The 54,321-nt window shown below is 62.1% G+C and carries 64 protein-coding genes, 3 tRNA genes and 2 pseudogenes (1 of these 69 only partly in view); 61 read left to right on the top strand and 8 right to left on the bottom strand.

The window, feature by feature from the left end:
* A protein-coding gene (locus NKI19_RS25815) for a hypothetical protein (protein WP_352492503.1) crosses the window boundary here: on the top strand, positions 1–122 show its 3' portion. It extends 235 nt beyond the left edge of the window; 122 of the gene's 357 nt are visible here — the last part of the coding sequence; the start codon falls outside the window, past its left edge; its stop codon occupies positions 120–122.
* A gap of 40 nt (positions 123–162) precedes the next feature.
* Here NKI19_RS25815 and bhcR read toward each other — a convergent pair whose 3' ends face one another.
* A complete protein-coding gene (gene bhcR / locus NKI19_RS25810) occupies positions 163–1,020 on the bottom strand; it encodes an HTH-type transcriptional regulator BhcR (protein WP_352492502.1) in 858 nt (285 codons plus the stop codon).
* A 203-nt stretch (positions 1,021–1,223) separates the two neighbouring features.
* Between bhcR and gcl the strand changes: the two genes are divergently transcribed.
* The 3 genes from gcl to NKI19_RS25795 are packed head-to-tail and all read left to right on the top strand — an operon-like array spanning position 1,224 to position 4,746.
* Positions 1,224–3,005 (top strand): glyoxylate carboligase, encoded by a 1,782-nt coding sequence (gene gcl, locus NKI19_RS25805; protein ID WP_352566624.1) that lies wholly within the window; start codon positions 1,224–1,226, stop codon positions 3,003–3,005.
* A gap of 24 nt (positions 3,006–3,029) precedes the next feature.
* Positions 3,030–3,821 (top strand): hydroxypyruvate isomerase, encoded by a 792-nt coding sequence (hyi, locus tag NKI19_RS25800; RefSeq protein WP_352492500.1) that lies wholly within the window; start codon positions 3,030–3,032, stop codon positions 3,819–3,821.
* A 40-nt stretch (positions 3,822–3,861) separates the two neighbouring features.
* Positions 3,862–4,746, top strand: coding sequence for a 2-hydroxy-3-oxopropionate reductase (locus NKI19_RS25795; protein WP_352492499.1), 885 nt, complete (start codon positions 3,862–3,864; stop codon positions 4,744–4,746).
* Between the two features lie 12 nt (positions 4,747–4,758).
* On the opposite strand, the gene NKI19_RS25790 is transcribed toward NKI19_RS25795, so the two are convergent.
* A complete protein-coding gene (locus NKI19_RS25790; RefSeq protein WP_352492498.1) occupies positions 4,759–5,070 on the bottom strand; it encodes a hypothetical protein in 312 nt (103 codons plus the stop codon).
* A gap of 10 nt (positions 5,071–5,080) precedes the next feature.
* A complete protein-coding gene (locus tag NKI19_RS25785; RefSeq protein WP_352492497.1) occupies positions 5,081–5,938 on the bottom strand; it encodes a TrmH family RNA methyltransferase in 858 nt (285 codons plus the stop codon).
* 202 nt (positions 5,939–6,140) lie between these two features.
* On the opposite strand from NKI19_RS25785, the gene NKI19_RS25780 reads away from it, so the two are divergent.
* Together NKI19_RS25780 and NKI19_RS25775 are read left to right on the top strand one after the other, a co-directional pair.
* Positions 6,141–6,225, top strand: a tRNA-Tyr gene (locus tag NKI19_RS25780).
* A gap of 67 nt (positions 6,226–6,292) precedes the next feature.
* Positions 6,293–6,366: transfer RNA gene (locus NKI19_RS25775), tRNA-Gly, on the top strand.
* A gap of 123 nt (positions 6,367–6,489) precedes the next feature.
* Here NKI19_RS25775 and NKI19_RS25770 read toward each other — a convergent pair.
* Complete coding sequence (locus NKI19_RS25770; RefSeq protein WP_352492496.1) at positions 6,490–6,957, bottom strand: YidB family protein; 468 nt, start codon at positions 6,955–6,957, stop codon at positions 6,490–6,492.
* 159 nt (positions 6,958–7,116) lie between these two features.
* Between NKI19_RS25770 and NKI19_RS25765 the strand changes: the two genes are divergently transcribed.
* Positions 7,117–7,374 (top strand): GlsB/YeaQ/YmgE family stress response membrane protein, encoded by a 258-nt coding sequence (locus tag NKI19_RS25765; RefSeq protein ID WP_023717513.1) that lies wholly within the window; start codon positions 7,117–7,119, stop codon positions 7,372–7,374.
* A gap of 44 nt (positions 7,375–7,418) precedes the next feature.
* On the opposite strand, the gene NKI19_RS25760 is transcribed toward NKI19_RS25765, so the two are convergent.
* Positions 7,419–7,868 (bottom strand): GFA family protein, encoded by a 450-nt coding sequence (locus NKI19_RS25760; protein WP_352492495.1) that lies wholly within the window; start codon positions 7,866–7,868, stop codon positions 7,419–7,421.
* A gap of 33 nt (positions 7,869–7,901) precedes the next feature.
* The gene (locus NKI19_RS25755; protein WP_352492494.1) at positions 7,902–8,789 is read right to left on the bottom strand and encodes a DMT family transporter; all 888 of its coding nucleotides are present in this window, start codon (positions 8,787–8,789) and stop codon (positions 7,902–7,904) included.
* Between the two features lie 271 nt (positions 8,790–9,060).
* Between NKI19_RS25755 and tuf (NKI19_RS25750) the strand changes: the two genes are divergently transcribed.
* From tuf (NKI19_RS25750) to NKI19_RS25680, 15 genes and pseudogenes are all read left to right on the top strand, one after another.
* Positions 9,061–10,236, top strand: coding sequence for an elongation factor Tu (gene tuf, locus NKI19_RS25750; protein WP_352951247.1), 1,176 nt, complete (start codon positions 9,061–9,063; stop codon positions 10,234–10,236).
* A 158-nt stretch (positions 10,237–10,394) separates the two neighbouring features.
* Positions 10,395–12,086, top strand: a complete 1,692-nt coding sequence (locus NKI19_RS25745) for a COG3904 family protein (protein ID WP_352567668.1) — start codon at positions 10,395–10,397, stop codon at positions 12,084–12,086.
* Between the two features lie 118 nt (positions 12,087–12,204).
* Positions 12,205–12,687 (top strand): group II truncated hemoglobin, encoded by a 483-nt coding sequence (locus NKI19_RS25740; protein ID WP_352493437.1) that lies wholly within the window; start codon positions 12,205–12,207, stop codon positions 12,685–12,687.
* Positions 12,688–12,814: 127 nt separating this feature from the next.
* Positions 12,815–13,330: a hypothetical protein gene (locus NKI19_RS25735; RefSeq protein ID WP_352493438.1), complete on the top strand. Its 516-nt coding sequence runs from the start codon at positions 12,815–12,817 to the stop codon at positions 13,328–13,330.
* A 77-nt stretch (positions 13,331–13,407) separates the two neighbouring features.
* Positions 13,408–13,483: transfer RNA gene (locus NKI19_RS25730), tRNA-Trp, on the top strand.
* 364 nt (positions 13,484–13,847) lie between these two features.
* Positions 13,848–14,051, top strand: a complete 204-nt coding sequence (gene secE, locus NKI19_RS25725; RefSeq protein ID WP_023680439.1) for a preprotein translocase subunit SecE — start codon at positions 13,848–13,850, stop codon at positions 14,049–14,051.
* 27 nt (positions 14,052–14,078) lie between these two features.
* Positions 14,079–14,606: a transcription termination/antitermination protein NusG gene (nusG, locus tag NKI19_RS25720; protein WP_006333333.1), complete on the top strand. Its 528-nt coding sequence runs from the start codon at positions 14,079–14,081 to the stop codon at positions 14,604–14,606.
* Positions 14,607–14,766: 160 nt separating this feature from the next.
* The gene (gene rplK, locus NKI19_RS25715; RefSeq protein ID WP_023680440.1) at positions 14,767–15,195 is read left to right on the top strand and encodes a 50S ribosomal protein L11; all 429 of its coding nucleotides are present in this window, start codon (positions 14,767–14,769) and stop codon (positions 15,193–15,195) included.
* Positions 15,196–15,199: 4 nt separating this feature from the next.
* A complete protein-coding gene (gene rplA, locus NKI19_RS25710; RefSeq protein ID WP_023680441.1) occupies positions 15,200–15,898 on the top strand; it encodes a 50S ribosomal protein L1 in 699 nt (232 codons plus the stop codon).
* A gap of 392 nt (positions 15,899–16,290) precedes the next feature.
* Positions 16,291–16,809, top strand: a complete 519-nt coding sequence (gene rplJ / locus NKI19_RS25705) for a 50S ribosomal protein L10 (RefSeq protein WP_008875657.1) — start codon at positions 16,291–16,293, stop codon at positions 16,807–16,809.
* A 54-nt stretch (positions 16,810–16,863) separates the two neighbouring features.
* A pseudogene (rplL, locus tag NKI19_RS25700) lies at positions 16,864–17,235 on the top strand (50S ribosomal protein L7/L12); the annotation flags it as partial.
* Positions 17,236–17,524: 289 nt separating this feature from the next.
* Positions 17,525–21,661, top strand: coding sequence for a DNA-directed RNA polymerase subunit beta (gene rpoB, locus NKI19_RS25695; protein WP_292662592.1), 4,137 nt, complete (start codon positions 17,525–17,527; stop codon positions 21,659–21,661).
* Positions 21,662–21,800: 139 nt separating this feature from the next.
* Entirely contained in the window at positions 21,801–25,997 is a 4,197-nt protein-coding gene (rpoC, locus tag NKI19_RS25690; RefSeq protein WP_352951248.1) for a DNA-directed RNA polymerase subunit beta', read from the top strand.
* A gap of 86 nt (positions 25,998–26,083) precedes the next feature.
* The gene (locus NKI19_RS25685) at positions 26,084–26,749 is read left to right on the top strand and encodes an O-methyltransferase (protein WP_352567605.1); all 666 of its coding nucleotides are present in this window, start codon (positions 26,084–26,086) and stop codon (positions 26,747–26,749) included.
* A 38-nt stretch (positions 26,750–26,787) separates the two neighbouring features.
* Entirely contained in the window at positions 26,788–27,159 is a 372-nt protein-coding gene (locus NKI19_RS25680; protein ID WP_352493442.1) for a hypothetical protein, read from the top strand.
* Positions 27,160–27,195: 36 nt separating this feature from the next.
* Here the strand turns inward: NKI19_RS25680 and NKI19_RS25675 are convergent, their stop codons facing one another.
* Together NKI19_RS25675 and NKI19_RS25670 are read right to left on the bottom strand one after the other, a co-directional pair.
* Complete coding sequence (locus tag NKI19_RS25675) at positions 27,196–28,125, bottom strand: Gfo/Idh/MocA family protein (protein ID WP_352493443.1); 930 nt, start codon at positions 28,123–28,125, stop codon at positions 27,196–27,198.
* A gap of 124 nt (positions 28,126–28,249) precedes the next feature.
* Positions 28,250–28,531, bottom strand: a complete 282-nt coding sequence (locus NKI19_RS25670; protein ID WP_254817147.1) for a transcriptional regulator — start codon at positions 28,529–28,531, stop codon at positions 28,250–28,252.
* Between the two features lie 462 nt (positions 28,532–28,993).
* Here NKI19_RS25670 and rpsL point away from each other — a divergent pair, with 462 nt between their 5' ends.
* From rpsL to NKI19_RS25475, 39 genes and pseudogenes are all read left to right on the top strand, one after another.
* The gene (gene rpsL, locus NKI19_RS25665) at positions 28,994–29,365 is read left to right on the top strand and encodes a 30S ribosomal protein S12 (RefSeq protein WP_006333356.1); all 372 of its coding nucleotides are present in this window, start codon (positions 28,994–28,996) and stop codon (positions 29,363–29,365) included.
* Between the two features lie 85 nt (positions 29,366–29,450).
* Positions 29,451–29,921: a 30S ribosomal protein S7 gene (gene rpsG, locus NKI19_RS25660; RefSeq protein ID WP_008875664.1), complete on the top strand. Its 471-nt coding sequence runs from the start codon at positions 29,451–29,453 to the stop codon at positions 29,919–29,921.
* 30 nt (positions 29,922–29,951) lie between these two features.
* The gene (gene fusA, locus NKI19_RS25655) at positions 29,952–32,042 is read left to right on the top strand and encodes an elongation factor G (RefSeq protein WP_352493444.1); all 2,091 of its coding nucleotides are present in this window, start codon (positions 29,952–29,954) and stop codon (positions 32,040–32,042) included.
* Positions 32,043–32,109: 67 nt separating this feature from the next.
* On the top strand, positions 32,110–33,285 hold the full coding sequence (tuf, locus tag NKI19_RS25650; RefSeq protein WP_352951247.1) for an elongation factor Tu: 1,176 nt from the start codon (positions 32,110–32,112) through the stop codon (positions 33,283–33,285).
* Positions 33,286–33,348: 63 nt separating this feature from the next.
* On the top strand, positions 33,349–33,657 hold the full coding sequence (gene rpsJ / locus NKI19_RS25645; protein ID WP_006205468.1) for a 30S ribosomal protein S10: 309 nt from the start codon (positions 33,349–33,351) through the stop codon (positions 33,655–33,657).
* 96 nt (positions 33,658–33,753) lie between these two features.
* Positions 33,754–34,482 carry a 50S ribosomal protein L3 gene (gene rplC / locus NKI19_RS25640; RefSeq protein ID WP_352469149.1) on the top strand — a complete coding sequence of 243 codons (729 nt, stop codon included), beginning with the start codon at positions 33,754–33,756 and terminating at the stop codon, positions 34,480–34,482.
* Positions 34,482–35,102, top strand: a complete 621-nt coding sequence (gene rplD / locus NKI19_RS25635; protein ID WP_023675140.1) for a 50S ribosomal protein L4 — start codon at positions 34,482–34,484, stop codon at positions 35,100–35,102. The genes rplC and rplD overlap by 1 nt, the downstream gene beginning before the upstream one ends.
* Positions 35,099–35,392, top strand: coding sequence for a 50S ribosomal protein L23 (locus NKI19_RS25630; RefSeq protein ID WP_006205465.1), 294 nt, complete (start codon positions 35,099–35,101; stop codon positions 35,390–35,392). Before rplD ends, NKI19_RS25630 begins: the two co-directional genes overlap by 4 nt.
* A 22-nt stretch (positions 35,393–35,414) precedes the next feature.
* Complete coding sequence (gene rplB / locus NKI19_RS25625; protein ID WP_023675138.1) at positions 35,415–36,248, top strand: 50S ribosomal protein L2; 834 nt, start codon at positions 35,415–35,417, stop codon at positions 36,246–36,248.
* A 16-nt stretch (positions 36,249–36,264) separates the two neighbouring features.
* On the top strand, positions 36,265–36,543 hold the full coding sequence (gene rpsS / locus NKI19_RS25620) for a 30S ribosomal protein S19 (protein ID WP_006205463.1): 279 nt from the start codon (positions 36,265–36,267) through the stop codon (positions 36,541–36,543).
* 2 nt (positions 36,544–36,545) lie between these two features.
* On the top strand, positions 36,546–36,935 hold the full coding sequence (gene rplV / locus NKI19_RS25615; protein ID WP_006205462.1) for a 50S ribosomal protein L22: 390 nt from the start codon (positions 36,546–36,548) through the stop codon (positions 36,933–36,935).
* Positions 36,935–37,660: a 30S ribosomal protein S3 gene (gene rpsC, locus NKI19_RS25610; RefSeq protein WP_023675137.1), complete on the top strand. Its 726-nt coding sequence runs from the start codon at positions 36,935–36,937 to the stop codon at positions 37,658–37,660. Before rplV ends, rpsC begins: the two co-directional genes overlap by 1 nt.
* Positions 37,661–37,687: 27 nt before the next feature.
* Complete coding sequence (rplP, locus tag NKI19_RS25605; protein WP_006205460.1) at positions 37,688–38,101, top strand: 50S ribosomal protein L16; 414 nt, start codon at positions 37,688–37,690, stop codon at positions 38,099–38,101.
* A gap of 13 nt (positions 38,102–38,114) precedes the next feature.
* Positions 38,115–38,315, top strand: coding sequence for a 50S ribosomal protein L29 (rpmC, locus tag NKI19_RS25600; protein ID WP_006205459.1), 201 nt, complete (start codon positions 38,115–38,117; stop codon positions 38,313–38,315).
* A gap of 11 nt (positions 38,316–38,326) precedes the next feature.
* Positions 38,327–38,566: a 30S ribosomal protein S17 gene (gene rpsQ / locus NKI19_RS25595; RefSeq protein ID WP_023675136.1), complete on the top strand. Its 240-nt coding sequence runs from the start codon at positions 38,327–38,329 to the stop codon at positions 38,564–38,566.
* Positions 38,567–38,648: 82 nt separating this feature from the next.
* Positions 38,649–39,017, top strand: coding sequence for a 50S ribosomal protein L14 (gene rplN / locus NKI19_RS25590; protein WP_006205457.1), 369 nt, complete (start codon positions 38,649–38,651; stop codon positions 39,015–39,017).
* Between the two features lie 12 nt (positions 39,018–39,029).
* Entirely contained in the window at positions 39,030–39,344 is a 315-nt protein-coding gene (gene rplX / locus NKI19_RS25585) for a 50S ribosomal protein L24 (protein ID WP_352491400.1), read from the top strand.
* Positions 39,337–39,915, top strand: a complete 579-nt coding sequence (gene rplE, locus NKI19_RS25580; RefSeq protein WP_008875670.1) for a 50S ribosomal protein L5 — start codon at positions 39,337–39,339, stop codon at positions 39,913–39,915. The genes rplX and rplE overlap by 8 nt, the downstream gene beginning before the upstream one ends.
* 27 nt (positions 39,916–39,942) lie before the next feature.
* Positions 39,943–40,248 carry a 30S ribosomal protein S14 gene (rpsN, locus tag NKI19_RS25575; protein WP_023675134.1) on the top strand — a complete coding sequence of 102 codons (306 nt, stop codon included), beginning with the start codon at positions 39,943–39,945 and terminating at the stop codon, positions 40,246–40,248.
* Between the two features lie 12 nt (positions 40,249–40,260).
* Complete coding sequence (rpsH, locus tag NKI19_RS25570; protein WP_006205453.1) at positions 40,261–40,659, top strand: 30S ribosomal protein S8; 399 nt, start codon at positions 40,261–40,263, stop codon at positions 40,657–40,659.
* Positions 40,660–40,748: 89 nt separating this feature from the next.
* Complete coding sequence (gene rplF / locus NKI19_RS25565; RefSeq protein ID WP_023675133.1) at positions 40,749–41,282, top strand: 50S ribosomal protein L6; 534 nt, start codon at positions 40,749–40,751, stop codon at positions 41,280–41,282.
* An 85-nt stretch (positions 41,283–41,367) separates the two neighbouring features.
* Positions 41,368–41,727 carry a 50S ribosomal protein L18 gene (gene rplR / locus NKI19_RS25560; protein ID WP_023675132.1) on the top strand — a complete coding sequence of 120 codons (360 nt, stop codon included), beginning with the start codon at positions 41,368–41,370 and terminating at the stop codon, positions 41,725–41,727.
* 84 nt (positions 41,728–41,811) lie between these two features.
* On the top strand, positions 41,812–42,375 hold the full coding sequence (rpsE, locus tag NKI19_RS25555) for a 30S ribosomal protein S5 (protein WP_006333394.1): 564 nt from the start codon (positions 41,812–41,814) through the stop codon (positions 42,373–42,375).
* Between the two features lie 24 nt (positions 42,376–42,399).
* The gene (rpmD, locus tag NKI19_RS25550; RefSeq protein WP_006205449.1) at positions 42,400–42,597 is read left to right on the top strand and encodes a 50S ribosomal protein L30; all 198 of its coding nucleotides are present in this window, start codon (positions 42,400–42,402) and stop codon (positions 42,595–42,597) included.
* A 22-nt stretch (positions 42,598–42,619) separates the two neighbouring features.
* Positions 42,620–43,093: a 50S ribosomal protein L15 gene (gene rplO, locus NKI19_RS25545; protein WP_352491399.1), complete on the top strand. Its 474-nt coding sequence runs from the start codon at positions 42,620–42,622 to the stop codon at positions 43,091–43,093.
* Between the two features lie 191 nt (positions 43,094–43,284).
* Positions 43,285–44,625: a preprotein translocase subunit SecY gene (gene secY, locus NKI19_RS25540; RefSeq protein ID WP_352491398.1), complete on the top strand. Its 1,341-nt coding sequence runs from the start codon at positions 43,285–43,287 to the stop codon at positions 44,623–44,625.
* A complete protein-coding gene (locus NKI19_RS25535; RefSeq protein ID WP_352491397.1) occupies positions 44,622–45,233 on the top strand; it encodes an adenylate kinase in 612 nt (203 codons plus the stop codon). Before secY ends, NKI19_RS25535 begins: the two co-directional genes overlap by 4 nt.
* A gap of 198 nt (positions 45,234–45,431) precedes the next feature.
* A complete protein-coding gene (gene rpsM, locus NKI19_RS25530; protein ID WP_006205445.1) occupies positions 45,432–45,800 on the top strand; it encodes a 30S ribosomal protein S13 in 369 nt (122 codons plus the stop codon).
* Positions 45,801–45,939: 139 nt separating this feature from the next.
* Positions 45,940–46,329, top strand: coding sequence for a 30S ribosomal protein S11 (rpsK, locus tag NKI19_RS25525; protein ID WP_006205444.1), 390 nt, complete (start codon positions 45,940–45,942; stop codon positions 46,327–46,329).
* A gap of 104 nt (positions 46,330–46,433) precedes the next feature.
* Positions 46,434–47,444 (top strand): DNA-directed RNA polymerase subunit alpha, encoded by a 1,011-nt coding sequence (locus NKI19_RS25520; protein ID WP_023675128.1) that lies wholly within the window; start codon positions 46,434–46,436, stop codon positions 47,442–47,444.
* A 39-nt stretch (positions 47,445–47,483) separates the two neighbouring features.
* Positions 47,484–47,915 carry a 50S ribosomal protein L17 gene (gene rplQ, locus NKI19_RS25515; protein WP_023675127.1) on the top strand — a complete coding sequence of 144 codons (432 nt, stop codon included), beginning with the start codon at positions 47,484–47,486 and terminating at the stop codon, positions 47,913–47,915.
* A gap of 191 nt (positions 47,916–48,106) precedes the next feature.
* Entirely contained in the window at positions 48,107–49,594 is a 1,488-nt protein-coding gene (locus NKI19_RS25510; RefSeq protein ID WP_352567580.1) for a DegQ family serine endoprotease, read from the top strand.
* A gap of 43 nt (positions 49,595–49,637) precedes the next feature.
* Complete coding sequence (locus NKI19_RS25505) at positions 49,638–50,948, top strand: replication-associated recombination protein A (RefSeq protein ID WP_352491394.1); 1,311 nt, start codon at positions 49,638–49,640, stop codon at positions 50,946–50,948.
* Between the two features lie 135 nt (positions 50,949–51,083).
* Positions 51,084–51,914, top strand: coding sequence for an aspartyl/asparaginyl beta-hydroxylase domain-containing protein (locus tag NKI19_RS25500; RefSeq protein ID WP_352491393.1), 831 nt, complete (start codon positions 51,084–51,086; stop codon positions 51,912–51,914).
* A gap of 31 nt (positions 51,915–51,945) precedes the next feature.
* Positions 51,946–52,332 carry a fluoride efflux transporter CrcB gene (crcB, locus tag NKI19_RS25495; protein WP_352491392.1) on the top strand — a complete coding sequence of 129 codons (387 nt, stop codon included), beginning with the start codon at positions 51,946–51,948 and terminating at the stop codon, positions 52,330–52,332.
* A gap of 29 nt (positions 52,333–52,361) precedes the next feature.
* Positions 52,362–52,817 carry a fluoride efflux transporter CrcB gene (gene crcB / locus NKI19_RS25490; protein ID WP_352491408.1) on the top strand — a complete coding sequence of 152 codons (456 nt, stop codon included), beginning with the start codon at positions 52,362–52,364 and terminating at the stop codon, positions 52,815–52,817.
* On the top strand, positions 52,814–53,152 hold the full coding sequence (locus NKI19_RS25485; RefSeq protein WP_254817158.1) for a DUF190 domain-containing protein: 339 nt from the start codon (positions 52,814–52,816) through the stop codon (positions 53,150–53,152). The genes crcB (NKI19_RS25490) and NKI19_RS25485 overlap by 4 nt, the downstream gene beginning before the upstream one ends.
* A 62-nt stretch (positions 53,153–53,214) precedes the next feature.
* Positions 53,215–54,195: an RluA family pseudouridine synthase gene (locus tag NKI19_RS25480; protein ID WP_352491391.1), complete on the top strand. Its 981-nt coding sequence runs from the start codon at positions 53,215–53,217 to the stop codon at positions 54,193–54,195.
* Between the two features lie 5 nt (positions 54,196–54,200).
* Positions 54,201–54,308: pseudogene (locus NKI19_RS25475) on the top strand (EamA/RhaT family transporter); the annotation flags it as partial.
* Positions 54,309–54,321 lie beyond the last annotated feature (13 nt).

The raw sequence follows: 54,321 nt of genomic DNA, 5'->3' as shown, positions 1-54,321 counted from the left end.
TTTATGAACGCGCCAACCGTATCTTCATTGCCGGTCTCATCTTCACCGCCTGCGGAGTTGGGCTGGCGATGCTGCTTGATTTCTACGATCTATCGACAAAGAGCGCGGTGCCCGGGGGCTAGCCCTGGCCATCCTGGCAGGTGTCGCACCATTCGGCGCTGGTCAGCGCTGCCATGCGCTCGGTTCGCTGCCAAGGCCGGCAGGGGTCGGCAGGCCGCCGATCATCCTCGTCACCTCCGCTGCCGCATCGCGCACCAGCGGGCCGATCTCGGCCAGCCGTTCCGGCGTGACCCGCACCGTCGGCCCGGAGACCGAAACGCCGCCGATCGGCTCGCCGAATTCGTTGAAGATGGCGGCGGCAACGCAGCGCATACCCGGATGCCGCTCCTCGTCGTCGACCGACCAGCCGCGCAGCTTGATTGTTACCAGGTCGCGGGCGAGCGCCGAGATGTCGGACAGCGTGTTTTCAGTGAAGCGCTCCAACCCGGCCCGGCGCAGGATGGTGGCGACGCGCTCCGGCTCGAGATGCGCCAGCACCGCCTTGCCGATGCCCGAGGCATGGAAGGAGCTGCGCGTGCCCGGCCGGAAGAAGGCGCGGATCGCCTGGTGCGTCTCGACCTGGCTGACGAAGACGACGCAATCGTCCTCGGCGACGCCGAGATTGGCCGTCTCGCCGGTCTTCTCCATCAATTCCTGCATGACGATACGGGCGCGGTCGACCAGCTTGCGGCGACGCAGGAAGGCTGCGCCCATGCGATAGGTCTCGACGCCGATCGACCACAGCTGATCGGTGCCGTCGAACTCGACCATGCCATGGTTCTCCAGCGTCGTCAGCATGCGGTAGGCGGTGGATGCCGGCAGACCGGAACTGGCGGCGATCTCGCTCAGCGACAGGCCACTGCCATCGGCGACGATTGCCAGGATACGCAGCGCCCGGTCCAGCGACTGCACCGAAGCGGCCTCAGCCGGGCCGTTGAAAGAGCGCGGCCGGCCGCGCTGACGTTTTTCGGTGGTTTCCATCGGGTTCATTCTTGGCCCTGTTCGCCCAAACGAGCAATGAAAAAGTTTTTCATCGATTGCGAAGCGAATTCGTGGAAAACAGAAAGACCAATAAATTCAACCCATAAGAACTGTTTTCTCGTAATGAAAAAATATTCTGAAAAAATTGAAAAATCGTCGTTGCGCTGGCATCATCGGCTATCAACAATTCCGTGGAGGCTGACATGGCCAGGATGCGCGCAGTCGACGCAGCGGTTCTCGTTCTTGAAAAGGAAGGCATCTCCTGTGCCTTCGGCGTGCCGGGTGCTGCGATCAACCCGCTCTATTCGGCGCTGAAGGCGAGGGGCAGTATCCGCCACATCCTTGCGCGTCACGTCGAGGCGGCCTCGCATATGGCCGAAGGGTTTACCCGCGCCAGATCGGGCAATATCGGTCTGTGCATCGGCACTTCGGGTCCAGCCGGCACCGACATGATCACCGGCCTCTATTCGGCCGCTGCCGATTCTATTCCGATCCTCTGCATTACCGGGCAGGCACCGCGCGCGCGTCTTAACAAGGAGGATTTTCAGGCCGTCGACATTGCCGCTATCGCCGCACCCGTCGCCAAATGGGCGGTCACCGTCATGGAGCCCTATCTGGTGCCGATGGCGCTGCAGAAGGCGTTCCATCTGATGCGCTCGTCGCGGCCGGGGCCGGTGCTGGTCGATTTGCCGGTCGACGTGCAACTGGCGGAGATCGAGTTCGACATCGATGCCTATGAGCCGCTGGTGCCGTTCAAGCCGGCAATGTCGCGCGCCCAGGCGGAGAAGGCGCTGAAAATGCTCAACGCGGCCGACAAGCCTGTCATCGTCGCCGGCGGCGGCATCATCAATGCCGACGCGTCCGATCTGCTGATCGAGTTCGCCGAGGTCACCGGCGTGCCTGTCATTCCGACGCTGATGGGCTGGGGCGCGATCCCCGACGACCACCGGCTGATGGCCGGCATGTGCGGGCTGCAGACCTCGCATCGCTACGGCAATGCGACGATGCTCGAAGCCGATTTCGTTTTCGGCATCGGCAACCGCTGGGCCAACCGCCACACCGGTTCGGTCGACGTCTACACCAGGGACAAGAAATTCATCCACGTCGACATCGAGCCGACGCAGATCGGCCGGGTCTTCGCACCGGACCTTGGCGTCGTCTCGGATGCCGGTGCAGCGCTTAAGATGCTGCTCGACGTCGCCACCGAGTGGAGGACGGCCGGAAAATTGCGCGACTGGTCGGGCTGGGCCGGCCAATGCCGGCAGCGCAAGAAGACGATGAAGCGCAAGACCCATTTCGACCAGGTGCCGCTGAAGCCGCAGCGCGTCTACGAGGAGATGAACAAGGCGTTCGGCCGCGACACCACCTATGTCACCACGATCGGCCTGTCGCAGATCGCCGGGGCGCAATTCCTGCACGTCTACAAGCCGCGCAACTGGATCAATTGCGGCCAGGCCGGCCCGCTCGGCTGGACATTGCCGGCAGCGCTCGGCGTTCGCGCCGCCGATCCGGACCGCACCATTGTGGCGCTGTCCGGCGACTATGATTTCCAGTTCATGATCGAGGAACTGGCGGCTGGCGCGCAGCACAAATTGCCCTACATCCATGTCGTCGTGAACAACGCCTATCTCGGCCTGATCCGCCAGGCGCAGCGCGGCTTTTCTATGGATTTCGAGGTCAGCCTGGCCTTCGAGAACGTCAATCGGAAGGACGAGCCTGAGGCTGGCTATGGCGTCGACCACGTCGCCGTTGCCGAGGCGATGGGCTGCAAGGCGGTCCGGGTGCGCCGGCCGGAGGAATTCGCCGGTGCCTTCGAGGAGGCGCAGCGGCTGATGAACGAGCACCAGGTTCCGGTCGTGCTCGAATTCATCCTCGAGCGCGTCACCAACGTTTCGATGGGCACCGAAATCGACAAGATCACCGAATTCGAGGAGCTTGCCGAACATCACGAAGATGCCCCCACGGCGATCGTCATGCTCGACTAAGCTGTTTTATGAGGAACTACTGCCATGCCACGGTTTTCAGCCAATCTTTCGATGCTCTTTGGCGAGCATGACTTCCTCGACCGCTTCGATGCCGCCGCCCGCGCCGGCTTCAAGGGCGTCGAATATATCGGCCCCTATGACCATGCGCCGGATGTCGTCGCGGCTAGGTTGAAGAAGAACGGGTTGACGCAGGTCCTGTTCAACCTGCCTGTCGGCGACTGGGCCAAGGGCGAGCGCGGCATTGCGATCCTGCCGGACCGCATCCCGGAGTTCCGGCAAGGCATTGCCAAGGTCGTCACCTATGCGCACGCGCTAGGCTGCGAGCAGGTCAACTGCCTCGCCGGCATCGCGCCGCAGGGCGTCGATCGCTCCGTGCTGGAAGACGTCTTCGCCGAAAATCTGGCTTTCGCGGCCGAAAAGCTGGAGCAGGCCGGCATCCGGCTGCTGATCGAGCCGATCAACATCCGCGACATTCCGGCCTTCTTCCTGAATTACTCGGATCAGGCCCTGGCGCTGATCGACCGCGTCGGCTCGAAGAACCTGTTCCTGCAATACGACATCTATCACATGCAGATCATGGAGGGGGATCTCGCCCGTACCATTGAGGCAAACCTCAACCGCATCGCGCATATCCAGCTTGCGGACAATCCCGGCCGTCATGAGCCGGGGACGGGCGAGATCAATTTTCCCTTCCTGTACAACCACATCGACCGCATCGGCTATTCCGGTTGGGTCGGGGCGGAATACAAGCCGAAGGGCGGAACGGAAGCCGGGCTCGGGTGGTTTCGGGAGTTGGCCGGGCAGGCGGCGGCATAGACGCTACTTATCGCCGCTTTAACAAGAAACGGAGAAAGACATGGAAACCATCGGCTTCATCGGCCTCGGCATCATGGGCGCGCCGATGGCGGGGCATCTGCTTGATGCCGGCTATCAAGTCTTCGCCAGCGACCACCGCTCGAAACCGCCGGCCGATCTCGTCGACAAGGGTCTGAAGATCGTCTCTGGCCACAGCGCCGTCGCGAAAACGGCCGACATTGTCATCACCATGGTTCCGGATACGCCGCAGGTGGCCGATGTGCTGTTCGGCGAAAATGGCGTCGCGTCCGGGCTGACAAGCGGCAAGCTGGTCATCGACATGAGCTCGATCTCGCCGATCGAGACCAAGGAATTCGCAAAAAAGATCAACGATCTCGGCTGCGACTATCTCGATGCGCCGGTGTCGGGCGGCGAGGTCGGCGCCAAGGCGGCGTCGCTGACCATCATGGTCGGCGGCGAGGAAAAAGCCTTCGAACGCGCCAGGCCCATCTTCGAGAAGTTGGGCAAGAACATCACGCTGGTCGGACCGAACGGCGTCGGCCAGACAACCAAGGTCGCCAATCAGATCGTGGTCGCGCTGACCATCGAAGCCGTCGCCGAAGCGCTTGTCTTTGCTTCAAAAGCCGGCGCCGATCCGGCCAAGGTCAGGCAAGCGCTGATGGGTGGGCTGGCCGCCTCGCGCATCCTAGAAGTGCATGGCGAGCGCATGGTCAAGCGCAGCTTCGCGCCCGGCTTCCGCATCGAACTGCACCAGAAGGATCTCAATCTCGCGCTGGAAGGGGCAAAGGCGCTTGGCGTAGCACTACCCAACACCTCGATGACGCAGCAATTGTTTAACTCTTGCGCGGCGAACGGTGGAGCAAAGGAAGACCATTCGGCACTGGTGCGGGCACTGGAGCGGATGGCTGGCCACGAGGTTGGGTGAGAGTGAGGTGAATTAGTCTGCAATAGCTTCGATGGGCCGACTTCGTTCGACCGCATAGCGTATGAGATCGGCAAAACGTTTCAGAAAATCTTTGGATTCCTCCGATATTCCTTGAGTTCGCCCAAGTGCCTCAACTTGCTTGGTCAAGGAAGTTAAGGATTCGATCGGAAGAGTCGCGTCCTCATAGAAATCTTCGAATTTCAGTATGAGTTCAAACGCGTTTTGGTTTGCAATTGACACGATTTCATGATGCGCAGAGGGACCTACCGATACGCATCGATCGATATGTCCATCTGGATTGAGAACGGCAAAATCCAATGACATGCATTGCGCTCTATTTGCCGCGCGCGAACCACCGTTGGGCCGCATAAAGCGCCACCGCCGCGGCGTTCGACACGTTGAGCGAGCGGATGGCGCCGGCCATGTCTAGCCGGGCAAGCGTCGTCACTGTCTCGCGCGTCTTCTGGCGCAGGCCTTTGCCTTCGGCGCCCAGCACCAATGCGATCTTTTCTCCCGAAAAACTCTTTTCGAGCTCCGCCGGACCGTCCGAATCCAGCCCTATCGTCTGGAACCCGGCCTCGTGCAGTTGGCCGAGTGCGTCGGCGAGGTTCTTCACCTCGATCTGATCGATGTGCTCCAGCGCACCGGAGGCCGACTTCGCCAGTACGCCGGATTCCTGCGGGCTGTGGCGCGCCGTGGTGATCAGCGCACCGGCGCCGAAGGCCACTGCCGAGCGCAGGATCGCGCCGACATTGTGCGGATCGGTGATCTGGTCGAGCACCAGTACCAGCCTGGCGTCGCCAAGCGCATCGAGCCGCTTCGGTTTCAGCGGCTCGGCCTCGATCAACACGCCCTGGTGCACGGCATCGGAGCCGGTGACCTTGTCGATGTCCCTGGGTTCGACCAGTTCCGCCTTGAAGGGTAAAGCGCCGAGATCGGCGATTGCCAGTCGCTCGGCAGCGTTGCGCGTCACCAGCATTTTTCTGATCTTGCGCCGCGGATTGTCGAGTGCCGCCCGCACGGTGTGCAGCCCGTAGAGCCGCACCAGCCCATCCGCCGGGTTCTCGCCGGGCGGCACCGGCTGGCGCGGCCTGAACGCCGGCGCGCCGCCGCTCTTCTCGTCACGATGCGCGCGGCGCAGCTTGGCGTAGTGGGTGTCTTTCGGGGTCTTGGATTTGTTATCGTTGCTCATGGCCGGCTTCTATAGCCGTGTCGTCCGGCCATGGATACAGCTGCACAAGCTGCTTGTCGGGCGAGGTGCGAAATTCAGCGCTTTTTGCCGGGCTGTTGCGGTTGACAGTTTTGGGCGCTGCCGCCATAAGGCGCTTCGCGGAAGGGCTGCTTTGGCAGCCGCGACGCGTCGATGCCTCGTTGCATGGCTCCGGCGGCAGACTGGAGAGGTGCCCGAGTGGTTAAAGGGGACGGACTGTAAATCCGTTGGCTATGCCTACGTTGGTTCAAATCCAACCCTCTCCACCACTGCCGGCCCGGAAGCCCTGAAACGCAGAGCGAGCGTCGGAGCGGATCCGATGCTTGACTGAAAGGCGCGGGTATAGCTCAGTGGTAGAGCAGCAGCCTTCCAAGCTGAATATGCGGGTTCGATTCCCGCTACCCGCTCCAGATTTCCCCCAGCCGCGGCGCACCTCGCGCACGATCCCGAAGCAGGTTGCGCGTCCAAACGGGCGCGCATCTTAATCTGTGTTACCGTTGTCCCGAACCGCAGGCAGCGTTGGGCGGAAGGCGTCAGCTCGCGAATTTGCTGAATATGGACGCGAGCTGGTTCTGCTGCGGCACTTGCCCGTTCGGCGTCAGCTGATCGACAAGCCCGGGCAAGGCCGCGGACAATTGCTGGAGCAATTCCTGCTGGTTCAGACCCGTCCTTTGCGCGATCTCCTGGATGATCTGCGGGCCGAGGGCACTGCCCAGATCGTTGGGGTTGATCGGCTGGTTCTGACCGGTGCCGACCCACGAATTGGCGACGTTGCCGTGGCCGGCGTCCTTCAGTTTGTCGAGCAGGCCGCCCAGACCGCCGAGCAGTCCGCCGTCGGCGGATGCGGTTGTATCAGGCGGGACGGCGGCAGGGCTCTGCGCCGCCTCCGGCTGGGCGGAACTTCCACCGCTCAGCATTTTTCCCACCAAAAGTGCGCCGAGCGCGATCATCAGCGGCTTGGCAACGTTGCCGCCGGGAACGGCATTGTCAAACAGTCCCATTGTGGATCTCCATGTCAAATTGCCCGTCCGTCTCCGACAATGACGCATTCATCGCGAATTTCAAGCCGGTTTGAGCTTTCCGTAATCATGATTTTCAAGTTGGCTTGAGCTTTGCTTAATAATGTGGAAGTAATCGGGTGCGGGGAACGGAGAGGAAAAATGTCAATATTAAGCTGGATTATTCTCGGCGTCATCGCCGGCTTCATTGGCAGCAAGATCGTCAATAAAAGCGGGCAAGGCCTTGTGCTCGACATCGTGCTCGGGATTGTCGGGGCTATCGTCGGCGGGCTCATCTTCAGCGCGTTTGGCGCGTCGGGCGTTACCGGGCTCAACATCTATAGCCTGATCGTAGCCGTGGTCGGTGCCGTGGTTGTCCTGTGGGCTTATCACCAGTTCAGCGGCAAGAGGGCACTCTAGAAGCCGTTCGGCCGTTGCGTCGGCATTCACCCGAATGCCGACCGCTACTCGCCGGCATCTTCGGCGACCGCGTGTTCTCTGTATTGCGGCAGATCGTCGGTGATCGTGAACCACTTCGCCTTGGAGCCGACGAAGATGTGCTGCGTCGGGCGGATGGTCGGCTCGTCGATGAGGGTTCCCATGGCGACATGCACGAAGGCACCGTCGCGGACCACCGAATAAAGCAACGAGCCGCAGGTCTTGCAGTGCGCGTTATGGCCGGTTTCGTCGCCGAAGATCATGAGATTGTCCTCGCCGCTCGCCAGGCTCAGCCTGTCGCGCTCGATGCCGGCGAATGGCTTGAAGGCCGAGCCGGTGGTGCGCCGGCAGTTCGAGCAGTGGCAGTTCGCGGCATAGACGAACGCGTCCGCCACCGCGTACTGAACGGCGCCGCACAGGCACTTTCCAATAAGCCTGCGGTTGCGTGAATTCTGGTTGTCATCCGGGCTTGCCACGCGCTCCTCCCATTGTGCAGGCCGATTTCAGTTTCAAGCGACGACGGTCAACCGGCGCTTGCGCTCGTCGAGCGAGACGATGGTCAACCCGCTGGCCACTACCAGCAGGATGCCGCAGATGGCCAGCGCATTCGGGAGCTGCCGGAAAACCACCAGGCCTGAAATCACCGCCCAGACGGTAAAGCAATAGTAGAACGGCGCCACCACGCTGGTCGGCCCGACGCGATAGGCCATGAAGATGAAGAAGTGGCCGAAGATCAGGAACAGTCCGGCGCCGCCCATCAGCAGCAGGTGACGGGTCCCAGGCACCACCCACTGCTCGGAAACCAGATGCGCAACGCCGGCGCCCGCGAGCACCACAATCACCGCGGAAATAGCCACGACCATTCCCGGCACGTCGGCGGCGACCTTGCGTCCGGCCAGATCGCGCGCCGCAGACAGGGCTGCGTTGCCTAGCGCCAGCAGGGCGTAGACCGAAATCCCTTGCATTGTCGGTTGTGCCACCATCACCGCGCCGACAAAGCCGAGCCCAATCAGCGCCAGGCGTACCCCGCCGATCCGTTCGCCAAACAGCATCGAGGAGCCGACCAGCATCAGCAAGGGCGTGATCTGCCCGAGCGCGGTCGAATCGGCGATCTGCATGTTGGCGAGCGCCACCACGTAGCAAAGGATCGCACCCAGTTCGAGCATGTTCCTGCGCAAAACCTTGGTGTCGAGGATCAGCGGGATCTGCTTGCCATAGCCCAGCATGAACAGCAGCGGAATGCCCCACAATGTTGCCGCAGCGCCGCGCAGGAACAGCACCTCATAGGGCGGCAGTCCCGCGGTTGCGAGCTTCATCATCGTGTCGTTGACAATGTAGGACCCGGTCGAAACGACCATGAACAGCGGGCCTCGTATGGCAGTCGGGATGAAATGCATCGGTCCACGAAATCAGACCGGCGCCAGGGCGGCAATGGGCCAGATCCGGCTGTAAATCCGGCAAAGCCGTGAGCCGCCGCCGTAACCATTCCATTTGCCCTTGTTCGTTCCTATATCCGCGCCACATTCTCCGAAACCGGATCACGCGTTCGGGCGGGCGGGCGCGCTCGGCGACAAGGCACTTGTGTTTTTCGGCCTTAGTCGCTAATCGCCCCGCATTCGACTGAACTGAAGGTCCAGGCCGTCCCCAGGCCGTCCAAGGAAAGAGACTATGGCAAAAGGTAAATTCGAGCGCACTAAGCCTCATGTGAACATTGGCACGATTGGTCACGTCGACCATGGCAAGACGTCGCTGACGGCGGCGATCACCAAGTATTTTGGCGAATACAAGCGCTACGACCAGATCGATGCGGCGCCGGAAGAAAAGGCGCGCGGCATCACCATTTCGACGGCGCATGTCGAATACGAGACGGCTGCCCGCCACTATGCCCATGTCGACTGCCCCGGCCACGCCGACTATGTGAAGAACATGATCACCGGTGCCGCGCAGATGGACGGCGCGATCCTGGTGGTGTCGGCCGCCGACGGCCCGATGCCGCAGACCCGCGAGCACATCCTGCTCGCCCGCCAGGTCGGCGTGCCCTCGATCGTGGTGTTCTTGAACAAGGTCGACCAGGTCGACGACGCCGAGCTGCTCGAGCTGGTCGAGCTCGAGGTGCGTGAGCTTTTGACCAAGAACGAGTTCCCCGGCGACGACATTCCGATCGTCAAGGGTTCGGCGCTTGCCGCGCTTGAAGATAGCGACAAGAAGATCGGCGAGGACGCCATCCGCGAACTGATGGCTGCGGTCGATGCCTACATCCCGACGCCGGTTCGTCCGCTCGACAAGCCGTTCCTGATGCCGATCGAGGACGTGTTCTCGATCTCGGGCCGCGGCACGGTGGTGACCGGCCGCGTCGAGCGCGGCGTCGTCAAGGTCGGCGAGGAGCTGGAGATCGTCGGCATCCGTCCGACCACCAAGACGACCTGCACGGGCGTCGAGATGTTCCGCAAGCTGCTCGACCAGGGCCAGGCCGGCGACAACATCGGCGCGCTGTTGCGCGGTGTCGACCGTGAAGGCGTCGAACGCGGCCAGGTCCTGGCCAAGCCCGGCACCGTCAAGCCGCACAAGAAGTTCGTTGCCGAAGCCTACATCCTGACCAAGGACGAGGGCGGCCGCCACACGCCGTTCTTCACCAACTACCGTCCGCAGTTCTATTTCCGCACGACGGACGTGACCGGCATCGTGTCGCTGCCGGAAGGCACCGAGATGGTGATGCCGGGCGACAACATCACCGTCGATGTCGAGCTGATCGTGCCGATCGCCATGGAAGAGAAGCTGCGCTTCGCCATCCGTGAAGGCGGCCGCACCGTCGGTGCCGGCATCGTCGTCACCATCAAAGAGTAATCGCCGGCGCTGCCGGTTGAGATCGGATGCAAAAGGGCGGTCTTCGGGCCGCCCTTTTGATTCTGATATTCTGGCAATGGATTAACCGCATTGCTTCAAATCCTGTTGCAAGCGCCTCTGCCATAACTAGTATAGGTTGCATCGAGGGGGCTGCCCGAATGGTTCCATGGCGCCGTTTGCATAGTCAGGCATGGTGGTCGCTAGGGCTGATCTGCCTGGCGTCGTTGCTTGCCATGGGCCACGCTGCATTCGCAGCGGATGCAAAGAAATCCACGCCGGAAAAATCCACGCCGGATTTCGGCCCGACGATGCGGTTCGTCGTCGTCCGCAGCAGCGCGCCGGGCTGCGAGCCGACCTGTCCGGAATGGATATCGGCGGAAGGCTCGATTGAAGCCGGCACGCCGGCCCTTTTCAAGCGCACGCTTAAGGCGCTTGGCGCCCGAAAGCTGCCGATCGTCGTCGATTCCCCCGGCGGCAATGTCGAAGCGGCGCTGACACTTGGCCGCCTGATCCGCAAGAACAAGCTCGATATCGCCGTCGGCAAAACCCGCTTCGCCGGCTGCCTGCCAGATATGAAGAACTGCAAGGAAAACGACGGCAAGAGCGCCCGTTATTTCGGCGATGCCTATGGCAACGGCGCCATCTGCAATTCCGCCTGCCCGTTGATGTTTTCCGGTGGCATCCGGCGCGTGGTCGGGGAGTGGGCCTTTCTCGGCGTCCATCAGATCACCACGACCTATATCCGGACGAAACTGCTGTACCGCACCACCTACCGCATGGTGAAAGGCAAGAAGAAGATACTCAGCACCAGGGTCGTCAGCCGGAAGAACGCGGGCAGCTACAAGACCTACGAAATGAACAAGCCGCTGGAGCGGAAGCTGGCGGCGTATCTGAAGGAGATGGGCGTCGGCCTGGGCGTGCTCGAGACCATGAAAAGCACGCCGGCCAGCAGCATCCAGCAACTGGCTCCCTACGACATGCTGCAAATGAATCTCGTCACCAGTCTGGATGCCGTCGACCTGCTGACCGCGCCAACCCTGTGCAAATCCGATCCGTTGCCGGCGAGTTGCAGGGAAGTGCCGGCGCCGGCGAATATCGCGAAGCCGGCCGGGCAAGTGGTGGCGAACGCCGAGCCTGCACCTCTGGGGCTCGAAACCCCGCCGGCGAAGGAGGTCGCTGACATGCGCTTCGTCCTGGTCCGCGGCAGCAACCCGCTATGCAATCCCAATTGCCCGGAATGGATCTCGGCCGAAGGCACGATTACCGCTGACACGGCCGAAAAATTGCGCCAACTGCTTGATAGCGTCGGCGACCGGCGCCTGCCCATCGTAGTCAGTTCGCCGGGTGGCGACGTGCTCGGTGCTTTGGCGGCCGGAAGGCTGATCCGCGAACGTAAACTCGACGTCGCCGTGGCGCGGACGGATTTCATCGGCTGCGAGCCGCGGCAGGCCGACTGCACGGCCGAAGATGGCGTCTACAACGGACTGACGGTCGATGCCGGCGGCGAGTGCGGCTCGGCCTGCCCGATCATGCTCGCCGGCGGTGTCAAACGCCTGGTCGGCCCGCGTGCACAGCTGAGCGTGCATTCGATGGGCTTCGAGCAGCGGGTCAAGGCCTATCTCGAGGACATGACTGTTGGACCCGGCATGTTTTCGGCGATGCAATCGGCGCAATACTCGCGCTACCGGCAGCTTGAACCAGAGATGATGCTGAAAGTCGGGCTGACGACCGGGCCTGGGTCCGCGGACGAATTGACTGGGCCTGGCATCTGCAGATCGGAGCCAAGGCCGGAGAACTGCCGCGAGCTCTCGGGCGCCAAGGCTCAGGCCACCACGCCGGTGAAATCATAGGCCGGTCAAATCGTAAGACAGGCATGATAGCCGGGCCGACTGGCCATCGAGGCAGGTTGAGTGGTGCTCGATCTTTCCGCTATCGTCCAGCGAAGACCAGCACGGGAGGGGATCGCAAATGAGCCAGGATGTCCCGACATTGTTCGAATGGGCCGGCGGGTCCGAAGCGCTGAACCGCCTGACCCAGACCTTCTACGACAACGTCTCCCGGGACCCCATCGTCGGGCCGGTGTTCAAGCATATGTCGCCGGACCATCCCGCTCACGTCGCAGCCTTCATCGGCGAAGTCTTTGGCGGACCGAAAACCTACAGCCAAAAGCATGGCGGCCATCGCGAGATGGTGATGCATCATCTCGGCAAGCATCTGACCGAGGAGCAGCGCCGGCGCTGGATCAATCTTCTCGCCGACGCCGCCGACGAGATCGGGTTGCCTGACGACCCAGAGTTCCGCTCTGCTTTCATGGCCTATGTCGAATGGGGATCGCGGCTGGCCAAGATGAACTCCAACCTTGGCGAGACCTGCGATCCCGAGACCGAACCGATACCGGCCTGGGGCTGGGGCGTGCCCGGCGGGCCGTACAAGCCGCCTTCGGGAGACTGACCGGGCACGCATCGGTCGAAAACCCTGCCGCCAGGAAAACGGGTGGCTAAGGAGGTCTCGGTCCTCCAGGCTAACGGTTTAAAGTCGCCGTCGATGGCGGGGCCACATTGAAACCGGAGGCTTTGCGATGAGATCGGAAGGCAAGAAAAATTCAGACAGCGTCTTTGACAGCGACCGCGGATCCCGAAATCCGTTTGGCGTCATGGACGTCCCCACTCCCGACGACGAGGAGGTGTCGGCGTTCGCCGCCGGCGTGAAACTGGAGGGAACTGCAAGCGATGAAAACGCCGAGGCCTGGGTCACCGAAAGCGACCGCGACCGCAACGACACCATCGAAGGCAGCTGGTCCAGCCGATGGAACGGCGGTGCCGACCCCACAATTCCGGGCGACAGCAAGGATAGATGGAAGTCTGGCCGGGGCGAGGTGAAGACAGCGGGAGAGAGAGTTTACCTGCTGTTCGATTGGCATGATGGCGTGCGCAAGGGGCTCATCGATGCGCGGCGCGAGGGTGCTAAAGGGCTGGTGGGAAAATATATCAATCTGACCGACCCACGAATCCTGCGTCCCTGGGTCGGCTTGATCGTCAGCAATCGACGGATCGACGGGAAATGGCCGGGAGGACGCCTGGACTTTCGAAGATGAAGGCCGGGCAGCGCACGTCGCTCTTTACAGAGCGCGCGGAAGCTTTTAGGAAGCGCCTGCTGCGCCGAAATGCGCATACGGGCATAGCTCAGTTGGTAGAGCGGCGGTCTCCAAAACCGCAGGTCGTAGGTTCGAGCCCTGCTGCCCGTGCCATTCTTTGAATGGATACCTAAAAACGATTCTTTTGCGGTGCGGCCTTTGAAAATCGGCTTGTGACTTGCCATATTGCATTAGTTGCGGCATAAGGGCCGCATAGCCGGGACGGGACGACTGGATGGTTCCGAGGCGGCGTTTGGCCATAAAGCGGACACTTGCCACTTGCGTGGATCAAGAATCGGTTTTATGTAGACGAGACAGACACGCGACGCGTGGAGCTGGGAAACCGGCTTTACGCGTCTGATTTGCATGGGCGAAATGATTGCGCTGATTCGGCGCGAACGCACGCTCAAGCGGCACGTCCCGGCCAGCGGGATCATCCAGGAGACCCGGCCAACGGGTCTTGCAGACAGAGCGGCATATGGCTTCGAAAACCACAAATCCCTTCACCTTTCTCCAGCAGGTTCGCGCGGAGACCGCCAAGGTCACTTGGCCGTCGCGGCGCGAAACGATGATCTCGACGGTGATGGTACTTGTGTTCGCGGTCATCGCGATGATCTTTTTCTTTACCGCAGACGTGGCCATGGGCTTTGCGGTCGAAAAAATCCTCGGCCTCGGACAGTAAGTCCGGCGATTACGGAGAAGTCTTGAAATGACCGCGCGGTGGTACATCGTCCACGCCTACTCGAACTTTGAAAAGAAGGTCGCCGAGGACATTGAGAACAAGGCCAAGCAGAAGGGCCTGTCCGCCGACATCGAGCAGATCGTGGTGCCGACCGAGAAGGTCGTCGAGATCCGCCGCGGCCGCAAGGTCGATGCCGAGCGCAAGTTCTTTCCGGGCTATGTGCTGCTGAAGGCCAATCTGACCGATGCCGTGTTCTCGCTCGTCAAGAACACGCCGAAGGTCACCGGTTTCCTGGGCGACTCCAAGCCGGTGCCGATCACCGAAGCCGAGGCCCAGCGTATCCTGAACCAGGTTCAGGAGGGCGTCGAGCGGCCGAAGCCGTCGGTGACGTTCGAGATCGGCGAAGCGATCCGCGTTTCGGATGGACCATTCGCGTCCTTCAACGGTTTCGTCCAGGAAGTGGACGAGGAGCGGGCGCGGCTCAAGGTGGAAGTTTCGATCTTCGGGCGCGCTGTGCCGGTCGATCTGGAATTCGGACAGGTCGAGAAGGGCTGATCCGAAGTCCCTGCACCGGTTTCGGCGGCAGGGAGAGCGGCGCAGAGATCGCGCGGCCAAAAACGGGTGGGAGGCGAATGCGGCTTTAGCCGGCCGCGCGGACCGCACCACCAGACTGCAACCGCCGGCAAGACCGGCATGAGAAAAGGCAGGAAGAGAGATGGCTAAGAAAATTGCAGGCCAGCTCAAGCTCCAGGTTTCCGCGGGATCGGCCACGCCGTCGCCCCCGATCGGCCCTGCGCTTGGTCAGCGTGGCATCAACATCATGGAGTTCTGCAAAGCGTTCAACGCGCAGACCCAGGAAATGGAAAAAGGCTCGCCGGTTCCGGTCGTCATCACCTACTATCAGGACAAGTCGTTCACCTTCGTCATGAAGACGCCGCCCGTGAGCTATTTCCTGAAGAAGGCCGCGAACCTGAAGTCGGGCTCGAAGGAGCCGGGCAAGGTCAAGGCCGGCACGATCGGCCGTGACAAGGTGCGCGCCATCGCCGAGCAGAAGATGAAGGATCTGAACGCAAACGACGTCGAGGCGGCCATGCGCATGGTCGAGGGCTCCGCCCGCTCGATGGGTCTGGAAGTGGTGGGCTGAGATCATGGCAAAGATTGCAAAGCGTGTATCGAAGACCCGCGAAGGCATCGATCCCAACAAGGCTTACGCTTTGGGTGAGGCGCTGAAGCTGCTCAAGGATCGCTCCTCGGTGAAGTTCGACGAGACGATCGAAGTCGCGATGAACCTCGGCGTCGACCCGCGCCATGCCGACCAGATGGTCCGCGGCGTGGTCAACCTGCCGAACGGCACCGGCCGCAGCGTTCGCGTCGCGGTCTTCGCGCGTGGCGACAAGGCCGAGGAAGCCAAGGCTGCCGGCGCCGACATCGTCGGAGCCGAGGATCTGGTCGACATCGTCCAGAAGGGCACGATCGACTTCGACCGCTGCATCGCCACGCCGGACATGATGCCGCTGGTCGGACGTCTCGGCAAGGTGCTCGGCCCGCGCGGCATGATGCCGAACCCGAAGGTCGGCACCGTCACCACCGACGTTACCGCCGCCGTCAAGGCATCGAAGGGCGGCGCCGTCGAGTTCCGCGTCGAGAAGGCCGGCATCGTTCATGCCGGTGTCGGCAAGGTCTCGTTCGACGTCAAGGCGCTGGAAGAAAACGTCCGCGCCTTCGCTGATGCGGTGACCAGGGCAAAGCCGGCTGGTGCCAAGGGCAACTACGTCAAGAAGGTGTCGGTCACCTCGACGATGGGCCCGGGCCTCAAGCTCGACGTCTCGACGCTCGCTGCGTCCTGATACGAACAATTGGATCGGCCGCTAAAACGCTGATCCGTGAAAGAATTCCGGGCCTCCGACCTGTCGGCGGCCCGGTATCGGAAGTCGAAAGGCTTCCGGACATCCTGTCCGAGATTGCAGGCGGCCCCCAAGCCTTAGGTGATGTGGGCCTTAATTCATGTGGGCCTGCATGAGACGGGTGAAGACCGGACAAAGGAGCCACAAGCTCCAATGAAAGGTTCGAACCGTGTTTGCCTTTTGTCTGCGCACCGTCCGGCTTGCCGGCAGGTGTGGCGAAAGGGGGCAGGATCCTCGAGCGTCGTTCGGGAGATCCGTTACTGGATGGCCCGGCCGGCAAAAGGCAACCCGACGCCTGTCCTTCGTAGAGGGCAGGGGTCAACTGGAGATAGGCAGTGGACAGAGCGGAAAAACGCGAACTCGTCACGGGCCTGAATGATGCGTTTTCAAGCGCGGGTTCAGTCGTCGTGGCCCACTACGCCGGTATCACCGTCGCGCAAATGAACGACCTTCGGTCGAAAATGCGCGCCGCCGGTGGCACCGTCAAAGTCGCGAAGAACCGTCTCGCCAAAATCGCTCTTCAGGGCACGGACTCCGCATCGATCATCGAGCTGTTCAAGGGACAGACGCTGATCGCCTATTCGGAGGATCCGATTGCGGCGCCGAAGGTCGCGTCCGATTTCGCCAAGGGAAATGACAAGCTCGTCATTCTCGGCGGCGCAATGGGCACCACCTCGCTCAATGCCGACGGTGTGAAGGCACTCGCCACACTTCCGTCGCTCGATGAGCTGCGCGCCAGGCTGGTTGGCATGATCGCCACGCCGGCAACCCGGATCGCCCAGATCGTCAATGCGCCTGCGGCTTCGGTCGCGCGCGTCATCGGCGCTTACGCCCGGAAGGACGAGGCGGCATGAGGCCGTTCCTCGCTATCACAAACACACGTTCGAACCTTATGAAGGAACATTGCAATGGCTGATCTGGCAAAGATCGTAGACGACCTTTCGAAGCTGACCGTCCTCGAGGCGGCCGAGTTGTCGAAGCTTCTTGAAGAAAAGTGGGGCGTTTCCGCCGCTGCTCCGGTGGCGGTTGCCGCTGCCGGCGGCGCTGCGGCCGCTGCTGCTCCGGTCGAGGAAAAGACGGAATTCGACGTCGTCCTCACCGAGGCAGGCGCTCAGAAGATCAACGTCATCAAGGAAGTTCGCGCCATCACCGGTCTTGGCCTCAAGGAAGCCAAGGACCTGGTCGAGGCGGCTCCGAAGCCGGTCAAGGAAGCCGTTTCCAAGGCCGACGCGGACAAGTTCAAGGCCCAGCTGGAAGCAGCCGGCGCCAAGGTTGAAGTGAATTACGGGTTTATTCCGGGCGTACGGCGTCGCGCGGTCCGCCACTCCTTTCGCGTCGAAGGGAGGCTGCGTAACGCGAAGAGTGCGAAAACCTCTTTCCTGAGGGCCGCAAACCGGCCTTCAGGAAACGGGTTTTCTCCCGTTTCTGGCCCACCGCCGATTGGCGGCGGGTGAAAAGACAAGAAGCCGCCGACAGGCAGCGGGCAACAAGACAGGGCCGCCAAGGTGGCCCGAGATGCAAGGCGAGCCGCGGCGAGGCTCGTCCCGAGAATTGAGCTAAGGAGCGACGATGGCCCAGACCCAGACTTTCAATGGCCGCAGACGCGTACGCAAGTTTTTCGGAAAGATCCCGGAAGTTGCGGAGATGCCGAACCTGATCGAGGTTCAGAAGGCATCCTATGACCAGTTCCTGATGGTGGAGGAGCCCAAGGGCGGGCGTCCTGACGAGGGGCTGCAGGCAGTTTTCAAGTCGGTCTTCCCGATTTCCGATTTTTCCGGCTCCTCGATGCTGGAATTCGTGAAGTATGAGTTCGAGGGACCGAAATTCGACGTTGACGAATGCCGTCAGCGCGACCTGACCTACGCGGCGCCGCTCAAGGTGACGCTGCGCCTCATCGTGTTCGATATCGACGAGGATACCGGCGCCAAGTCGATCAAGGACATCAAGGAGCAGGACGTCTACATGGGCGACATGCCGCTCATGACCTTGAACGGCACCTTCATCGTCAACGGCACCGAGCGCGTCATCGTCTCGCAGATGCACCGTTCGCCGGGCGTTTTCTTCGACCATGACAAGGGCAAGTCGCACTCGTCCGGCAAGCTTCTGTTTGCGGCGCGGGTCATTCCCTATCGCGGCTCGTGGCTCGACATCGAGTTCGACAGCAAGGACGTCGTGCATGCCCGCATCGATCGCCGCCGCAAGATTCCGGTGACGTCGCTGCTGATGGCGCTCGGCATGGACGGCGAAGAGATCCTGTCGACCTTCTACAACAAGATCATCTATAAGCGTGCCGGCGACCATTGGCGCATCCCGTTCAACGTCGAGCGTTTCCGCGGCCTCAAGGCCGTTGGTGACCTGGTCGACGCCGACACCGGCGAAGTCGTCGTCGAGGCCGGCAAGAAGATCACTGCCCGCCAGGCCAGGGCGCTTGGCGAGAAGGGTCTCAAGGCGATCAAGGCGACCGACGAGGATCTGCTCGGCAACTATCTTGCCGAGGATATCGTCAACTACGCGACCGGCGAGATCTTCCTCGAAGCCGGCGACGAGATCGACGAAAAGACGCTGAAAGTGCTGCTCGGCACCGGCGAGGACGAGATCAAGGTCCTCGACATCGACCACGTCAATGTCGGCGCCTATATCCGCAACACGCTCAACGTCGACAAGAACGAGAGCCGCCAGGACGCGCTGTTCGACATCTACCGCGTGATGCGCCCCGGCGAGCCGCCGACGCTCGAAACCGCCGAAGCCATGTTCAACTCGCTGTTCTTCGACAGCGAGCGCTATGATCTGTCGGCCGTCGGCCGCGTCAAGATGAACATGCGCCTCGAGCTCAAGGCCGAGGATACCGTGCGCGTGCTGCGCAAGGACGACATCCTGGCCGTGGTCAAGACGCTGGTCGAACTGCGCGACGGCAAGGGCGAGATCGACGACATCGACAATCTCGGCAATCGCCGCGTGCGCTCGGTCGGCGAGCTGATGGAGAACCAGTACCGCGTCGGCCTGCTGCGCATGGAGCGCGCGATCAAGGAACGCATGTCCTCGATCGAAATCGATACGGTGATGCCGCAGGACCTGATCAACGCCAAGCCGGCGGCTGCCGCCGTGCGCGAGTTCTTCGGTTCCTCGCAGCTGTCGCAGTTCATGGATCAGACCAATCCGCTGTCGGAGATCACCCACAAGCGCCGTCTTTCGGCGCTTGGACCGGGCGGTCTGACCCGCGAGCGTGCCGGTTTTGAAGTGCGCGACGTGCACCCGACGCATTACGGCCGCATCTGCCCGATCGAGACGCCGGAAGGCCCGAATATTGGCCTGATCAACTCGCTTGCGACCTTCGCACGCGTCAACAAATACGGCTTCATCGAGAGCCCGTACCGCAAGATCGTCAACGGCAAGCTGACCAATGAGGTCGTCTATCTCTCCGCTATGGAAGAGGCCAAGCACCACGTCGCGCAGGCCAATGCCGAGCTCGACAAGAATGGTCATTTCGTCGACGAATTCGTCATTTGCCGCAATGCCGGCGAAGTGATGATGGCGCCGCGCGAAAACGTCGATCTGATGGACGTGTCGCCGAAGCAGATGGTGTCGGTGGCCGCGGCCCTGATCCCGTTCCTCGAGAACGACGACGCCAACCGTGCGCTGATGGGCTCGAACATGCAGCGTCAGGCCGTGCCGCTGGTGCGCGCCGAAGCGCCGTTCGTCGGCACCGGCATGGAGCCGATCGTCGCCCGTGACTCGGGCGCCGCAATCGGCGCCCGCCGCGGCGGCATCGTCGACCAGGTGGACGCGACGCGTATCGTCATCCGCGCAACGGAAGACCTCGATCCCGGCAAGTCCGGCGTCGACATCTACCGGCTGATGAAGTTCCAGCGTTCGAACCAGAACACCTGCATCAACCAGCGTCCGCTGGTGCGCATGGGCGACCGGGTCAACAAGGGCGACATCATTGCCGACGGCCCGTCGACCGAGCTCGGTGATCTGGCCCTCGGCCGCAACGTGCTGGTCGCGTTCATGCCGTGGAACGGCTACAACTACGAGGATTCCATCCTCTTGTCCGAGCGCATCGTCGCCGACGACGTCTTCACCTCGATCCACATCGAGGAGTTCGAAGTCATGGCCCGCGACACCAAGCTCGGGCCGGAGGAGATCACGCGCGACATCCCGAACGTCTCGGAAGAAGCACTGAAGAACCTCGATGAGGCCGGCATCGTCTACATCGGTGCGGAAGTGCAGCCGGGCGACATTCTGGTCGGCAAGATCACGCCGAAGGGCGAAAGCCCGATGACGCCGGAAGAAAAGCTGCTGCGCGCCATCTTCGGTGAAAAGGCCTCGGACGTGCGTGACACGTCGATGCGCATGCCTCCGGGAACCTTCGGCACCGTCGTCGAAGTGCGTGTCTTCAACCGCCACGGCGTCGAGAAGGACGAGCGCGCCATGGCGATCGAGCGCGAGGAGATCGAACGCCTCGCCAAGGACCGCGACGACGAGCAGGCGATCCTTGACCGTAACGTCTATTCGCGCCTTTCCGACGTTCTCGTCGGCAAGGAGGCGATTGCCGGGCCGAAGGGCTTCAAGAAGGGCTCGAAGCTGTCGAAGGACACGCTCGACGAGTATCCGCGTTCGCAGTGGTGGCAGTTTGCCGTGGAGAACGAAAAGCTCCAGAGCGAACTGGAAGCCCTGCGTGGCCAGTACGACGATTCCAAGAAGGCGCTCGAGCAGCGCTTCATGGACAAGGTCGAGAAGGTGCAGCGCGGCGACGAGATGCCTCCGGGCGTCATGAAGATGGTCAAGGTCTTCGTGGCCGTGAAGCGCAAGATGCAGCCCGGCGACAAGATGGCCGGCCGGCACGGCAACAAGGGTGTCGTGTCGCGGATCGTTCCGGTCGAGGACATGCCTTTCCTCGAGGACGGCACGCATGCCGATATCGTGCTCAACCCGCTGGGTGTGCCGTCGCGCATGAATGTCGGCCAGATCCTGGAGACGCATCTGGGCTGGGCCTGCGCCGGAATGGGCAGGAAGATCGGCGATCTGATCGACGCGTACAAGACGGCGGGCGATATCAAGCCGCTGCGCAAGACGCTCGAGAGCTTCATGCCGGCCAACGACCGCAACGAGCCGGTCCGCGAATATGACGACGAGAGCATCGTTCGCCTCAGCGAGCAGATGCGCCGCGGCGTCTCCATCGCGACACCGGTGTTCGACGGCGCGCACGAGGCCGACATCAACATCATGCTGGAGCAGGCGGGCCTGCATACCAGCGGTCAGTCGCAGCTCTATGACGGACGCACTGGCGAACCGTTCGATCGCAAGGTGACGATGGGCTACATATATATGCTCAAGCTTCACCACCTTGTGGACGACAAGATCCACGCGCGTTCGATCGGGCCGTACTCGCTCGTTACCCAGCAGCCGCTGGGCGGCAAGGCGCAGTTCGGTGGCCAGCGCTTCGGCGAGATGGAGGTCTGGGCGCTCGAAGCGTACGGCGCCGCCTACACGCTGCAGGAGATGCTGACGGTGAAGTCGGACGACGTCGCCGGCCGCACCAAGGTCTACGAGGCGATCGTCAGAGGCGACGACACCTTTGAGGCCGGTATCCCCGAGAGCTTCAACGTTCTCGTCAAGGAAATGCGGTCTCTCGGCCTCAATGTCGAGCTTGAGAACACCAAGCTCGACGACAACCCGATCCGGCTGCCCGACGCAGCCGAATAAGCAAGACGCTCGGTCGCGGGAGAGGGCTCTCGCGACCGGGGCGCACCCAAATTCTTCGGCCGATGGCCGATCAAGTCGGCGGGCGTTTGGCCCGCGCTAGATGCAAGGGGTTTTCGAGGACCCCGAAAAGGAGAACGGCATGAACCAAGAGGTCATGAATCTCTTCAATCCCCAGGCGCCCGCGCAGGTGTTCGATTCCATCCGGATCTCGCTTGCCAGCCCTGAGAAGATTCTGTCCTGGTCGTTCGGCGAGATCAAGAAGCCGGAGACCATCAACTACCGCACTTTCAAGCCGGAGCGTGACGGCCTGTTCTGCGCGCGCATTTTTGGTCCGATCAAGGACTATGAGTGCCTGTGCGGCAAGTACAAGCGCATGAAGTACAAGGGCGTCATCTGCGAGAAGTGCGGCGTCGAAGTCACGCTGTCGCGCGTCCGCCGCGAGCGCATGGGCCATATCGAGCTGGCGGCACCGGTCGCCCACATTTGGTTCCTGAAGTCGCTGCCGTCGCGCATCGGCACGCTGCTCGACATGACGTTGAAGGACATTGAGCGCGTCCTCTACTTCGAGAACTACATCGTCACCGAACCCGGCCTCACCGCGCTGAAGGAGCACCAGCTGCTCAGCGAGGAAGAGTACATGATGGCCGTCGACGAGTATGGCGAGGATTCGTTCACGGCCATGATCGGCGCCGAGGCGATCCACGACCTTCTGGCCGGCATGGACCTGGAGAAGATCGCCGGCGATCTGCGTTCGGAGCTGGCTTCGACCACCTCCGAGCTCAAGCAGAAGAAGTACCTGAAGCGGCTCAAGGTCGTCGAGAACTTCATGGAATCCGGTAACCGTCCGGAATGGATGATCATGAAGGTGGTTCCGGTGATTCCGCCGGACCTGCGTCCGCTTGTCCCGCTGGACGGCGGCCGTTTCGCCACATCCGATCTGAACGACCTTTATCGCCGCGTTATCAACCGCAACAACCGCTTGAAGCGGCTGATCGAGCTGCGCGCGCCCGGCATCATCGTGCGCAATGAAAAGCGCATGCTGCAGGAAGCCGTCGATGCGCTGTTCGATAACGGCCGTCGCGGCCGCGTCATCACCGGCGCCAACAAGCGTCCGCTGAAGTCGCTGTCGGATATGCTGAAGGGCAAGCAGGGCCGGTTCCGCCAAAACCTGCTCGGCAAGCGCGTCGACTATTCCGGCCGCTCGGTCATCGTCACCGGCCCGGAGCTCAAGCTGCACCAGTGCGGCCTGCCGAAGAAGATGGCGCTCGAGCTGTTCAAGCCCTTCATCTACGCCCGTCTCGACGCCAAGGGTTACTCCTCGACCGTCAAGCAGGCGAAGAAGCTGGTCGAGAAGGAGCGTCCGGAGGTCTGGGATATCCTCGACGAGGTCATCCGCGAGCATCCGGTGCTTTTGAACCGCGCGCCGACGCTGCACCGCCTCGGCATCCAGGCGTTCGAGCCGATCCTGATCGAAGGCAAGGCGATCCAGCTTCACCCGCTGGTCTGCACGGCCTTCAACGCCGACTTCGACGGCGACCAGATGGCGGTCCACGTGCCGCTGTCGCTGGAAGCGCAGCTCGAAGCCCGCGTGCTGATGATGTCGACCAACAACATCCTGCACCCGGCTTCCGGTGCGCCGATCATCGTGCCGTCGCAGGACATGGTTCTCGGTCTCTACTATCTCTCGATCGTCAACCAGAACGAGCCGGGCGAGGGCATGGTGTTTGCCGACATGGGCGAGCTCCAGCACGCGCTCGAGACCAAGGCGGTGACGCTGCATGCCAAGATCAAGGGGCGCTTCCGCACGGTCGACGCCGACGGCAAGGTCGTGTCGAAGATCTACGACACCACGCCTGGCCGCATGATCATCGGCGAGCTGCTGCCGAAGAACCACAACGTGCCGTACGAGACCGCCAACCAGGAGATGACCAAGAAGAACATCTCCAAGATGATCGACACCGTCTACCGCCATTGCGGTCAGAAGGAGACGGTCATTTTCTGCGATCGCATCATGGCTCTCGGCTTCAGCCACGCCTGCCGTGCCGGCATTTCGTTCGGCAAGGACGACATGCTGATTCCGGACGCCAAGATCAAGCTGGTGTCCGACACCGAGGCTTTGGCCAAGGAGTACGAGCAGCAGTACAATGACGGCCTGATCACCCAGGGCGAGAAGTACAACAAGGTCGTCGACGCTTGGGCCAAGTGCTCGGAAAAGGTCGCCGACGAAATGATGGCCCGCATCAAGGCGGTCGAGTTCGAGGACAACGGCCGTCAGAAGCCGATGAACTCGATCTACATGATGTCGCACTCCGGTGCGCGCGGCTCGCCCACCCAGATGCGCCAGCTCGCCGGCATGCGCGGCCTGATGGCCAAGCCCAGCGGTGAAATCATCGAGACGCCGATCATCTCGAACTTCAAGGAAGGCCTCACCGTGCTCGAGTACTTCAACTCGACCCACGGCGCTCGCAAGGGTCTGGCCGACACCGCCTTGAAGACGGCGAACTCGGGTTACCTGACGCGTCGTCTCGTCGACGTGGCGCAGGACTGCATCGTCAACTCGCTCGACTGCGGCACCGACAAGGGCCTCACCATGCAGCCGATCGTCGATGCCGGTCAGGTCGTCGCGTCGGTTGGCCAGCGCGTTCTCGGCCGTACCTCGCTCGACGACATCACCCACCCGGTCACCGGCGAGGTTCTGGTCAAGGCCGGAACGCTGATGGACGAGCGGGACGTGGAACTGATCGAAAAGGCCGGCGTGCAGTCGGTCCGCATCCGTTCGGCGCTGACCTGCGAGGTCAGGGTCGGCGTTTGCGCGGTCTGCTACGGACGCGATCTGGCCCGCGGCACTCCCGTCAACCAGGGCGAGGCTGTCGGCGTCATCGCGGCGCAGTCGATCGGCGAGCCGGGCACCCAGCTCACCATGCGTACCTTCCACATGGGCGGCACGGCGCAGGTGGTGGATTCCTCCTTCCTTGAAGCCTCCTATGAGGGCAAGGTCGAGATCCGCAACCGCAACGTGGTGCGCAACTCCGACGGCCAGCTGATGGTCATGGGCCGCAACATGGCGGTGCTGATCCTCGACGAAGCCGGCAAGGAACGCGCCACGCACCGCGTCACCTACGGTTCGCGCATCTTCGTCGACGATGGCGACAAGGTTAAGCGCGGCCAGCGTATCGCCGAGTGGGATCCCTATACCCGCCCGGTCCTCACCGAAATCGAGGGCAGGGTGTCGTACGAGGATCTGGTCGACGGCATTTCCGTTCAGGAAACGGCCGACGAATCGACCGGCATCACCAAGCGTGAGGTCATCGACTGGCGCTCGACGCCACGCGGCAACGACCTCAAGCCGGCGATTGCCATCCAGGACGCCAAGGGCAAGGTCGGCAAGCTGTCGAAGGGCGGCGACGCCCGCTTCCTGCTCTCGGTCGAGGCCATTCTTTCGGTCGAGCCGGGCGCACAGGTTCGCCCCGGCGACGTGCTGGCGCGTATTCCGATGGAAAGCGCCAAGACCAAGGACATCACCGGTGGTCTGCCGCGTGTGGCCGAACTGTTCGAGGCACGCCGTCCGAAGGATCACGCCATCATCGCCGAGATCGATGGCACGATCCGCTTCGGCCGCGACTACAAGAACAAGCGCCGTATCATCATCGAGCCGCATGACTCGACGCTTGAGCCGGTCGAATACCTGATCCCGAAGGGCAAGCCGTTCCATCTCCAGGACGGCGACGTCATCGAGAAGGGCGACTACATCCTCGACGGCAATCCGGCGCCGCACGACATCCTGGCGATCAAGGGCGTGGAGGCGCTTGCCTCCTACCTCGTCAACGAAATCCAGGAGGTCTACCGCCTGCAGGGCGTGTCGATCAACGACAAGCACATCGAGGTGATCGTTCGCCAGATGCTGCAGAAGGTCGAGATCACCACGCAGGGCGATTCGACCTACATTCCGGGCGACCACGTCGACGTGATCGAGCTGGAAGAGGTCAACGAGCGCCTGGTCGAGGAAGGCAAGAAGCCGGCCGAAGGCCAGCCGGTGCTGCTCGGCATCACCAAGGCCTCGCTGCAGACGCCGTCCTTCATCTCGGCCGCCTCCTTCCAGGAGACGACGAGGGTGCTGACCGAAGCTGCGGTTGCCGGCAAGACCGACATGCTGCAGGGGCTGAAGGAAAACGTCATCGTCGGCCGGCTGATCCCGGCCGGTACCGGTGGCACGATGAGCCAGATCCGGCGCATCGCCACCTCGCGCGACGAGCTGATCATCGACGAGCGCCGCAAGGCGTCCGGCGTCGAGGTCGCCGAGCCGATGCTGACCGACATGGCTTCCGCCGCACAGTAAGCGCGCAAGAAAGATGAAGATAGAAAGGGGCCCAAGTGGCCCCTTTTCGCATTTTTGGTTCCCCAATCGGATCGGAGAAGAAAACGATGAGCAGGAAGATCTGGGCTTCTGTCGACGACTATATTGTCGAGGCTCTTTTCGAGGCGGATGCCGCCCTTGATGCCGTTCTGGCGGCCAACCGTGATCAGGGCCTGCCGCCGATCGACGTTTCGCCGGCACAGGGCAAGCTGCTGTCACTTCTTGCGCGAATGCTGGGAGCAAAGAAGGTACTCGAAATCGGCACGTTGGGCGGCTATTCGACAATCTGGATGGCGCGAGCATTGCCGATGGACGGCAAGGTCGTGACGCTCGAGCTTGATCCGCACCACGCCAGTGTCGCGCGGTCGAACTTTGATCGGGCAGGGGTGTCGGATCGGGTGGAACTGCGGGTCGGACCGGCGCTTCAATCGCTTGCGGCGTTAGGCGCCGAGAGTGCCGGGCCGTTCGACTTCATCTTCATCGACGCCGACAAGCCGAACAACCCGCACTATCTGTCGTGGGCCATGCGTCTTTCGAGGCCGGGGACCGTCATCGTCTGCGACAATGTCATCCGTGACGGCGCGGTGGTGAATGAAGATGGTCGCGACGCCAATGTCGAAGGGGCACGCGCGGCGTTCTCGTTCATCGGCAGCGACAAGCGTCTGCAAGGCACCGCCATCCAGACTGTTGGCGCCAAGGGCTATGACGGCTTTGCCATAGCGATCGTCGACTGAAGCTGCCACCGGCGGCTGGCTTTTGAAGGAATCGTCAATTGAACGAGGCAACCATCTGGGAATTGATCAACGCTGGCCGAGATCGCATGAGCTTTGGGCAGCGAAGACTTTGGGAGCTGATCAAGATCGAACCGGAAGAATGGCTGCATCACTCGCCTGCCGGGAGTGATCATCGCATCTGGGTCGTAGGTTTGATCGGCCGGAGCGTGATTTCCTACAATGACATTGAAGGCGGGTTCGACCGTTCAAATTTCATTCGATATGGAGAAATCACCGAGCTTGGTTGGGGGCAGGCCGATCTCGAGGTGGTGGTTCAAGATGTCATGAGCGAACTTGAACAAGGACACCGGACGGCTCCCGTTACTTCTGCGCCTCGTCCGGGAGAATTCCCGGACCGCAAGCCAAGGTGATCCGGAACATTCAAGGTCGCTCTACCGGCGTCAGTATCAATCGAAAAACGCTTCGACCACATTGCGCCTGCCGAGCATGAAGGCGTCGGCGACGTGCTGCAGGGGCGCGAGATCGACGTCGGAGGTTCCCGCGCGCACGATCTCGGCGAATCGCTTGTAGAGCATCGGGTACTCGGCTTCCGGCTCCTCGTGAACGACGCGACCATCGATGGCGAGCTTCGAGCCGCCGCCGGAAAGTACCATCGATCCGGCCTCGGTATCGGCCAGAATGTCCCAGCTTTGCGGGCCGGTCTGGCGCCAGTCGAGTTCCATCGTCACCGGCAGACCGTTCGAAGTGCGGAAGGCGATATGGGCGGCGATCGGGGCAGCGCGGTTTTCGGGGAAATCGAGCTCTGCCGAGCTGATGAACATCGGCGGCAGGATGTGGGTGGCGATCGACAGCGCGTTGATACCGGGATCGAAGACACCAAAACCGCCGGGAGCCCAGATCCACTCCTGGTTCGGATGCCAGCGGCGCACGTCCTCCTTCCAGTTGATGGCAGCCGACCTGATCGTAGTCGAGCCGAGGAATGCACGTGCAGCTTCGACAGCCGGCGCATAGCGTGAATGCCAGCTGGCGAACAGGCAAACGCCGTTCGCTGCCGCCAGCGCCTTCAGGTCTTCGACCTCGCTGACCGTGGCGCCGGGCGGCTTTTCCAGGAAGACATGCTTTTTCGCCGCCAGCGCCGTGCGCGCTGAGTCATAGCGAAACTGCGGCGGCATGCACAGCGACACCGCCTCGAGCTCCGGCACCGCGTCGAGCATCGCCTCGATCGTCGGGAAATTCGGGATGTCCTCGACTTTGCCGTGGCGGCTGGCTGCGGCGACCAGGCGATAATCCTGGTCCTTCGCCAGCGCCGGCAGGTGCTGGTCGCGGACGATCTTTCCCACGCCGACGATGCCGAGCTTGATGGGATTAGAGGACATGGGAACTCCGCAGGTTGAGTGTGCTTGGTTTTGCCAGAGGTCGCTTCTTAGCAGAGAACTTGTGCCGGGCAAGTCGCCGGGCTTGTGTCGCCGGCCCGCGAGATCGACCGCGATTCAGATCTCTTCAAATAGGCACATCGAACGTCACGATCGATACTTCGCCTTCGAGCGCGCCCTGATAGGCGGACAGATGCGGCTCCTCGTCGGGCACGCCGTCCAGGTCGCCGATCTGATCGAGCTCGGCCTCGGCGTAACCTTCCGCGGCAAGTGATTCGAGAGCGCGGCGCACCGCCGAATCGTCGTCCGGCGCGACCAGCATCACATGCACGCCCTCCGGCTTGCCGCCTTTGCGCTTCCACACCCGGCCGGTAATAATGGTGACCGGGCGCTCCTCATTGTCATTCAAGGGTTCGTACCTCCGGGCGAGGGGTTTTGGGCTGTTCATGCCGCCTTTTCGCACGAAGCACGGCCCGGAAACAGCCGCAAGCCGCTCACTTTCTGCCTTCCTCTTGAAAAACGGCGCAAGAAAATTACATGCGCTTTTCGCATGGCTGCCAAGCCTCGGGTTCAGCGCAATATTTGCCGCTCCGGGGTTGACGGACAGTGGCCATACGAGTAGAAGCCGCCCAGTCAGAACCGATGTGAGGCTCTCGCTTCCGAAGCGACACGCTTTGGAGTTTGCCTCAAACAGGGTTCGTTTTACGAGCGAGAAGACATTTCCGGCGTGCATGAAGCGGATTCCGCTTCCTCTGCCATTTGTTCGGGCAAGACCGCGAGGCGCGGTTTGTGGCCCGAATTTGCGTATGGAAATGACGCTTTGAGCGGCCCTGACCGGGCGAGACACGGAATTGAGAGACAAGAGGGTTTAATGCCTACCGTCAACCAGCTGATCCGCAAGCCGCGCATTGCGCCGGTGAAGCGCAACAAGGTCCCGGCCATGCAGCAGAACCCGCAGAAGCGGGGCGTCTGCACGCGCGTCTACACCACGACGCCGAAGAAGCCGAACTCGGCGCTGCGCAAGGTGGCCAAGATCCGCCTGACCAATGGTTTTGAAGTGATCGGTTACATCCCCGGCGAAGGCCATAACCTTCAGGAGCACTCGGTGGTGATGATCCGCGGCGGCCGCGTCAAGGATCTTCCGGGCGTCCGTTACCACATCATCCGCGGCGTGCTCGACACGCAAGGCGTGAAGAACCGCAAGCAGCGCCGTTCGAAATACGGCGCCAAGCGTCCGAAGTGACCGAAGCGTAGCCAAGGTCGTTCCGGACGGCGTCAAGCGACGATCCGGGATCCAGGCCACCGCGTAGAATTGAGGCAGAGAAAAAATGTCCCGTCGTCACAGTGCAGAAAAGCGTGAGATCAATCCGGACCCGAAGTTCGGCGATCTGATCGTCACCAAGTTCATGAATGCCGTCATGTATGACGGCAAGAAGTCGGTTGCCGAGACCATCGTCTACGGCGCGCTCGACCAGGTCCAGTCCAAGACCAAGCAGGAGCCGGTCACCGTCTTCCATCAGGCGCTCGACAATGTCGCGCCACATGTGGAAGTGCGTTCGCGTCGCGTCGGCGGCGCTACATACCAGGTTCCGGTCGACGTGCGCCCCGAGCGCCGCCAGGCATTGGCCATCCGTTGGCTGATCGCCGCCGCCCGCAACCGCAACGAGACCACTATGGTCGACCGCCTCTCTGGCGAGCTGATGGACGCGGCCAACAACCGCGGCACCGCCGTCAAGAAGCGTGAAGACACCCACAAGATGGCAGAAGCCAACCGCGCTTTCGCGCACTACCGCTGGTAAAGCGCGAACGAGACTGAAGAGGCACCTCCCATGGCCCGCGAATATAAAATCGAAGACTACCGCAATTTCGGTATCATGGCGCACATCGACGCCGGCAAGACGACGACCACCGAGCGCGTCCTCTATTACACGGGCAAGTCGCACAAGATCGGCGAAGTCCACGACGGCGCTGCCACCATGGACTGGATGGAGCAGGAGCAGGAGCGCGGCATCACCATCACGTCGGCCGCTACCACGACCTTCTGGAAGGGTCGCGACGGCAAGATGTATCGCTTCAACATCATCGACACCCCCGGCCACGTCGACTTCACCATCGAGGTCGAGCGTTCGCTGCGCGTGCTCGACGGCGCCATCGCGCTGCTCGATGCCAATGCAGGTGTCGAGCCGCAGACGGAGACCGTCTGGCGCCAGGCCGACAAGTATCGCGTGCCGCGGATGATCTTCTGCAACAAGATGGACAAGATCGGCGCCGACTTCTACCGCTCGGTCGAGATGATCGGTTCGCGCCTCGGTGCGCATGCCGTCGTCATGCAGCTGCCGATCGGCGCCGAGACCGAGTTCAAGGGTGTCGTCGACCTCGTCGAGATGAACGCGCTGGTCTGGCGCGACGAGACGCTGGGCGCTGCCTGGGACATCGTCGAGATCCCTGCCGACCTCAAGGCTCGTGCCGAAGAATACCGCGAGAAAATGATCGAGGCCGCCGTCGAAATGGACGAGACGGCGCTCGAGAATTACCTCGAAGGCAAGATGCCGAGCAACGACGAGATCCGTGCGCTCATCCGCAAGGGCACGATCGCGGTGAAGTTCTATCCGATGTTCTGCGGTTCGGCCTTCAAGAACAAGGGCGTGCAGCCGCTGCTCGACGCCGTCGTCGAATATCTGCCGTCGCCGGCCGATGTCCCAGCCATCAAGGGCGTCGACGCCAAGACCGACGCCGAGATCGAGCGTCATGCCGACGACAACGAGCCGCTGTCGATGCTTGCCTTCAAGATCATGAACGACCCGTTCGTCGGTTCGCTCACCTTTGCCCGCATCTATTCGGGCAGGCTCACCAAGGGCATCTCGGTCGACAACACCGTGAAGGGCAAGAAAGAGCGCATCGGCCGCATGCTGCAGATGCATGCGAATTCGCGCGCCGACGTCGAAGAGGCGTTTGCAGGCGACATCGTCGCCCTCGCTGGTCTCAAGGACACCACCACCGGCGACACGCTCAGTGATCCGCTGCATCCGGTCATCCTCGAGCGCATGGAATTCCCCGATCCGGTCATCCAGATCGCCATCGAGCCGAAGACCAAGAACGACCAGGAAAAGATGGGCCTCGCCCTTCACCGCCTGGCCGCCGAGGATCCGTCCTTCCGCGTCAAGACCGACGAGGAAAGCGGCCAGACGATCATTTCCGGCATGGGCGAGCTTCACCTCGACATCATCGTCGACCGCATGCGCCGCGAGTTCAAGGTCGAGGCCAATGTCGGCGCGCCGCAGGTGGCCTATCGCGAGACGATCACCCGCAAGCACGAGCAGGACTACACGCACAAGAAGCAGACCGGCGGTACCGGCCAGTTCGCCCGCGTCAAGATCCTGTTCGAGCCGAATCCGGAAAGCAGCGAATTCCAGTTCGAAACAAAGATCGTCGGCGGCGCCGTGCCGAAGGAATACATCCCCGGTGTCGAAAAGGGCATCAACAGCGTCATGACCTCAGGCCCGTTCGCCGGCTTCCCGATGATCGGCGTCAAGGCAACGCTGATCGATGGCGCCTACCACGACGTGGACTCGTCGGTTCTGGCCTTCGAAATCGCCGGCCGCGCCTGCTTCCGTGAAGCAGCGCCCAAGCTTGGCGTGCAGTTGCTCGAGCCGATCATGAAGGTCGAAGTGGTGACGCCGGAAGATTACGTCGGCAGCGTTATCGGCGACCTGAACGGCCGTCGCGGCCAGATCCAGGGCCAGGAAGCACGTGGCGTCGCGGTGGTGATCAACGCGATGGTGCCGCTCGCCAACATGTTCAAATACGTGGACAACCTTCGCTCGATGAGCCAGGGCCGCGCGGCCTACACGATGCAGTTCGACCATTACGAACCGGTCCCGACCGCGGTCGCCCAGGAAGTCCAGAAGAAATACGCGTAACTCGAAACGAGTTGCACCAGTAACTTAATTCAAGGCCCGCACGGGCTGGCAGGAATGGAGAGATCACATGGCAAAAGGTAAATTCGAGCGCACTAAGCCTCATGTGAACATTGGCACGATTGGTCACGTCGACCATGGCAAGACGTCGCTGACGGCGGCGATCACCAAGTATTTTGGCGAATACAAGCGCTACGACCAGATCGATGCGGCGCCCGAAGAGAAGGCGCGCGGCATCACCATTTCGACGGCGCATGTCGAATACGAGACGGCTGCCCGCCACTATGCCCATGTCGACTGCCCCGGCCACGCCGACTATGTGAAGAACATGATCACCGGTGCCGCGCAGATGGACGGCGCGATCCTGGTGGTGTCGGCCGCCGACGGCCCGATGCCGCAGACCCGCGAGCACATCCTTTTGGCCCGCCAGGTCGGCGTGCCCTCGATCGTGGTGTTCTTGAACAAGGTCGACCAGGTCGACGACGCCGAGCTGCTCGAGCTGGTCGAGCTCGAGGTGCGTGAGCTTTTGACCAAGAACGAGTTCCCCGGCGACGACATTCCGATCGTCAAGGGTTCGGCGCTTGCCGCGCTTGAAGATTCCGACAAGAAGATCGGCGAGGACGCCATCCGCGAACTGATGGCTGCGGTCGATGCCTACATCCCGACGCCGGTTCGTCCGCTCGACAAGCCGTTCCTGATGCCGATCGAGGACGTGTTCTCGATCTCGGGCCGCGGCACGGTGGTGACCGGCCGCGTCGAGCGCGGCGTCGTCAAGGTCGGCGAGGAGCTGGAGATCGTCGGCATCCGTCCGACCACCAAGACGACCTGCACGGGCGTCGAGATGTTCCGCAAGCTGCTCGACCAGGGCCAGGCCGGCGACAACATCGGCGCGCTGCTGCGCGGTGTCGACCGTGAAGGCGTCGAACGCGGCCAGGTCCTGGCCAAGCCCGGCACCGTCAAGCCGCACAAGAAGTTCGTTGCCGAAGCCTACATCCTGACCAAGGACGAGGGCGGCCGTCACACGCCGTTCTTCACCAACTACCGTCCGCAGTTCTATTTCCGCACGACGGACGTGACCGGCATCGTGTCGCTGCCGGAAGGCACCGAGATGGTGATGCCGGGCGACAACATCACCGTCGATGTCGAGCTGATCGTGCCGATCGCCATGGAAGAGAAGCTGCGCTTCGCCATCCGTGAAGGCGGCCGCACCGTCGGTGCCGGCATCGTCGTCACCATCAAAGAGTAATTTGGACTTAAACCGATCTGTCGCGGGCGCTGCCCGCGCCGCGCCAGAACAAGGAAGTGACGCATGAACGGACAGAATATCCGCATCCGCCTGAAGGCGTTTGATCACCGGGTGCTCGACGCCTCGACACGGGAAATCGTGTCGACCGCCAAGCGCACCGGCGCCAACGTCCGCGGCCCCATTCCGCTGCCGACGCGGATCGAAAAGTTCACGGTCAACCGGTCGCCTCACGTCGACAAGAAGAGCCGCGAGCAGTTCGAGATGCGCACGCACAAGCGTCTGCTCGACATCGTCGACCCGACCCCGCAGACGGTCGATGCTTTGATGAAGCTCGACCTAGCCGCCGGTGTCGACGTCGAGATCAAGCTCTAAGGAACCAGAGGTCAGCGGGGCGACCCGGAACTCTGAAGGAACAAGAGGCGTGGAGGGGCGACAGCCCCGACAGGGAACTCTAAAGGAATTGAACCGATGCGTTCAGGTGTGATTGCAAAGAAGGTGGGAATGACCCGCATCTACAACGATGCCGGGGAACATGTTCCCGTCACTGTTCTCCAGATGGAGAACTGCCAGGTCGTGGCGCAGCGCACGCAGGAGAAGAACGGCTATACCGCCGTCCAGCTCGGCGTTGGCCTCGCCAAGGTGAAGAACACGTCGAAGGCGATGCGCGGCCATTTCGCGACCGCTTCCGTCGAGCCGAAGGCCAAGGTTGCCGAGTTCCGCGTCTCCGCCGACAACATGATCGATGTCGGCGCCGAGATCACCGTCGAGCATTTCGTCGTCGGCCAGAAGGTCGATGTGACGGGAACCACGATCGGCAAGGGCTTTCAGGGCGTCATCAAGCGGCACCACATGGGTGGCGGCCGCGCGACGCACGGCAACTCGGTGTCGCACCGTACACACGGCTCGACCGGCCAGCGCCAGGATCCGGGCAAGGTGTTCAAGGGCAAGCATATGGCCGGCCACATGGGTGACACCCGCGTCACCACGCAGAATGTCGAGGTCGTCTCGACCGACGCCGATCGCGGCCTGATCCTGATCCGCGGTGCCGTCCCGGGTTCGAAGGGTGCATGGATCCTGGTCCGCGACGCGGCCAAGGTAGCGCTTCCGGCCAATGCGCCGAAGCCCGCCGCGATCCGCGCCGTTGCAACCGATGGTGCCGCCAAGAACGAGGCCCAGGCCACAGAGGGAGCGGAATAATGGACCTCAAGATTACAACGCTTGGCGGCAAGGACGCCGGCAAGCTGAAGCTCTCCGAAGAGATTTTCGGCCTTGATCCGCGCGAGGACATCCTGCAGCGCGTCGTGCGCTGGCAGCTTGCCAAGAAGCAGCAGGGCACACACAAGGCCAAGGGCCGCGCGGAAATCGCCCGCACCGGCGCCAAGATGTACAAGCAGAAGGGTACCGGCCGCGCCCGTCACCATTCGGCTCGCGCTCCGCAGTTCCGCGGCGGCGGTAAAGCCCACGGCCCGGTCGTGCGCAGCCACGAGCACGATCTGCCGAAGAAGGTGCGTGCGCTCGGTCTCAAGCATGCGCTTTCGGCCAAAGCCAAGAGCGCGTCGATCATCATCATCGATGAGCTGAAGCTGACCGAGGCCAAGACCAAGGCACTGATCGCGAATTTCGCGACGCTGGGCCTGAGCAACGCCCTGGTGATCGGCGGCGCCGAGCTTGACAAGAATTTCAAGCTGGCGGCGACCAACATCCCGAACATCGACGTGCTGCCCATCCAGGGCATCAACGTCTACGACATTCTGCGCCGCGGCACGCTGGTCCTTTCGAAGGCCGCCGTCGAGGCTCTCGAGGAGCGCTTCAAATGACCGACCTTCGTCATTACGACGTGATCGTCTCGCCGGCGATCACCGAAAAGTCGACCATGGCTTCCGAGCAGAACCAGGTCGTCTTCAATGTCGCCAAGAAGGCGTCGAAGCCGGAAATCAAGGCCGCCGTCGAAGCGCTGTTCGGCGTCAAGGTGATGGCCGTGAACACGCTTGTCCGCAAGGGCAAGATCAAGCGCTTCCGCGGCACGATCGGCCGCCAGAGCGACGTCAAGAAGGCGGTTGTGACGCTGGCCGACGGCCAGTCGATCGACGTCGCGACGGGTCTCTGAGCAAGGTCGCGAGGACAGAACAATGGCACTGAAAAAATTCAACCCGGTAACGCCGAGCACCCGTCAGCTGGTCATCGTCGACCGCTCGGGCCTCTACAAGGGCAAGCCCGTCAAGGGCCTAACCGAAGGCCTGACCAAGTCGGGCGGCCGCAACAATTACGGCCGCATCACGGCCCGCTTCATCGGCGGCGGTCACAAGCGCACCTACCGTATCATCGACTTCAAGCGCCGCAAGTTCGACGTCGTCGGCACGGTCGAGCGTATCGAATACGATCCGAACCGCACCGCCTTCATCGCGCTGATCAAGTATGACGATGGCGAGCTGTCCTACATCATCGCCCCGCAGCGTCTGGCTCCCGGCGACAAGATCGTGGCCGGTGAATCGGTCGACGTGAAACCCGGCAATGCGATGCCGCTGGCCTCGATGCCGGTTGGCACGATCGTCCACAATATCGAGCTGAAGCCCGGCAAGGGCGCTCAGGTCGCCCGTTCGGCCGGTGGTTATGGCCAGCTCGTCGGTCGCGACCAGGGCATGGCGATCCTGCGCCTCAACTCGGGCGAGCAGCGTGTCGTCCACGGCTCCTGCATGGCCACTGTCGGTGCCGTGTCCAATCCGGACCACGGCAACATCAATGACGGCAAGGCAGGCCGCACCGTGTGGCGCGGCAAACGTCCGCACAATCGCGGCGTGACCATGAACCCGGTCGACCATCCACATGGCGGCGGCGAAGGCCGCACCTCGGGTGGCCGCCATCCGGTTTCGCCCTGGGGCAAGCCGACCAAGGGCAAGAAGACGCGGTCCAACAAGGCGACCGACAAGTTCATCCTGCGCTCGCGCCATCAGCGCAAGAGCTAAGAAGAGGTAACGCCAAGTGACTCGTTCGATTTGGAAAGGCCCCTTCATCGACGGCTACCTTCTGAAGAAGGTGGACAAGGTTCGTGAAGGTGGTCGCAATGAGGTGATCAAGATGTGGAGCCGCCGCTCCACCATCCTGCCGCAGTTCGTCGGCTTCACCTTCGGTGTCTACAACGGCCAGAAGCACGTTCCCGTCTCGGTGAACGAGGACATGGTCGGTCACAAGTTCGGTGAATTCGCTCCGACCCGGACCTATTACGGTCACGGCGCGGATAAGAAGGCGAAGAGGAAATAATCATGGGCAAGGCCAAAGCTCCGCGCAGGCTTGCTGACAACGAAGCGCGCGCCGTGTTGCGCACGATCCGTATCAGCCCGCAGAAGCTGAACCTGGTTGCCGCGCTGATCCGCGGCAAGAAGGTCGCGACAGCGCTTTCCGACCTCGAATTCTCGGCCAAGCGGATTTCCGGCACGGTCAAGAAGACGCTGGAATCGGCGATCGCCAACGCGGAAAACAACCACGACCTCGACGTCGATGCGCTGATTGTGGCGGAAGCCTATGTCGGCAAGTCGATCGTCATGAAGCGGTTCCATGCCCGTGGCCGTGGTCGCGCCAGCCGTATCGAGAAGCCGTTCTCGCACCTCACGATCGTCGTTCGTGAAGTCGAAGAAAAAGGGGAGGCCGCATAATGGGCCAGAAAGTCAATCCGATCGGTCTGCGTCTCGGCATCAACCGCACCTGGGATTCGCGCTGGTTCGCGAACACCGGCGAGTACGGCAAGCTGCTGCACGAGGACATCAAGATCCGCAAATATCTTGAGAAGGAACTCAAGCAGGCTGCGATCTCGAAGGTCGTGATCGAGCGTCCGCACAAGAAGTGCCGCGTCACCATCCATGCGGCGCGTCCGGGCCTGATCATCGGCAAGAAGGGCGCCGACATCGAGAAGCTTCGCAAGAAGCTGATGGAGATGACCAAGTCCGAGACGCATCTGAACATCGTCGAAGTGCGCAAGCCGGAGATCGACGCGACCCTGGTCGCCCAGTCGATCGCCCAGCAGCTCGAGCGCCGCATCGCGTTCCGCCGCGCCATGAAGCGCGCCGTGCAGTCGGCGATGCGCCTCGGTGCCGAAGGCATCCGCATCAACTGCGCCGGCCGTCTCGGCGGCGCCGAGATCGCGCGCATGGAATGGTATCGTGAAGGCCGCGTGCCGCTGCATACGCTGCGTGCCGACGTCGACTACGGCACGGCCGAGGCGAATACGGCCTACGGCATCTGCGGCGTCAAAGTCTGGGTGTTCAAGGGCGAGATCCTCGAGCACGACCCGATGGCTTCGGAGCGCCGCGCCACCGAGGGCGATCATGCGCATGGCGGTGGTGGTGAGCGCGAACGCGGTCGCCGTCGCGAAAACGCGTAAGACATTTAGGAATTTGGAGTTAGAACGATGCTGCAGCCAAAGCGCACAAAGTTCCGCAAGCAGTTCAAGGGCCGCATCCATGGTACCGCCAAGGGCGGCACCAACCTGGATTTCGGTGGTTTCGGGCTGAAGGCGCTTGAGCCGAACCGCGTCACCGCGCGCGAGATCGAGGCGGCCCGCCGCGCGATCACCCGCGAGATGAAGCGTGCCGGCCGCGTGTGGATCCGTATCTTCCCGGACGTGCCGGTGACGTCGAAGCCGACCGAAGTCCGCATGGGTAAGGGCAAGGGCGCGGTCGACTACTGGGCGGCACGCGTCAAGCCGGGCCGCATCATGTTCGAGATCGACGGCGTCAACGAGGAAACCGCCCGTGAGGCGCTGCGTCTCGGCGCGGCCAAGCTCTCGGTCAGGACGCGCTTCGTACAGCGCATCGCAGAATAAGGACGGGCTGATCATGAAAGCCGAAGACATCCGGACCAAGACCCAGGACCAGCTGACCGACGACCTGGCCAGCCTGAAGAAGGAGCAGTTCAACCTGCGCTTCCAGAAGGCCACCGGCCAGCTTGAGAAGACCGCGCGCGTGAGGCAGGTCCGCAAGGACATTGCGCGTATCAAGACCATCGCTGCGGAAAAGTCCGCGGCCAAGAAGGCTTAAGGACGAAAACCATGCCAAAGCGCATTCTGCAGGGCACCGTCGTCAGCGACAAGAACGAGAAGACGGTTGTCGTCAAGGTCGAACGGCGCTTCACGCATCCCGTGATGAAGAAGACCGTGCGCATGACCAAGAAGTACAAGGCGCACGACGAGAACAACGCCCACAAGGTCGGCGATCAGGTGTTCATCCAGGAATCGAAGCCGATTTCCAAGGACAAGCGCTGGGTCGTGGTGTCTTCGGACCAGGCCTGATCAGGGTCAACGAAACGAATTTTGGACAGACCGGGGAGGGGTGAGAAACCCGTCCCGTTAGAAAAGAAGAAGGCGGCCAGTCATGATTCAGATGCAAACAAACCTCGACGTCGCGGATAATTCCGGCGCCCGTCGTGTCATGTGCATCAAGGTGCTGGGCGGCTCGAAGCGGAAATACGCTTCCGTGGGCGACATCATCGTGGTGTCGATCAAGGAAGCCATCCCGCGCGGCCGCGTCAAGAAGGGCGATGTGATGAAGGCGGTCGTGGTTCGCACGGCCAAGGACATCCGCCGCCCGGACGGCAGCGTGATCCGTTTCGACAAGAACGCAGCCGTTCTCGTCGACAACAAGAAAGAGCCGATCGGCACGCGTATCTTCGGACCGGTTCCGCGCGAACTCCGCGCCAAGAACCACATGAAGATCATCTCGCTCGCGCCTGAAGTGCTGTAAGGAGCCGGACCAATGCAAAAGATTAGAAAAGGCGACAAGGTCGTCGTGCTGGCCGGCAAGGACAAGGGCCGTTCGGGCGAAGTCCTTTCGGTGCAGCCGAAGGACGACACCGCGCTGGTGCGCGGCGTCAACCTGATCCGTCGTCACCAGAAGCAGTCCCAGTCCCAAGAGGGCGGGATCATCACCAAGGAAGCGCCGATCCAGCTGTCGAACATCGCGCTGGCCGACCCCAAGGATGGCAAGCCGACCCGCGTCGGCTTCTTCTTCCAGAAGGACGGCAAGAAGGTGCGCGTCGCCAAGCGCTCGGGAGAAGTCATCAATGGCTAAGGCTCAAACCAAGCAGGCAACTGCCCAGAACACGCCGCGCCTCAAGCAGGTCTACAACGAGACCATTCGCAAGGCGCTGCAGGAGCAGTTCGGCTACGAGAACGAGATGCAGGTTCCGCGCATCGACAAGATCGTGCTGAACATGGGCGTCGGCGAGGCGACCGGCGATTCGAAGAAGCCTTCGATCGCGGCGGAAGACCTTGCAATGATCGCCGGCCAGAAGGCCGTCGTCACCCGCGCCCGCAACTCGATCGCCGGCTTCAAGGTCCGCGAGAAGATGCCGATCGGCGCCAAGGTTACGCTGCGCAAGGAACGCATGTACGAGTTCCTCGACCGCCTCGTGAACATCGCACTGCCGCGCGTCCGCGACTTCCGCGGACTTAATCCGAAGAGCTTCGATGGCCGTGGCAACTATGCCATGGGCATCAAGGAACACATCGTGTTTCCGGAGATCAACTACGACAAGGTTGATCAGATCTGGGGCATGGACGTCATCGTTTGTACGACTGCGAAGACGGACGACGAAGCCAGGGCATTGCTCAAGGCCTTCAACTTCCCCTTCCGCCAGTAACGGCAGCGAGAAAAGGAAAAATCTGAAATGGCAAAGACCAGCTCAGTCGAGAAGAACAACAGGCGCCGCAAGCTTGCGGACCAGTTCGCTGCCAAGCGCAAGGTGCTCAAGGCGATCATCATGGATCAGTCCAAGCCGATGGAAGAGCGCTTCCGCGCTCAGCTGAAGCTTTCGGCGCTGCCGCGCAACTCGGCCAAGACCCGCATCCGCAACCGCTGCGAAGTCACCGGACGTCCGCGTGCCTATTATCGCAAGCTCAAAGTATCGCGTATCGCGCTTCGTGATCTCGGCAATAACGGCCAGATCCCAGGCCTGGTCAAGTCGAGCTGGTAAGGAGGACATAACATGTCATTGAGCGATCCTCTCGGCGATATGCTGACCCGCATCCGCAACGCATATGGCCGTAAGAAGTCGAGCGTTTCGACGCCGGCCTCGCGCCTGCGTACCCGCGTCCTCGACGTGCTGAAGGCCGAAGGCTATATCCGCGACTACAGCCAGACCGACTTCGACAACGGCAAGTCCGAAATCGAGATCGAGCTGAAGTATTTCGACGGTGCGCCGGTGGTGCGCGAAATCGCCCGGGTCTCGAAGCCCGGCCGCCGCGTCTACGTTTCGGCCAAGTCGATACCGCACGTCGCCAACGGCCTCGGCATCGCCATCCTTTCGACGCCGAAGGGCGTGATGGCCGACCACGAAGCGCGTGAACAGAATGTCGGCGGGGAAATCCTCTGCCAGATCTTCTGATCTGGTATGTGACCCGGTTGGAAACTGGCTTTCGGGATCAAGTCCCGAAAGCCGAGACCTGAAACAAGAGAAGTGACGAGGACAACAAAATGTCTCGTATTGGAAAGAAACCCGTTTCGCTGCCGCAGGGCGTGACCGCGACCGTCAATGGCCAGACCGTGACGGCGAAGGGTCCGAAGGGCGAGCTGAAGTTCGTGGTGAACGACGAAGTGCTGGTCAAGATGGAAGGCAGCGAGATCGCTGTCCAGCCGCGCGACCAGACCAAGACCGCCCGCTCCAAATGGGGCATGTCGCGCACGCAGATCGTCAACATCCTGCAGGGCGTCAAGGACGGCTTCGAAAAGAAGCTCGAGATCACCGGCGTCGGCTATCGTGCCGCCATGCAGGGCAAGAACCTGCAGCTGGCGCTCGGCTTCAGCCATGACGTCGTCTACGAGACGCCGCAGGGCGTGACGATTTCGGTGCCGAAGCCGACGGAAATCACCGTGACCGGCATCGACAAGCAGCAGGTCGGCCAGGTCGCCGCCGAGATCCGCGAGTATCGCAGCCCCGAGCCCTACAAGGGCAAGGGCGTTCGCTATGCTGGCGAGAAGATCGTCCGCAAGGAAGGCAAGAAGAAGTAATCTTAACGCCGCGGGGAGCGGCCGCGGGAGGCTTGTCCTACCGCATATGGTTGCCCCCGTTTTTTGAAGGCAAGGAACTGATATCATGGGCTCGAAAGAATCCACCCAACGCCGCGCTCAGCGCGTCCGCCGCCAGATCAAGAAGGTTGCCGGCGATCGTCCGCGCTTGTCGGTCCATCGCACGTCGAAGAACATCTACGTCCAGGTGATCGACGACGCCAAGGGCCACACCATTGCCGCTGCATCGACGCTCGAGAAGGAGCTCAAGGGCTCGCTCAAGACCGGCGCCGACACCGCGGCCGCAGCTGCCATCGGCAAGCTGATCGCCGAGCGTGCCTCGAAGGCCGGCGTCAAGGAAGTCGTCTTCGACCGCGGCGCCTACATCTACCACGGCCGCGTCAAGGCGCTTGCCGAGGCTGCCCGTGAAGGTGGTCTGAGCTTCTAAAAACGAAAATTCGCCCCCGGCGACCCGCAGAGGTGCCGGATATCATCATCAACCGTGCTTCCGGAAAAAAACAAGGAACAGGATATGGCACAGGAACGTAGGGATGGCGGCCGCGGCCGTGATCGCGAAGAGCGCGACGACGGCATGGTCGACAAGCTCGTCCACATCAACCGTGTCGCCAAGGTCGTCAAGGGCGGCAGGCGCTTCGGCTTTGCAGCCCTCGTCGTCGTCGGCGACCAGAAGGGCCGCGTCGGCTTCGGCCACGGCAAGGCGCGCGAAGTGCCGGAGGCGATCCGCAAGGCGACCGAATCGGCCAAGCGCGACATGATCTTCGTGCCGCTGCGCTCGGGCCGCACGCTGCACCATGACGTCGAGGGACGCTGGGGCGCGGGACGTGTTCTGCTGCGCGCTGCCAAGCAAGGTACCGGCATCATCGCCGGCGGCCCGATGCGCGCCGTTTTCGAGACGCTCGGCATGCATGACGTGGTCGCCAAGTCGATGGGTTCTTCGAACCCCTACAACATGGTTCGCGCCACTTTCGACGCGTTGAAGAGCCAGATGCATCCAAAGGATGTGGCTGCCGCGCGCGGCATCAAGTATTCGACCCTTCAGGCCCGCCGCGGCACCGCCGTTGCGGCTGAAGAATAGTCGACGCTGACCAGGGATCTGACCATGGCCAAGAAAGCTACCAAGACCATCACCGTCGAGCAGATCGGTTCGCCGATCCGCCGGCCGAAAGAGCAGCGCGCAACGCTGGTCGGCCTCGGCCTCAACAAGATGCACAAGCAGCGCACGCTGGAGGATACGCCCTCGGTGCGCGGCATGATCGCTGCCGTCCAGCATCTCGTCCGCGTCGTGGACGAGGGCTGAGCCAGAGCGCAGGAGAACCCAGATGAAACTCAACGATCTGCGTGACAAGGACGGCGCGACGCATTCCAAGAAGCGTCTTGGCCGTGGCATCGGTTCCGGTTCGGGCAAGACCGCCGGTCGCGGCGTCAAGGGCCAGAAGGCGCGCTCCGGCGTCGCCGTCAACGGCTTCGAGGGCGGCCAGATGCCGCTCTACCGCCGTCTGCCGAAGCGCGGCTTCAACAATATCTTCGCCAAGAGCTTCACCGTCGTGTCGCTGGCCCGCATCCAGGCGGCGCTCGATGCCAAGAAGTTCGACGCTAAGACAGTTGTGACGGCCGAGGCGCTGGTTGCGGCCGGCGTCATCCGTCGCGTCAAGGACGGCGTGCGCATCCTTTCGGACGGCGACATCAAGGCCAAGCTTGCCTTCGACGTGGCCGGAGCCTCCAAGGCCGCGATCGAGAAGATCGAAAAGGCCGGCGGTTCGGTGAAGCTGCCTGAGAAGGCAGCTGCCGAGTAACGGCAATTTGAAGCACGTTCGGCAAAGGTGGAATTCGGTTTTGCCTGCGGTCGTGCTTTGATCCGACAGATGTGGCGGCCGCATCAACGCGGCCGCTTGCATGTTTGCAGTCCGGAGCTTATCTCGTGAGCTTCGGTGACACGCGCCGCCTGAGCTGCGGGCATCGAGCGTGACCAAGCGGAGAATCAGGCATGGCTTCGGCTGCTGAACAACTAGCCTCGAATCTGAATTTTTCGGCCTTCGCCAAAGCCGAGGATCTGAAGAAGCGCATCTGGTTCACCATCGGCGCGCTGCTCGTCTACCGCCTTGGCACCTATATCCCGCTGCCCGGCATCAATCCCGACGCTTTCGCCCAGGCCTTCTCGTCGCAGAGCAAGGGCGTGCTCGGCATGTTCAACATGTTCGCCGGCGGCGCCGTGCAGCGCATGGCGATCTTTGCCCTCGGCATCATGCCCTATATCTCGGCCTCCATCATCATGCAGCTGATGACCTCGGTCATTCCGTCGCTGGAAGCGCTGAAAAAGGAAGGCGAGCAGGGCCGCAAGATCATCAATCAGTACACGCGCTACGGCACCGTGCTTCTGGCGCTGGTTCAGGCCTACGGCATTTCGGTCGGGCTTGAGGGCGGCAACGGCATCGTCAACGATCCCGGCATGTTCTTCCGCATCTCTACCGTCGTCACGCTGGTCGGCGGCACCATGTTCCTGATGTGGCTTGGCGAGCAGATCACCGCTCGCGGCATCGGCAACGGCATTTCGCTGATCATCTTCTCCGGCATTGTCGCCGGCTTGCCGCGCGCCATCTCCGGCACGCTGGAGCTTGGCCGCACCGGCGCCCTGTCGACCGGCCTGATCCTGGCAATCATCGTGCTGGCCATCATCGTCATCGCGCTGATCGTCTTCTTCGAGCGCGCCCAGCGCCGCCTGCTGATCCAGTATCCCAAGCGCCAAGTCGGCAATCGTATGTTCCAGGGCGATACCTCGCATCTGCCGCTTAAGCTCAACACCTCCGGCGTCATTCCGCCGATCTTCGCCTCGTCGCTGCTGCTGCTTCCGGCAACGGTTGCCGGCTTCTCGCAGACCACCAATATGCCTGCATGGGCCAGCACCATCCTAGCGTCGCTTGGCCACGGCCAGCCGCTCTATATGACCTTCTACGCGGCGATGATCGTGTTCTTCGCCTTCTTCTATACGGCGATCGTCTTCAATCCGAAGGACACCGCCGACCAGCTCAAGAAGCATTCGGGCTTCATCCCGGGCTATCGTCCGGGCGAGCGCACTGCGGATTATATCGACTATGTGCTCACCCGCATCACCGTCGTCGGCGCCATCTATCTGGTGCTGGTGTGTCTGCTGCCTGAGTTCCTGATTTCAGCGACTGGCGTACCGTTCTACCTTGGTGGCACTTCGCTCCTGATCGTGGTCAGTGTAACGCTCGATACGGTGGCGCAGATTCAGGGTCACCTGATCGCGCACCAGTATGAGGGCCTGATCAAGAAGTCGAAGCTGCGCGGGGGGAAAAAGGCCAGATGAGGTTGATATTGCTTGGACCGCCGGGGGCGGGCAAGGGGACACAAGCACTAAGACTGGTAGAACGACACGGCATCCCACAGCTTTCCACGGGTGACATGCTGCGTGCTGCTGTTCAGGCCGGCACCGAAGTCGGCAGGCGCGCCAAGGCGGTGATGGACGCTGGCGAACTGGTGTCCGATGCTATCGTCAACGCCATCGTGGCTGAGCGCATCGATCAAGCTGATTGCGCAAACGGCTTCATCCTTGACGGATACCCGCGAACCCTGGTGCAAGCGGACGCCGTTGAGGAAATGCTGTCGGATCGCGGACTGGAGCTCGACGCAGTCATCGAATTTGTCGTCGACGACAAGGCGCTGGTTGGCCGAATCGTCAAGCGCGCCGAAGAAGCCAAGGCCGCAGGCCTGCCGGTGCGCAAGGACGACAGTCCAGCGGTGTTCGAAGAACGCTTGAGGGAATATTACAAGAAAACTTCGCCGCTGATCGGCTACTACTACGCCAAGGGCAAACTCAGGGGCGTCGATGGCATGGCCGACATTGATGCGGTGACGCAACAGATCGAGGCGGTGCTCAGGGCGACGACCCGGAAAGTTGGCCAGGCGGCCGGCTAGCGAATCGAACGATTGCGCTTGACTGGAGCGGTCCGCTGGGGTATGGCGGCCCGTCTTCCTATCAGGCATGAGGCTTGCTTGTCCGCAAGGGCAAGGCAGGCCGCTTTGAACTGGAAACTCCCGCAAGGGCCGGCCTCCACCGGACGCGGGGCAACTTGAAGCGCCGGCTCGTCCGGCCTATATGGAGAAGAGAAGAACATGGCTCGTATAGCCGGCGTCAACATTCCGACCAACAAGCGCGTCGTCATTGCGCTTCAATACATTCACGGCATTGGCAAGAAGTTCGCCCAGGAGATCGTCGACAAGGTCGGCATCCCGGCCGAGCGTCGCGTCAACCAGCTGACCGACGCGGAAGTGCTGCAGATCCGCGAGACCATCGACCGCGACTACCAGGTCGAGGGCGACCTGCGCCGCGAAGTGTCGATGAACATCAAGCGGCTCATGGACCTCGGCTGCTACCGCGGCCTGCGTCACCGCCGCTCGCTGCCGGTTCGTGGTCAGCGCACACACACCAATGCGCGCACCCGCAAGGGCCCGGCCAAGTCGATTGCCGGAAAGAAGAAGTAATTTAGGGCAGTAAGGGAGTAGGGCAGTAAGGCAATAGGAACGGCAGACATACTGCCCTACTGCCATATTCCCCTACTGCCTTCTCCCTGGTGGAGCCGCTGGCATTACGGCGGTGTAGAGATCAACTGAAAGGACTATCATGGCCAAGGAAGCCGCTCGTGTTCGCCGTCGCGAACGCAAGAACATCTCGTCGGGCGTTGCCCACGTCAATTCGACCTTCAACAACACGATGATCACCATCACGGACGCGCAGGGCAATTCCATTGCCTGGTCGTCGGCCGGAGCCCAGGGCTTCAAGGGATCGCGCAAGTCGACCCCGTTCGCTGCCCAGATGGCCGCAGAAGATGTTGCCAAGAAGGCCCAGGAACATGGCATGCGCATGCTCGAGGTCGAGGTCTGTGGACCCGGCTCCGGTCGTGAATCGGCGCTGCGCGCGCTGCAGGCAGCCGGCTTCACCATCACCTCGATCCGTGATGTGACGCCGATCCCGCACAATGGCTGCCGCCCGCGCAAGAAGCGCCGCGTCTAAAGAATTTACCGAACGCCGCGCGAGCGCCTCAAAGGCGCTCCTCCACGGCATTCCAGGTCGCCCGCCACGATTGGATGGTGGCGGGACAACGGAAGGAAAGCACTATGATCCAGAAAAATTGGCAAGAACTGATCAAGCCGAACAAGATCGAGTTCTCGTCGAAGAAGAAGACGCTGACCACGCTGGTCGCCGAGCCGCTCGAGCGCGGCTTCGGTCTCACCCTCGGCAACGCGCTGCGCCGCGTGCTTCTGTCTTCGCTGCGTGGCGCGGCTGTGACCGCCGTGCAGATCGATGGCGTCCTGCATGAATTCTCGTCCATCGCCGGCGTCCGCGAGGACGTGACCGACATCGTCTTGAACATCAAGGAAATCGCCATCCGTATGGAAGGCGACGGCCCCAAGCGCATGGTCGTACGCAAGCAGGGACCGGGTGCGGTTCTCGCCGGCGACATCCAGACGGTTGGCGACGTCGAGATCCTCAATCCCGACCACGTCATCTGCACGCTGGACGAAGGCGCTGAAATCCGCATGGAATTCACCGTCGACACCGGCAAGGGCTATGTGCCGGCCGACCGCAACCGCGCCGAGGACGCGCCGATCGGGCTGATCCCCGTCGATAGCCTGTATTCGCCGGTCAAGAAGGTCTCCTACAAGGTCGAGAACACCCGCGAGGGCCAGGTTCTCGACTATGACAAGCTGACCATGACCATCGAGACCGACGGTTCGATCTCGGGCGAGGACGCGGTGGCCTTCGCCGCTCGCATCCTGCAGGACCAGCTCGGCCTGTTCGTCAATTTCGACGAGCCGCAGAAGGAAGTCGCCGCCGAACAGGTTACCGAGCTTGCCTTCAACCCGGCGCTGCTCAAGAAGGTCGACGAGCTCGAGCTTTCGGTGCGTTCGGCCAACTGCCTGAAGAACGACAACATCGTCTATATCGGCGACCTGATCCAGAAGACCGAAGCCGAGATGCTGCGCACCCCGAACTTCGGCCGCAAGTCGCTGAACGAGATCAAGGAAGTTTTGGCGGCGATGGGCCTGCATCTCGGCATGGAAGTGCCGGACTGGCCGCCGGAAAACATCGAAGACCTCGCCAAGCGTTACGAAGATCAATATTGAGGCTCAGGCCTCTTGAACCCGCAATGAAGGAGAAGAGCCATGCGCCACGGATTTAAAGGCCGCCGGTTCGCCCGCAGCATCAGCCATCGCAAGTCGATGTTTGCCAACCTTGCCGTGTCGCTTATCGAGCACGAGCAGATCCTCACCACGCTGCCGAAGGCGAAGGATCTGCGTCCGATCGTCGAGAAGCTGGTGACGCTCGGCAAGCGCGGCGACCTGCATGCCCGCCGGCAGGTGATTGCCCAGATCGGCAATGAAGGTGTCGTCAAGCGTCTGTTCGATACCATCGCGCCACGTTATGCCACCCGCAACGGCGGCTATCTGCGCATCATGAAGGCCGGCTTCCGCCATGGTGACAATGCCGCAATGGCCGTCATCGAATTCGTCGACCGCGACACCTCGGCCAAAGGCGCCGGCGACCGCGCCCGCATCGAGGCCGAAGGCACCGAAGAGGAAGCCGCAGCTGCATAGGCTTCGGTTTTTCTGTGAAGTTCAAAGGGGCCTGCGGGCCCCTTTTCTGTTTCCGAAGGTGCCGGGCAGGGCTGGTAGGGGTTTTGTCACCGGTTTTTGCGGCGACTACCCAAAATAATCGGATTTCAGCGGCTTAGCCTTTCATTTTGCACAATCGTCAGGACAATGGCGCCCGACTTGGAGGATTCGGAATGCGCGTTAAACAGCTGTCCCTTGTTCTGATCTGCGCCTGGATGGCGTTGGCCGTCGTGCCGGCGGCCAGGCAGGCGCTGGCGGAGGAGACCAAGCCAGATCCTGGTCTGTCCGACGTACTGACCGATCTGTTGCATGGCGTCGAAGGCGAAAACGCCACTTCCGGCCCCGACAAGCGCGTGCCGTTCGGCCGCGAGGAGGTGCAACTGTCCTTCGCGCCGCTGGTCAAGCAGACGGCCCCGGCCGTGGTCAATGTCTACGCCTCGCAGACAGCCAAGGTGACGTCGCCCTTTGACGGCGATCCGTTCTTCGAGGAGTTCTTCGGCCGCTCGCAGCCGCGCGCGCAGTCTTCGCTCGGTTCGGGGGTGCTGGTCGACCCGACCGGTATCGTGGTCACCAATTTCCACGTCGTCAAGGACGCTGACCAGGTCAAGGTCGCGACCGCCGACGGGCGCGAATTCGACAGCAAGGTGCTGCTCAAGGATGAGACGCTCGACCTCGCCGTGCTCAAGATTTCTTCCGACAAGCCGTTCCCGGTGATCGCTATCGGCGATTCCGACGCACTCGAGGTCGGCGATCTGGTGCTGGCGATCGGCAATCCGTTCGGGGTCGGCCAGACCACCACCAGCGGCATCATTTCGGCGGTGGCGCGCAGCCATATCGGCGTCTCCGATTCCAGCTTCTTCATCCAGACCGACGCCGCCATCAACCCTGGCAATTCCGGGGGCGCGCTGGTCAACATGGGAGGGCAGCTGATCGGCATCAACACGGCGATCTATAGCCGTAGCGGCGGCTCGATCGGCATCGGCTTTGCCATCCCTTCGAACATGGTCCGCGCTTTCGCCGATGCGGCCAAGGCCGGGCTCGACTTCTTCGAGCGGCCATATGCCGGCGCCGAGTTCGAGGCGGTGACGCCGCAGATTGCCGAATCGCTCGGCATGGACAAACCGGCCGGTGCGCTGGTTTCTTCGGTCGAAGAGGCGGGACCCGCCGCCAAGGCAGGGCTCAAGCCTGGCGACGTAGTGCTGTCGCTCAACGGCAAGCCGGTCGAGAGCGTCGGGGCGCTGGACTACCGGATGGCGACGCTGTCGATTGGTACGAATGCCAGCTTCGGCGTTCTGAGCAAGGGTCAGCAGGCGACGATGGACATCGCGCTGGAACGACCGCCCGAAGGCGCCAAGGCTGCGGAACTCACATTGCGCGGGCGTAGCCCGTTTTCGGGTGCCAAAGTCGCTGAACTGTCGCCACGGCTTGCCCAACGGCTCGGTCTGCGCACCGATGTCAAAGGCGTAACCGTGGTCGACATCAACCGCGATTCGCCCGCTGCCGATTTTGGATTCCAGCCGGGCGACATCGTGCGTGAGGTCAATGGCCTGACGATCGACAAGGCGGCGACCCTGGAACAGGTAGCCCAGCAGGATACGCGCTGGTGGCGCTTTACCGTCGAGCGCGGCGGGCAGATACTGCGCCAGGTGTTGCGTTACTGAGCCCGACCGTCAGCATGATCGGGCTCCAGGCAGAAGAAGTTGCATGGCCGATCTGTTCAGTGTCGATGAACCGGAAAAGACGCCGCCCGGCAGGCCGCTGGCCGACCGTCTGCGCCCAAAGAACCTCGGCGAGGTCGTCGGCCAGGAGCATCTGACCGGACCCGACGGCGCGCTGACGCGACTGATAGGCTCCGGCTCGCTCGGCTCGATGATCTTCTGGGGCCCGCCCGGCACCGGCAAGACCACGGTCGCACGGCTGCTTGCCGGCGAGACAAGCCTCGCCTTCGAACAGATCTCGGCCGTGTTTTCCGGCGTTGCCGACCTGAAGAAAGTGTTCGAGGCAGCGAAGCTGCGCCGCTCCAACGGTCGCCAGACACTGCTGTTCGTCGACGAGATCCATCGTTTCAACCGCGCCCAGCAGGACAGTTTTCTGCCCGTGATGGAAGACGGCACCGTGGTGCTGGTCGGCGCCACCACCGAGAACCCGTCCTTCGAGCTTAACGCCGCGCTGTTGTCGCGCGCGCGCGTGCTGGTCTTTCACTCGCTCGGCGAGGACAGCATCGCCAAGCTGCTGGGGCGGGCCGAGAAGGCAGAGGGCAGGGCGCTGCCGCTCGATGAAGACGCGCGGGCGATGCTCATCCGCATGAGCGACGGCGACGGCCGCGCGGCGCTGACGCTCGCCGAAGAGGTCTGGCGCGCAGCGAAATCAAAGGAGGTGTTCGGCGCTGAAGCGCTGCAGCGCATCGTCCAGCGCCGCGCGCCGATCTACGACAAGGGCCAGGACGGCCATTACAATTTGATCTCCGCCTTGCACAAATCGGTGCGCGGCTCCGACCCAGACGCGGCACTCTACTATCTCGCCCGCATGTTCGACGCCGGCGAGGATCCGCTTTATCTCGGGCGCCGGCTGGTGCGCATGGCGATGGAGGATATCGGGCTGGCCGACCCGCAGGCACTCGTCGTCGCCAACGCCGCCAAGGACGCCTACGACTATCTGGGCTCGCCCGAGGGCGAACTGGCCTTCGCCGAGGCGACCGTCTATCTCGCCACCGCGCCGAAATCCAATGCGGTCTATACCGCGTTCAAGGCCGCCACGCAGGCGGCGAAGGAATTCGGTTCGCTGCTGCCGCCCAAGCACATTCTCAACGCGCCGACCAAGCTAATGAAACAGGAAGATTACGGCGCCGGCTATCGCTACGACCACGACGAGCCCGACGCTTTTTCCGGCCAGGACTATTTTCCGGAGAAGATGGGAAGGCAGACATTCTACGACCCGCCAGAGCGCGGCTTCGAGCGCGATATCAGGAAGCGACTGGATTATTGGGCGAAGCTGCGCAGCGAGCGGGAAAAGTAGCTGCCAGTCGCACACTGGTGTGATCGCCGTTGTCTGGCGGGATAAAAAACCCTATCAAGATGCGCCTTCGGCCGGCGGACAGGCCAGAAACGTACCGACGATATTCAGAACGGAATCGCGCCTGCGCGTGGAAAAATGACAAAAAAATCTCGCAAGACCCTTCGGAAGCTCGCCATAGCGATCCCGCTGCTGGCGCTCGGCTTCTATTTCATTCCCATCCTGACGACGATTTTCATTGTCCTCGGCCTGATCGACGTGTTGCGCAATGACAACAAGAACTGGGCCTTGTTCAGTGGTTATTTCCTCGGCAACGGCATCTTCACCTGGCTGCTTGCGCCCTTCAATCTGCTCGTCGATCTCCTGTGCTACAGAAACCGCGGTGTCTGGAAATTGGACCAGTTTCCTCCGGACTATCAGCGTGAGGTCAACGAGGTTTTGGACGTCTTTAAGGCACGCAAGGACGAGATCATCGCCGATATCGACGCCAATTTCGGCAGCGGCCGGCGCGGCATGTATGTCTACCAGTGGTACGGCAAGCACAAGATCGACAACGTCGCCGAATTCAACAAGGATTTCAAATACATCAAGACGATTGCCGTCTCTGTGTTCAGCGGCAGGGAATCGACTTCCTGGCACTTTGGCCCGCTCCGGCTCAGCCTGCGCATCCTCTACAACCTCATCCCGGTGAAATCGGAAGTGTTTGTCGAGTGCGGCAACGCCAAGAACTACTGGCACGAGAACCCGCTGTTCATCTTCGACGACACGCTGCTGCATCGCTCGGTCAACCAGTATGACGGGCGCCGCTACTGCGTGTTCATGGACATCATTCGCCCGTCGCCGTTTCCCGGTCTGATCTCGACGCTCCTCGCCGTCGTTTCGGTCAGCGTCGAGCGCATCAATGCCATGTTCTACAAGAACTGGAAGATGATCGCCTCCAGCAAGCCGAAGAAGGCCGGAGCCGCCTGACACTGTGATGTAACCGGGGCGAGGGGGCACGATGTATCATCTGTTGCTTGTCTGCCTTGGTGGCGCGATCGGCGCAATGGCCCGCTTCTTCCTGTCTGGCTTCGTCGCCCGCCGGGTCGGCGAGACCTTTCCCTGGGGCACGATGGCGGTCAACGTCTCGGGAGCGTTTGCAATCGGCGTCGTTGCGCATGCGGTAGCGCGCGACGGCATGCCCGCCATCTGGGCCTTCGTCGTCACCGGCGGCCTCGGCTGCTACACCACGGTCTCTTCCTTCAGCCTGCAGACGCTGGCGCTGGCGCGCGAAGGCGAATGGCTGCGCGCCGGCGGCAATGTGCTGCTTTCGGTTTTCCTGAGCCTCGGCGGCGTGACACTGGGCTTTGCCGCGGGAAGTCTTCTGATTGGCAGCGGGGCGCCATGAGCAGCCCGCGGAAGCTCCGCCCCGACGGGATGGCGGGGCGTGCGGCGCACCTCATTGGCTGGCGCAGAAGGAGCCAAACGGTTCGGCTCTATGCGACCGTGGCCGCAGGCAGCATGATCGGCGGCGTGCTGCGGGCTCTTGCGTCATTGGCGAGCACCGCCTTGTGGGGCACTGGATTTCCCTTCGGCACGCTCCTCGTGAACATCGTCGGCTCATTCCTCATCGGCTTCTACGCGACATTGACGGGACCGGATGGTCGCGTCTTCGCCGGTCCGCTGCAGCGCCAGTTCTTCATGGCCGGCTTCTGCGGCGGCCTGACGACCTTCTCCGCCTTCAGCCTTGAAACATTCACCCTCGCGCAAGGCGGGAGGCTTGTGGCGGCGGGACTCAATGTCGCGATATCCGTGGTGGCCTGGCTTGCCGCCGTCTGGCTTGGCCACATCTTTGCAGTGCGCCTCAACCGGCTGAGAAGGTCCAGGCAATGAAGATACCGACACAGGCACAATTGCTGCGCATATTTATCGGCGAAAACGACAAGGCAGATGGCCGTCCGCTGTATGAGGTCATCGTGCTGAGGGCCCGCGAAATGCAGATCGCCGGCGCGACCGTCCTGCGCGGCGCGATGGGGTTCGGCCATTCCAGCCGGCTTCACACCACGAAGATCCTCCGGCTGTCGGAGGATCTGCCACTCGTCATCGAGATCGTCGATGACGAGGAAAAATTGGCCGCTTTCCTGCCGGTGCTTGAAACAATCATGACAAGTGGTTTGATTACGCTGGAGAAAGTTCAGGTTCTGCAATATGGAACCGACAACGAATAACCGAGTGAGATTGCGGGTACCGGCGAATGCCGTTGCATGCCTGCAAAACGGCGATTGGAATCATGGCAGGCGTTGAACAGATCACAGTGGACACCGGCGAGGCGGGCATGCGGCTCGACCGCTGGTTCAAGAGCCATTTCCCCGGTCTCGGTTTCGGTCATCTGCAGAAGCTGCTGCGTTCCGGCCAGATCCGCGTCGACGGCGGCAGGGTGAAGGCCGATACACGCGTCGAAGCCGGCCAGACGGTCCGAGTGCCGCCGCTCGAAGTCGACAAGAAAGGCGAGAGCCCGCTCACCGGCCATTCGATACGCAACCAGGGCGATGCCGATGTTTTGGCAAAGATGTTGATCCATGAGGACCCGAAGGTCTTCGTCTTCAACAAGCCGGCCGGCTTGGCGGTCCAGGGCGGTTCTGGCGTCACCCGCAATGTTGACGACATGCTGGAAGCCTGGCGCAACCAGAAGGGCGAGAAGCCGCGCCTGGTGCACCGGCTCGACCGCGACACATCGGGTGTGCTGGTTGTCGCCCGTACAAGGCTCGCCGCCATGAAGCTCGCCGAAGCGTTCCGGGCGCGTGAGACGAAGAAAACCTACTGGGCGCTGGTCAAGGGCGTGCCGCCGAAGCGCGAGGACAAGATCTCGACCTGGTTGATCAAGGAACCGACGCCCGACGGCGATCGCGTACGCATCGCCAAGCATGGCGAAAAGGGCGCCGACCACGCCGTGTCCTATTACCGCATCGTCGAGCAGGCGGCGCAGACCCTGTCCTGGCTGGAGATGGAACCCTATACCGGACGCACCCACCAGCTTCGCGTCCATGCCGCCCATATCGGTTGCCCGATCATCGGCGATCCCAAATATTTCGAGGCCGACACCAATTGGGATTTTCCAGGCGGCATGCAGAACCGCCTGCATCTGCACGCGCGCCGCATCGTCATCCCGCATCCCGACAAGGGCTTTGTCGACGTCACCGCACCGATGCCGCCGCACATGCGTCAGAGCTGGAACCTACTCGGCTTTGACGAGCAGAGTGCCGAGGACTAGCGCTGGTGGGCGTCGCCACAGAGACCCTCGACCGCCGTGACGCGGTCGATCTGGCGGCAGCCGCTATCATGGTCGGGCTGACCTTTTCCTGGGGGCTCAACTACGTCGCTGCTTAGATCTCGTAGG

Origin of the sequence: Mesorhizobium sp. M0751 (assembly GCF_040320265.1) — a bacterium.
Lineage (GTDB): Bacteria > Pseudomonadota > Alphaproteobacteria > Rhizobiales > Rhizobiaceae > Mesorhizobium.
Note: the sequence above shows the minus strand (reverse complement) of the source record. Positions and strands in the feature narration are given on the sequence as shown.

Bases quoted from the DNA above. Each gene is read 5' to 3' on its own strand.
- bhcR (WP_352492502.1), bottom strand. From the start codon at position 1,020: ATGGAAACCACCGAAAAACGTCAGCGCGGCCGGCCGCGCTCTTTCAAC.
- gcl (WP_352566624.1), top strand. From the start codon at position 1,224: ATGGCCAGGATGCGCGCAGTCGACGCAGCGGTTCTCGTTCTTGAAAAG.
- hyi (WP_352492500.1), top strand. From the start codon at position 3,030: ATGCCACGGTTTTCAGCCAATCTTTCGATGCTCTTTGGCGAGCATGAC.
- NKI19_RS25795 (WP_352492499.1), top strand. From the start codon at position 3,862: ATGGAAACCATCGGCTTCATCGGCCTCGGCATCATGGGCGCGCCGATG.
- NKI19_RS25790 (WP_352492498.1), bottom strand. From the start codon at position 5,070: ATGTCATTGGATTTTGCCGTTCTCAATCCAGATGGACATATCGATCGA.
- NKI19_RS25785 (WP_352492497.1), bottom strand. From the start codon at position 5,938: ATGAGCAACGATAACAAATCCAAGACCCCGAAAGACACCCACTACGCC.
- NKI19_RS25770 (WP_352492496.1), bottom strand. From the start codon at position 6,957: ATGGGACTGTTTGACAATGCCGTTCCCGGCGGCAACGTTGCCAAGCCG.
- NKI19_RS25765 (WP_023717513.1), top strand. From the start codon at position 7,117: ATGTCAATATTAAGCTGGATTATTCTCGGCGTCATCGCCGGCTTCATT.
- NKI19_RS25755 (WP_352492494.1), bottom strand. From the start codon at position 8,789: ATGCATTTCATCCCGACTGCCATACGAGGCCCGCTGTTCATGGTCGTT.
- tuf (WP_352951247.1), top strand. From the start codon at position 9,061: ATGGCAAAAGGTAAATTCGAGCGCACTAAGCCTCATGTGAACATTGGC.
- NKI19_RS25745 (WP_352567668.1), top strand. From the start codon at position 10,395: ATGGTTCCATGGCGCCGTTTGCATAGTCAGGCATGGTGGTCGCTAGGG.
- NKI19_RS25740 (WP_352493437.1), top strand. From the start codon at position 12,205: ATGAGCCAGGATGTCCCGACATTGTTCGAATGGGCCGGCGGGTCCGAA.
- NKI19_RS25735 (WP_352493438.1), top strand. From the start codon at position 12,815: ATGAGATCGGAAGGCAAGAAAAATTCAGACAGCGTCTTTGACAGCGAC.
- secE (WP_023680439.1), top strand. From the start codon at position 13,848: ATGGCTTCGAAAACCACAAATCCCTTCACCTTTCTCCAGCAGGTTCGC.
- nusG (WP_006333333.1), top strand. From the start codon at position 14,079: ATGACCGCGCGGTGGTACATCGTCCACGCCTACTCGAACTTTGAAAAG.
- rplK (WP_023680440.1), top strand. From the start codon at position 14,767: ATGGCTAAGAAAATTGCAGGCCAGCTCAAGCTCCAGGTTTCCGCGGGA.
- rplA (WP_023680441.1), top strand. From the start codon at position 15,200: ATGGCAAAGATTGCAAAGCGTGTATCGAAGACCCGCGAAGGCATCGAT.
- rpoB (WP_292662592.1), top strand. From the start codon at position 17,525: ATGGCCCAGACCCAGACTTTCAATGGCCGCAGACGCGTACGCAAGTTT.
- rpoC (WP_352951248.1), top strand. From the start codon at position 21,801: ATGAACCAAGAGGTCATGAATCTCTTCAATCCCCAGGCGCCCGCGCAG.
- NKI19_RS25685 (WP_352567605.1), top strand. From the start codon at position 26,084: ATGAGCAGGAAGATCTGGGCTTCTGTCGACGACTATATTGTCGAGGCT.
- NKI19_RS25675 (WP_352493443.1), bottom strand. From the start codon at position 28,125: ATGTCCTCTAATCCCATCAAGCTCGGCATCGTCGGCGTGGGAAAGATC.
- rpsL (WP_006333356.1), top strand. From the start codon at position 28,994: ATGCCTACCGTCAACCAGCTGATCCGCAAGCCGCGCATTGCGCCGGTG.
- rpsG (WP_008875664.1), top strand. From the start codon at position 29,451: ATGTCCCGTCGTCACAGTGCAGAAAAGCGTGAGATCAATCCGGACCCG.
- fusA (WP_352493444.1), top strand. From the start codon at position 29,952: ATGGCCCGCGAATATAAAATCGAAGACTACCGCAATTTCGGTATCATG.
- tuf (WP_352951247.1), top strand. From the start codon at position 32,110: ATGGCAAAAGGTAAATTCGAGCGCACTAAGCCTCATGTGAACATTGGC.
- rpsJ (WP_006205468.1), top strand. From the start codon at position 33,349: ATGAACGGACAGAATATCCGCATCCGCCTGAAGGCGTTTGATCACCGG.
- rplC (WP_352469149.1), top strand. From the start codon at position 33,754: ATGCGTTCAGGTGTGATTGCAAAGAAGGTGGGAATGACCCGCATCTAC.
- rplD (WP_023675140.1), top strand. From the start codon at position 34,482: ATGGACCTCAAGATTACAACGCTTGGCGGCAAGGACGCCGGCAAGCTG.
- NKI19_RS25630 (WP_006205465.1), top strand. From the start codon at position 35,099: ATGACCGACCTTCGTCATTACGACGTGATCGTCTCGCCGGCGATCACC.
- rplB (WP_023675138.1), top strand. From the start codon at position 35,415: ATGGCACTGAAAAAATTCAACCCGGTAACGCCGAGCACCCGTCAGCTG.
- rplV (WP_006205462.1), top strand. From the start codon at position 36,546: ATGGGCAAGGCCAAAGCTCCGCGCAGGCTTGCTGACAACGAAGCGCGC.
- rpsC (WP_023675137.1), top strand. From the start codon at position 36,935: ATGGGCCAGAAAGTCAATCCGATCGGTCTGCGTCTCGGCATCAACCGC.
- rplP (WP_006205460.1), top strand. From the start codon at position 37,688: ATGCTGCAGCCAAAGCGCACAAAGTTCCGCAAGCAGTTCAAGGGCCGC.
- rpmC (WP_006205459.1), top strand. From the start codon at position 38,115: ATGAAAGCCGAAGACATCCGGACCAAGACCCAGGACCAGCTGACCGAC.
- rpsQ (WP_023675136.1), top strand. From the start codon at position 38,327: ATGCCAAAGCGCATTCTGCAGGGCACCGTCGTCAGCGACAAGAACGAG.
- rplN (WP_006205457.1), top strand. From the start codon at position 38,649: ATGATTCAGATGCAAACAAACCTCGACGTCGCGGATAATTCCGGCGCC.
- rplX (WP_352491400.1), top strand. From the start codon at position 39,030: ATGCAAAAGATTAGAAAAGGCGACAAGGTCGTCGTGCTGGCCGGCAAG.
- rplE (WP_008875670.1), top strand. From the start codon at position 39,337: ATGGCTAAGGCTCAAACCAAGCAGGCAACTGCCCAGAACACGCCGCGC.
- rpsN (WP_023675134.1), top strand. From the start codon at position 39,943: ATGGCAAAGACCAGCTCAGTCGAGAAGAACAACAGGCGCCGCAAGCTT.
- rpsH (WP_006205453.1), top strand. From the start codon at position 40,261: ATGTCATTGAGCGATCCTCTCGGCGATATGCTGACCCGCATCCGCAAC.
- rplF (WP_023675133.1), top strand. From the start codon at position 40,749: ATGTCTCGTATTGGAAAGAAACCCGTTTCGCTGCCGCAGGGCGTGACC.
- rplR (WP_023675132.1), top strand. From the start codon at position 41,368: ATGGGCTCGAAAGAATCCACCCAACGCCGCGCTCAGCGCGTCCGCCGC.
- rpsE (WP_006333394.1), top strand. From the start codon at position 41,812: ATGGCACAGGAACGTAGGGATGGCGGCCGCGGCCGTGATCGCGAAGAG.
- rpmD (WP_006205449.1), top strand. From the start codon at position 42,400: ATGGCCAAGAAAGCTACCAAGACCATCACCGTCGAGCAGATCGGTTCG.
- rplO (WP_352491399.1), top strand. From the start codon at position 42,620: ATGAAACTCAACGATCTGCGTGACAAGGACGGCGCGACGCATTCCAAG.
- secY (WP_352491398.1), top strand. From the start codon at position 43,285: ATGGCTTCGGCTGCTGAACAACTAGCCTCGAATCTGAATTTTTCGGCC.
- NKI19_RS25535 (WP_352491397.1), top strand. From the start codon at position 44,622: ATGAGGTTGATATTGCTTGGACCGCCGGGGGCGGGCAAGGGGACACAA.
- rpsM (WP_006205445.1), top strand. From the start codon at position 45,432: ATGGCTCGTATAGCCGGCGTCAACATTCCGACCAACAAGCGCGTCGTC.
- rpsK (WP_006205444.1), top strand. From the start codon at position 45,940: ATGGCCAAGGAAGCCGCTCGTGTTCGCCGTCGCGAACGCAAGAACATC.
- NKI19_RS25520 (WP_023675128.1), top strand. From the start codon at position 46,434: ATGATCCAGAAAAATTGGCAAGAACTGATCAAGCCGAACAAGATCGAG.
- rplQ (WP_023675127.1), top strand. From the start codon at position 47,484: ATGCGCCACGGATTTAAAGGCCGCCGGTTCGCCCGCAGCATCAGCCAT.
- NKI19_RS25510 (WP_352567580.1), top strand. From the start codon at position 48,107: ATGCGCGTTAAACAGCTGTCCCTTGTTCTGATCTGCGCCTGGATGGCG.
- NKI19_RS25505 (WP_352491394.1), top strand. From the start codon at position 49,638: ATGGCCGATCTGTTCAGTGTCGATGAACCGGAAAAGACGCCGCCCGGC.
- NKI19_RS25500 (WP_352491393.1), top strand. From the start codon at position 51,084: ATGACAAAAAAATCTCGCAAGACCCTTCGGAAGCTCGCCATAGCGATC.
- crcB (WP_352491392.1), top strand. From the start codon at position 51,946: ATGTATCATCTGTTGCTTGTCTGCCTTGGTGGCGCGATCGGCGCAATG.
- crcB (WP_352491408.1), top strand. From the start codon at position 52,362: ATGGCGGGGCGTGCGGCGCACCTCATTGGCTGGCGCAGAAGGAGCCAA.
- NKI19_RS25485 (WP_254817158.1), top strand. From the start codon at position 52,814: ATGAAGATACCGACACAGGCACAATTGCTGCGCATATTTATCGGCGAA.
- NKI19_RS25480 (WP_352491391.1), top strand. From the start codon at position 53,215: ATGGCAGGCGTTGAACAGATCACAGTGGACACCGGCGAGGCGGGCATG.